Origin of the sequence: Comamonas sp., assembly GCF_009360615.1 — a bacterium.
In the GTDB taxonomy this organism is placed as follows: Bacteria; Pseudomonadota; Gammaproteobacteria; order Burkholderiales; family Burkholderiaceae_C; genus Comamonas.
The window spans coordinates 1-56,361 of the sequence record NZ_SPEY01000060.1 but is presented as its reverse complement, the minus strand read 5'-3'; the positions used below and the strand labels follow the sequence as shown (position 1 = coordinate 56,361).

Sequence of the window (56,361 nt, the reverse complement as noted above, 5' to 3'; positions counted from 1 at the left end):
TCAGCCGTTTCATCGGCCGAAGGCCCAGCTCGCCGACCACGCTGCTCAGTCCCGCCATCGTGGTCGAGCAGCAACGGGTGGCCGATACCTTTTTTCGTCTGGGCGTGATTCCGCGCCAGGTGAAGGTGGCTGACATCGTCTGGCAACCCACAGCGGCGGAGTACGCCCGCCCTGGGCAGACCGGCCCTGCCGCCTCATCCATCACGCCCACCGTGGCATCCAGGTTCTAAGTCAGGTTCAAGGAGATTTCGTCATGCAAGTGTTCTGGTTCATTCCCACCCATGGTGATGCCCGCTACCTGGGCAGCAGCGAAGGTGCACGCCAGCTGAGCCACGACTATGTCAAGCAGGTGGCCGTGGCGGCCGACAGCCTGGGTTACGAAGGCGTGTTGATTCCCACGGGCCGCTCCTGCGAGGATCCCTGGGTGGTGGCCTCCAGCCTGCTGCCTGTCACCAAGCGCCTCAAGTTCCTGGTGGCGGTGCGCCCGGGACTGCATCAGCCCAGCCTGGCTGCGCGCATGGCGGCCAGCTTCGACCGCCTCTCGGGCGGACGTCTGCTGATCAACCTGGTCACAGGCGGCGATCAGGCCGAGCTGGAGGGCGATGGCGTGTTTCTCGACCATGCGACGCGCTATGAGCAATCGGCGGAGTTCATTCAGATCTGGCGCGAGATTCTGGCGCGCAGCCATGAGGGCAAGTCGCTGGATTTCGAAGGGCGGCACCTGCAGGTCAAGGGCGCCAAGCTGCTGTTCCCGCCGCTGCAGAAGCCCTATCCGCCCGTGTACTTCGGCGGCTCTTCGTCCGCCGCCCACGAGCTGGCGGCAGAGCAGGTCGATGCCTATCTGACCTGGGGCGAGCCACCGGCCGAAGTCGCCAAAAAGATTGCCGACGTGCGCGAACGGGCCGAGCGCCGGGGCCGCCAGGTCAAGTTCGGCATCCGCCTGCATGTGATCGTGCGCGAGACCGATGAAGAAGCGTGGGCCGATGCCGAGCGACTGATCAGCCGTCTCAAGGACGAGACCGTGGTCCAGGCCCAGGCCGCGTTTGCGCGCATGGACTCCGAAGGGCAGCGCCGCATGGCCCGGCTGCATGCGGGCGGCACCAAGCGCAGCCGCGAGGACCTGGAAATCAGCCCCAATCTCTGGGCCGGTGTGGGTCTGGTGCGTGGTGGTGCAGGGACGGCGCTGGTGGGCAGTGCCCAGACCGTGGCCGACCGCATCAAGGAATATGCCGATCTTGGCATAGACACTTTTGTGCTCTCGGGCTACCCGCATCTCGAGGAAGCCTATCGCTTCGCCGAGCTGGTCTTCCCGCTGCTGCCCGTCAACGTGCAGCACAAGCTCGCCGGAGGCAATCCCGGCGGCCCGTTTGGCGAGACCGTGGCCAATCTGTACTCGCCGGGTTCCCTGGCATCAGGAGCCGCTGCTGCGGGTCGCGAGCCGGTCCGGGTATCGCAAAGCTGAAGGAGAGAGCATGAGTGATGTTCAAACACTGACGTTGCAGGCTGCAGCCCCGGCTGAGCGCCCGCCGGTGCCTCGTCTGGAGCTGCTGGCGCGCCAGTTCGCCTTGCGGCTGCTGCCCTGGCTTCTTCCGGTCGCGCTGATTGCTGCATGGCAGGCGGCATCGGCCTCGGGCTGGCTGTCCACGCGGGTGCTGCCCGCGCCGCTGGACGTGCTGCGTGCGGCCTGGACGCTGGCCGAGTCGGGCGAACTCTGGACGCATGTGAAGGTCAGTGCCGGGCGCGCGCTGGCAGGGCTGGCCATCGGTGGCAGCCTGGGTCTGCTGCTGGGTCTGCTCACGGGTTCGCTGCGCTGGGCCGAGACGCTGCTCGATTCCACGATCCAGATGGTGCGCAACATTCCTGCGCTGGCGCTGATTCCCCTGGTCATTCTGTGGTTTGGCATCGACGAGTCGGCCAAGCTGTTCCTGATCAGCATCTCGGTGTTCTTCCCCATCTATCTCAACACCTTCCACGGCATTCGCAATGTGGACCCGGGCCTGATCGAGATGGGACGCAGCTACGGCCTCACGCGCTGGCAGCTGTACCGCGACATCGTATTGCCGGGGGCGCTGTCTTCCATTCTCGTGGGCCTGCGCTTTTCGCTGGGCCTGATGTGGGTGATTCTGATCGTGGCCGAGACGATCTCGGCGCAGGCAGGCATCGGTTACCTGACCATGAATGCACGCGAGTTCCTGCAGACCGATGTGGTACTGGTGGGCATTCTGCTCTACGCGATCCTGGGCAAGCTGGCCGATGTATTTGCCCGTTCGCTGGAGCGCTGGTGGCTGCGCTGGCATCCGGGGTATCAGGGGTGAGTGCCCCTGAGCCGCTGCGCGGCTTCCCCCTCTCTCCTCGGGAGGGGGACGACATCCTCGCTGCGAGACGGCTCTTGCTGGATGTCTCTGGCCTGGGTAGTGCGCTTTTTGGGGCTTGGTGGAAAGAATGAGAGGAGCTTGCGATGAGTAGTTTATGGAGTCGTTTGACGCAGTCTCTGGTGAGTGCGGGGGCCCTGAATGCGCGCCAGCCGCTGGTGGCCTGGGAGGCGTCCTGGGACGAGGCCGAGGCCTTGCAGGCGAGCGGAAAGCTGTGGCAGCGGACCGAGGATGCGGAAGAAAAACCGCAGGGCGGCGGCAAGCCGCCCGAGGTGCAGCAGAAAGAGGCCCTGGGTGTGCATTTGCAGACGCTGCAGCTGACCAAGCGCTATGGCGAGCGTGAAGTACTCAAGCAGGTGCAGCTCGATGTCCAGCCTGGCGAGTTCATCGCCATCGTGGGGCGCAGCGGCTGCGGCAAGTCCACCTTGCTGCGCCTTGTCGCGGGTCTGGAGCAGGCCAGCGCCGGACAGTTGCGGATCGATGGTGGCGAGGCCGGCGAGCCGGGTCAGCAGAACAAGGACACGCGCATCATGTTTCAGGATGCGCGTCTGCTGCCCTGGAAGCGGGTGCTGGACAACGTGATTCTGGGTCTGCCCGATTCGGCACGCGAGCACGGCCGCAAGGTGCTCGCGCAGGTGGGGCTGGCCGATCGTGAGAACGAGTGGCCTGCCCGCCTGTCGGGCGGTCAGCGCCAGCGTGTGGCGCTGGCCCGTGCCCTGGTTCACCAGCCACGGCTGCTGTTGCTCGATGAGCCGCTGGGCGCTCTGGACGCCCTGACGCGCATCGAGATGCACCGTCTCATCGAAGGGCTGTGGCGCAGCCATGGCTTCACGGCCTTGCTGGTCACTCACGATGTCCAGGAGGCCGTGGCTCTGGCCGATCGCGTGGTACTGATCGAGGACGGACGCATTGCGCTCGACGAGCGCATCGACCTGCCGCGTCCGCGCGTGCATGGCGATGCCCGCTTTGCTGCACTGGAGACCCGCATCCTGGACCGCGTGCTGCAAAAGCCCGAGCCAGAACAGGACGCCGGATTGCAGGGCTGGCCTGGCGTGCCGGCTACGGGGCTGCGCTGGGCGATTTGAGCATCCAACGAAACCAAAGAGAAACAGGCGGCGGGCGCAGCCGCAAGCTGTGCCGCCTGCCATCAAGATATGAATTTTCAGCAACTGCGTTCGGTCCGGGAAACGGCAAGGCGTGGCTTCAATCTCACCGAAGTGGCGGCCATGCTCCACACCTCGCAGCCTGGCGTGAGTCGGCAGATTCGCGAGCTCGAGGAGGAGTTGGGTATCGATATATTCGTGCGTGCAGGAAAGCGCCTGACGGGGCTCACGCCGCCCGGCACGGCCCTGCTGCCCATCGTCGAGCGGATGCTGCTCGAGGCCGACAATCTGCGCCGCGCGGGCGAGGACTTCCATGCCAGCGAGCGCGGAGGTCTCTCGATTGCCGCCACGCACTCTCAGGCGCGCTATGCCTTGCCCCAGGTGGTGCGCGATTTCCGCCGGCTCTATCCCCAGGTTTCGCTGCACCTGCACCAGGGCTCGCCGCGCCAGGTGGCCGAGATGCTGCTGTCGGGCGAGGCCGATATCGGCGTGGCCACGGAGGCACTGGGTAGCTACGAGAATCTGGTGACCCTGCCTTGCTACCGCTGGTCGCACAGCGTGGTTGTCCCGCCCGGCCATGCACTGCTCGAGGCCGAGGGGCCACTGACGCTGGAGGATCTGGCACGCCACCCCATCATCACCTACGAGCAGGGCTACACGGGGCGTGCCCATATCGACAAGGCCTTTGCTGCGGCAGAACTGGTGCCCGAGGTGGTACTCACCGCCATGGACGCCGACGTGATCAAGACCTATGCGGAGCTGGGCATGGGCGTGGGCATCATCGCCTCCATCGCCTTCGATGCCGAGCGCGACCGACATCTGCGTGCCATCGATGCGCGTCATCTGTTCGAGGTCAATCTCACACGCCTGGCCCTGCGCCGCGATGCCTGGCTGCGTGGCTATGCCTATGCGTTCATCGAGAGCTTTGTGCCCACGCTGACACCCGAGGTGGTGCGTGCCGCGCTGCAATCGGCCGAAGGCTGAAGAGTACCAGTCGGCTTTGTCGGCCAAGGCCCGAGCGCCTGCTGTCAATGCGCTGCAGGCTGCTTGGCGTCGCTCACCGTCCCAATCCTGCCGCCCCCCACCCAGAGGGGCTTGGCAAAGCCTGCGCCGGCTTGCGAAGCCTCGGGTCGGATCGGGGCCCGTGGCGCAGTTGCGCAGGCAGGGCCTGGCCCTGGACTGAGGCGGGAGCGGGCTTGCCGCTGCTTCAGGCCTTGCAGCGGTGGCGAGAGCCTTTGCCCCGCTGTGGTGGCACCAATCCTGGAGCGATCTTGTGCGTAAGATGTTTTCGGCATAAAAATTTTTGTTTTTATTCTTTTGAGTTTTGTTGAGAAGGTTTCAGAATCGTTTTCATGCAGTGCCGCAAGCACTGTTTTTCACCACCTTTCACGCTTTCTCAGGAGAACTCTCATGTCTATTCAAGCCATCAACGTGCGCAACCAGTTCAAGGGCAAGGTCAAGGAAATCATCCGTGGCGATGTCGTCTCGGAGGTGGATGTGGAGACGCCCTGGGGCATCGTCACTTCCGTGATCACCACGCGCTCGGTCAACGATCTGGGCTTGGCGGTGGGGTCGGAGGTGGTGGCCCTGGTCAAGTCCACCGAGGTTTCCATCGCCAAGCTGTAATCCTCAAACCCTTTTACGCACAACCCCCGGCGCAGCTGTCTGCGCCGGGGGTTCTCTTTGGGGGGGCAATGCGCTGTCGCGCAGTGCCCAGGCCTCATTCCAGGGCCATCAAGGCGGCGTTGCCGCCGGCGGCTGCCGTGTTGTGCGACAGCGCACGCTCGTGCCAGAGTCGCTCCAGCCGCACGGGCTGGCCTGTCTGGCAGCGCGTGGGCAGGAGCAAGGGGCCTGGTCGGGCTGCCAAGGCCTGCGACCATTGCAGAAAAACGGCATCGTCGCATTCCAGCAGCACAGCATCCAGTGGCTCGGTCTGCGCAATTTCCTCGATGCCCTGCTTGGCAGGCAACAGCCGCACATGGCGATGCAGTGCTTCTGGCAGCTGGTGGTGTACGTCGTTGCCGAGTCGGCTGGCGGGCCACAGGGCCAGCGAGCCGCAGGCCAGTGCGGCGGCCAGTTGCTGCAGCAGCGAGGTTCTGTCCTGTGCCGAACACAGCGTTCGAGGTTTCCCGCGCAACTGGTAGAGATTGCGCTCGCCCGTGGGGCCGGGCAGCAGGCGCGCGGCATGCAGACCGGGCAAAGCCGCTCGCAGGCGCTCGCAATCGTGGCTGACGACGGCTTCTCCGCGCTGCCGGGCCCAGTGGCCCAGTTGCTGCAAGGCGTCCGTTGCCGCTGAGAGGGCCGGATTGGCTTCGCGCAGGGCTTCGCCGGACTGATGCAGCAGCAGACCAAGCAGCTGCAGGGGCGATCCGGGCGCCTGCTGCAGGCGTGGCAGGTACAGCGGCCCTCCGGCCTTGGGGCCGGTGCCCGACAGTCCCTCGCCGCCAAAGGGCTGAACACCGACCACGGCCCCCACCATATTGCGATTCACATACAGATTGCCCACGTGGGCTCCCCGGGCGACCTGTTGCAGGGTCTCGTCGATGCGTGTGTGCAAACCCATGGTCAGTCCGTAGCCCAGGGCGTTGATGCGCTCCAGCAACTGCGGCATCTCGCGTCTCTGATAGCGCAGCACATGGAGTACGGGGCCGAAGACTTCGCGCCCGAGAGGCTGCAGATCGGGCAGCTCGACCAGTGTGGGGGGCACAAAATGCCCTTGTACGGCCATGTCGGCGCTCAGCGGCGACTGGTGGATATGCAGGCCCAGGGCTCCCAGACGGGCGAGATGCCGCTCTATGGCAGCCTTGGCATCGGCATCGATCACCGGCCCCACATCGGTGGCCAGCTCGGCCGGGTCGCCGCAACGCAGCTCCTGCATGGCACCGCGCAGCATGGCCAGCAGCCGGTCGGCGCAGTCGCTTTGAACGCACAGCAGGCGCAACGCCGAGCAGCGCTGGCCGGCGCTGTCAAAGGCCGAGGCCACGATGTCCTGCACGGCTTGTTCGACCTGTGCCGACGAGTCCACCAGCATGGCGTTCTGGCCGCCGGTCTCTGCCACCAGTACCACGGGCCGGCCGTCGGGGCGAAGCCTGTTGGCAGTCTGCGCATTCAACAGGCGCGCGACCTCGGTGGAACCCGTGAACAGCACGCCGGCCACACGCGCATCGGCCACCAGCGCAGCGCCCACGGTTTCTCCGCGGCCGGGTAGCAGCTGCAGCACGCCCGGTCCAATGCCGGCCTGATGCAGCAGGCGCACGGCTTCCTGTGCGATCAGCGGAGTCTGCTCGGCGGGCTTGGCCAGCACCGTGTTGCCGGCTGCCAGGGCAGCGGCGATCTGTCCGGTGAAGATGGCCAGCGGAAAATTCCAGGGACTGATGCAGACCACCGGCCCGATGCCGGGGGCGAGCAGATCCGCCTCGGCCTGCCGCCGGATCTGGGCCGCGTAATAGCGCAGAAAATCGGATGCCTCGCGTACCTCTGCCACGGCATTGGCCGCAGTCTTGCCGGCCTCGCGCATCAGCAGGGTCATCAATGGCATCATCCGGGCTTCGAGGCACCGGGCAGCGCTCTCCAGCAGACCTGCGCGCTGCTCGGCCGGGATCGCCTCCCATGCGGGCTGGGCCCGTTCTGCAGTCTCCAGTGCCTGCTGAATCTGCGCAGGCGTGGCATCGCTGACGCGGCCCAGCAGTTGCCGATGATCGGCCGGATTGACAATGACATTGCCGATGGTGCCGTCCAGGGACTGGGTGGCCGGGCGGTGTGTCACCAGCGCCTCGGACAGGGCGAACAGCACACCATCATCGTTCAGATCCAGCCCTGGCGAGTTGAGGCGCTGTGCACCCAGCAGGTCGCACGGAAGGCTGATGCGAGGGTGGGGAAGGCCAATGGCTTCTGGCGCACCCGGCATACCGACGGCAGCCCGAGCATCCATCCGGCTTTCCGCCAGGACCAGATCCGCGGGTGCCGCTATCAGGTCGGAGAGCGGCCAGTCAGGGTTGGCAATGCGGTGCACGAACGAGCTGTTGGCTCCGTTTTCGAGCAGTCGCCGCACCAGATAGGCGAGCAGCGTCTCGTGCGTACCGACGGGGGCATAGATGCGGCAGGGGCGGCGCGCTGCCTTGTCGTCGGCCTCGACCACATGGCGGTACAGGGGTTCGCCCATGCCATGCAGGCATTGGTATTCATAGCTGCCCGGCCCGTAGGGATGCGCACTCGCGAGTGACTCGATAGAGGCGACGGTCTGCGCATTGTGGGTGGCGAACTGCGGGTAGATGGCGTCGGGCACGGCCAGCAACTTGCGTGCGCAGGCGATATACGCCACGTCGGTGTGATGCTTGCGGGTGTAGACCGGATAGTCGCTCAGGCCGTCGATCTGGGCACGCTTGATTTCGCTGTCCCAGTAGGCACCCTTGACCAGCCGCACCATGAGGCGGCGTTCGCTGCGCCTCGCCAGGTCGACCAGGTAGTCGATCACATAGGGGCAGCGCTTCTGATAGGCCTGAATCACAAAGCCCAGCCCGTTCCAGCCCGCCAGGCTGGGGGCATGTGCGAGCTGCTCCAGCAGATCCAGCGAAAGCTCGAGCCGGTCTGCTTCTTCGGCGTCGATGTTGAGACCGATGTCGTATCCGCGTGCCAGCTCGCACAGCTCCAGCACGCGCGGCAGCAATTCGCCCATCACACGCTGCCGCTGGGCGCGGCTGTAGCGTGGGTGCAGGGCGCTGAGCTTGATGGAAATACCCGGTCCTTCATAGAGGCCCTGGCCGTCTGCGGTCTTGCCGATCGCATGAATCGCCTCCACATAGGACTGCAGATAGCGCTGCGCATCGTCGGCCGTGAGCGCGGCCTCGCCCAGCATGTCGTACGAATAGCGAAACCCCCTGGCCTGCAGTTCGCGTGCACGGGCCAGCGCCTGGTCAATGGTCTCGCCCATCACGAACTGTTCGCCCATCAAGCGAAGGGCCATGTCCACGGCCTTGCGCACCAGTGGTTCGCCCCCCCTGGCCGTGATGCGCCTGAGCGCCGAGAGCAGGCCCGGCTCGCTGTGCGTATCGACCAGCTTTCCGGTGACCACCAGTCCCCAGGCAGCTGCATTGACGAAGAGCGAAGGGCTCTTGCCCAGGTGTGCCTGCCAGTCGCCGCCACGCAGCTTGTCGCGGATCAGCGCGTCGCGCGTGGCGGCATCGGGGATGCGCAGCAAGGCCTCGGCCAGGCACATCAGTGCCACGCCCTCTTGCGAGGACAGGGAGAACTCCTGCAGCAATCCTTGGACCAGCCCCTGGCGTCCCGCGCTGGCGGGCTGGGAACGCAACTGCTCCACCAGCTTTTGCGCATGGACGGCAACCCCGGCTGCCTGGGCTGGCGGCAGGGTGGCCTCAGGCAGCAGCCGGGCCACGGCTGCGGGTTCGGCCATGCGGGTGGAGGCAGTGATGGCCCTGCGCAGTGCGTCGGCGGGGCGGCTGGAATCTGGCAGCGCTGTGAAGATCGGCATGTCGGTGCGGGTGTCGGAAAGGCTGGACGCGAGCAGGTGCGCGGCCTTCACCATGTTCACAGCTGCATTGCATGCGGCCCGGACGCGGCTGTCTACATAGGGAAAATCATTGCTGGTTCAATGAAGAATGAATCACTATATTGAATCCTTCATAAAGAGGAATTCACTAATGACTGATGCTTTAGAAGTTGATATTGACAGGATTGACCGGAAAATACTGGCGATTCTGCAAACCGACGGGCGCATCTCCAATCTGCGTCTGGCAGAGCAGGTGGCGCTTTCGCCCACGGCCGTGCAGGCCCGCGTGGCCCGGCTCACGCGCGACGCCTACATCCTGGGCTACGAGGCTCGCCTGAATCCGCAGAAGCTGGGGGTCGGCATGACGGTGTTTGTCGAGGTCTTGCTGGACCGTACCACGCCCCATGTGTTTGACGAGTTCAAGGCTGCCGTGCTGGCTTACCCCGCCATCATGGAATGCCATATGGTGGCAGGGGGGTTTGACTATCTGCTCAAGACCCGCATGGCCGACATGGCCGCCTACCGAGACTTTGCGGGCAGGGTGCTGTGGCAGCTTCCGGGCGTGCGCGAGACCAGAACCTATGCGGTGATGGAAGAGATCAAGGATGATGCGCGGCTGCCCTTGTAGGAGGAAAGCGCGTTTGAATGAAGGGCTCAGGGTTCGGTGTCTGTGTTGACGCGAGCGAGCAACAACTGCATTTTTCAGGAATGGATGGGCCGCAGAAAACATGTAAATAATTGATACACACAGAGTGGTTGCCGCAGGGCAAGCGCGATGCTGGCTGCGACACAAAGCTGTGCAGTCGTTCTCGATTCATGACCAGAAAGCGGCATTTATGCGAGTCAATGCACCAGTGACACAGCGCGAGTACAGCTTTGATGAGAATGCGACGCTGATGTCCACCACGGACACGGAGAGTTACATCAAATATGCCAATCAGGCATTCATGGAGGTCAGCGGTTTCGAGCCGCAGGAGATCCTCGGTCAGACCCACAACCTGGTGCGCCACCCGGACATGCCGCCGGCTGCCTTTGCCGATATGTGGGCCACGCTCAAGAGTGGCGAGCCCTGGAGCGCACTCGTCAAGAACCGCCGCAAGAACGGGGACCACTACTGGGTCCGGGCCAATGCCATACCCATCATCCGCAATGACAAGGCCAAGGGCTATATGTCGGTGCGCACCCAGCCCGAGCGCAAGGAGGTCGAGGCGGCGCAAAAGCTGTATGAGTCCATGCACGACAAGGGCGGATCAGCCCATGAACTGCACAAAGGCATTGTCTCCAAGAAAGGGCTGGGGAAGGTGCTGTCCATCTGGCGGCATTTGGGGGTGCGACGGCGCATTCGCCTGAACTCGCTGGCCTTGTGGGGTGCCCTGGTGCTTGGAGCCTGGCTGCTGGGTCAAAGCCCGACACAGGTCCTGTCGATGACGGCCTTCATGACGGTTGCTCTGATGGTGATGACACTGCTGCTGGAGAGCCAGTTCGCCACGCCGCTGGAGCTGCTGAAGCGTCAGTCGCTGAACGTGGCAACCGGCAACAACCGGCAGACGGAATATCTGCAGCGCACGGATGAAATCGGCACCACGCTGCGGACGGTCAACCAGATCGGCCTGATGTTTCGCTGGCTGGTGGACGATGTGAATCAGCAGGCGCTGAATGTTCAGCAAGCCTGTAATGAAATAGAGCAAGGCAACAGCTTCCTGCACGGGCAGACGGAGCAACTGGCGGTGAATGTGGCCCAGACTTCGGCATCCATGGAGCAGATCACGGCCCGGGTTCAGTCCAGCGCGGACACGGCGCAAAAAGCCGGTGTGCTTGCCAGCGAGGCCAGCGAGGCCGCCCTGCGCGGGGGGCAGTCCATGGATCAGATCGTCTCCACCATGGACTCCATCACCGCCAACTCTCGCAGGATCGCCGACATCGTCGGAGTGATCGACAGCATTGCGTTTCAAACCAATCTGCTGGCGCTGAATGCGGCCGTGGAGGCCGCCCGTGCGGCCGAACACGGCAGGGGATTTGCGGTCGTTGCCGGCGAGGTGCGGGCCCTGGCCCAGCGCAGCGCCGACGCCGCCAAGGAGATCAAGGCGCTCATTCAGGCCAGTACCGCCACCATCGAGGCCGGCTCTCACGTCGTCAACGATGCGGGGCGAAACATCGGGGATATCGTCTCCCAGGCCCGCCGCGTGGCGGATTTCATCGCGGAGATCAGCAAGGCCACGCGCGAGCAGAGCGAGGAGATCACCCAGGTCGGAAAGTCCGTGGCGGACATGGACTATCTGACGCAGCAGAATGCGCAGTTGGTGACCCAGGGCGCGCAGGCCTCCAGCAGCATGCAATGGCAGGTGAAAAATCTCGTGGAAGCGATTGGCGTGTTCCGGTAGACGGCGAATCGCAGGGCCGTCCGATGACTGCGATCGGATCTGGGCAGCCCTGATTCGGCACGATGGAGCCGATTTGCGTGCGACCGGCCACTCAGCCCCAGAGGAGCGGCTTGTTCACCATCAAGTAATAGGTACCGGCCATGGCCACAAAGGCGGGGTAGCCCAGGGCTTCCCAGCGCAGCTGGTACTGCCGGAAAAGCGGCGGCAGAGCCTGGCTTTGGCGATGTGCCTGATTCGCCATCGCGGCCATGCGGATCTGCAGCCAGACCACGGGCAGCCAGCAGATGCCGGCCAGCGCATAAAGGCCCAGCGATAGCGCAAGCCAGGGCGTGGTCAGCGGCCAGCCTGCGAGATAGGCCATGGCAATGCCCGTGATCGGTTGAATGAAGACGCAGGGGGTGGTGAACCACCAGTCGGCCCTCACCACGAGGCGGCTGACCACGGCCTGTGCCGCCACCGAGCCGCTGCGGTTGGCAAAGAACATATAGAAGGCCGAGCCCAGGCCCGTGCCGACCAGCAGCACGCTGGAGAGAATGTGCAGCGTCTTGAGCAGCAGATAGGTATTCATGATTCAAGTCTGTCGGAGGGGTTGTGTGCCTGCAGCAAAAACCACAGCATGGCGGCGATGGGCAGGTTTTTGAGCAGTGGCCCGAGCGGATGCAGCCATAGCGCGGGTTGAAGAGCCGTGCCGATGACGGTCATGGCCGTCATCAGCAACAGCGCTGTCAGGTAGCTGGCCCGGCCCGGGCGCAGCAGCAAGGCCAGACCCAGAGCCAAATCGGCCAGCAGGCCGGACCAGATCAGCAGTGCCTGCCAGCGTGCATCGACAATGCCGCCGTCAGACAGCAGACGTGCACCTTCGTGCTGCAGTCCCGAGAGGCCGAAATAGTCCAGTGCGCTGACGAGGGCCGTCCCCAGCCAGACGACGACCAGGCTGGCGTGCATGCATTTGGCGGCCTGATCGCCGGCCTGGCTTCTGTTCTGCAGATCAGGCATGACGGTGGCCTTCCCTGGGCACGGTGCCCAGCATGGCACCCGGAGCCACAGGCGCGCGCCCCAGCAAGCGCACCAGGGTCTGCGGGTCGGTGACGTTGTCGTTCTCCAGCAAGGCCATGGTTTCACTGCACCAGGGCAGGCTGGGGATCTGGTCGCCGACTCTGGCGCTGCCCTTGCTCATCCAGTCGGGCAGGGCATGGACCGATGCCGGGCCATAACCCATCTGGCTGCGCAGGCTGGCGATGAAGGCCTCTGTCGAAAGCGGTTCGGGGCCACCGATCTCGACCATGCCTTCAGGGGTATCCGATGTCGCCATCTGCGCGAGCACATCGGCCAGATCACGCACGGCCACGGGCTGTATCCGGCTGCTGCGCATGAGTCCGGGCAGCAGTAACAGGGGCAGCCTGGCCAGATTCATCAACAACTGGCTGCTGGCACCACCTGCACCAAAGATGATGCTGGGTCGCACGACGACGGGCTTGAGCAGGCCCTGCCTGCCCAGCGTCAGCAGATGTTCGTCGGCAGCGCGCTTGGTGGTGGCGTACTGGGTGCCGCCCTGACCCGCGCCCAGCGCCGAGACCTGAACCACGCGGCGCACGCCTGCCCGGGCGCAGGCATCGAACAGCGCCATGGGTGCCAGAGAGTGCAGGGTCTGCAGGTCCTGGCCGGGTCTGTCGCGCAGGGCGCCCACGGCATTGATGACGGCGTCAATGCCCTGCAGATGCGCAAGCCACGCCTCGGCCGTCGTGCAGGCACCGAAATCCAGAGGCGGCTGGCTGTGGCGGCTGCGTACCACGGGGTCATGGTCCAGCAGGGCGAGGGCATTCACGATATGCCGGCCCAGAAAGCCGGTGCCGCCGCAGATCAGAACTCGCATACGCTACTCCTTTACAGTTTTCTGCCTTGACAGAATTCAGTCCGGTTTCAGTCGGTATCCTTGCCCTGGCCGCCATCCCTGCCGCGGACAAAGCGCTGGACGCTGGCACCCAGGCGCAGGATCTTGTCCAGCGTGGCGGGGGACAGCCGCAGCATCTCGTCGGTCCAGATGCCCAGCGAATCCATGAGGCGCAAGGTCTCGTGCACGCGGTCCTGGGTATCGGCTGTCTCGCTCTCGAATTCGGGCCGGGCGATCAGTTCGCGCAGCAGCGCGCTGGTGGGGTCGAACTCGCGCCGCTTGCGCTCCCGCACAATGGTGCGCAACAACTCCCAGACATCCGCCGAAGTCTCGAAATACTCGCGCCGGTCGCCGCTTCTGCGGCTGGTGCGAATCAAGTTCCAGCTCAGCAGCTCCTTGAGGCTGTTGCTGACGTTGGAACGCGCCGCGCCCAGGGTTTCGCAGATTTCGTCGGCATTGAGGGGGCGGCCGTGAAAGAACAGCAGGGCATGGATTTGCGCCACCGTACGGTTCACGCCCCAGGCGCTTCCCATGTCTCCCCAGTGGTGCACAAAGCGTTCAGCGATAGGACTCAGTTGCATGAGATGCAGTGTGGTCTTGCTTGAAATTTCTGTCAATACAGAAATTTATGTTTTGAAAAATCGCTGTGCTGCTTCAGGCAAAGCTCAGGTGAGCACCACGATCTGGCGGTCAGGGCTGGAAGCGGTATTTCTTTAATGGAAGAAATTCCGAGCCGACTCGCTCCCCCATGCCGTACTCGTAAAATGGCTGCATTACAGGGGCATGGAGCCCCGTCAGGGAAGGGAGAGTTCATGACCGCTGCATCCGTCTTGCGTGCTGCCTTGATTTTGTCGGCCTGTGCCTTGGCCCAGGCCGCATCGGCGGCCTGCTATTTTGTCTATGCGCCCAATAACGAGCTGATCTATCGCTCCAATGTGGCACCGGTCGATCTTTCCCTGCCCTTGCACCAGACGGTGTCGCAACTCTCCCCCGGAGCGCGCATGTTCTTCTCGCTCGACGAGTACAACTGCGCCACCGAGGTCAATCTGATTGCCGAGCGTGCCCAGCTTGCTGTGGCGCGCAACAACCGCGAGCGCCGCCTGCGCGAAGATCAGCGCTTCTGATTACATAGCGGTCAGCGCTTGATCGCCAAGCGTTTGAGGTGTTTTTGACGCGTGCTATCTGACGTGCGGCCGGCGCAGGGGCCAGGGCGTCATCCCGCAGCCCGTGCAGTTTTTTGCCGTGGTCTGCCCTCGGGTATGGGGCGGCCTGAGACAATCGGCCACCATGAGTGAATCCCGCGACAACAAAATTCCCGAGAACCTGCCCGAAGTCCCATCCGATGCCCCGGCGTTGCCCGAGGGCTGGCTGGAAGTGCTGTCCATGGACATGGACGCCCAGGGTGTAGCCCGCAAGCCCGATGGCAAGGTGGTCTTCATCGACGGTGCCCTGACCGGTGAAATCGTCAGCGCCAACACCCATCGCAAGAAGAACAACTGGGAAGCGGCCACGCTGACCGAAATCCACCGAGAGTCCTCGCAGCGGGTGAAGCCCGGCTGCCCCAATTTCGGCCTGCACGCCGGAGCCTGCGGCGGCTGCAAGATGCAGCATCTGCATGTGGCGGCCCAGGTCGCGATCAAGCAGCGGGTGCTGGAGGACAATCTCTGGCATCTGGCCAAGGTCAAGCCCGAGACGCTGCTGCGCCCCATCGAAGGACCGGCCTGGGGCTATCGCTTCCGCTCGCGCCTGTCGGTGCGTTATGTGGCCAAGAAGGGCAAGGTGCTGGTGGGCTTTCATGAGCGCAAGAGCCGCTATATCGCCGACATGGAGGTCTGCAAGATTCTGCCGCCCCATGTGGATGCCATGCTCATGCCCATGCGCGCGCTGATCGCCAGCCTGGATGCCCGCGAAACCTGTCCGCAGATCGAAGTGGCTTGCGGTGACCACGTCACGGCCCTGGTGCTGCGCCATCTGGAGCCTCTGTCGGATGCCGACAAGCAGCGCCTGCGTGACTTCGCTGCCGTGCAGAACGTGCAGTGGTGGCTGCAGCCCAAGGGCCCGGATACCGTGCATCTGATGGAGGAGGGCGGCACGCAGCTGTCCTATGGTCTGCCAGACTTCGGCATCACCATGCCGTTCAAGCCCACTGACTTCACCCAAGTCAATCCGCATATCAACCGCGTGCTGGTCACGCGCTCGCTGCGCCTGCTGGACGCGAAAAAGGACGAGCGCGTCATCGACTGGTTCTGCGGCCTGGGCAATTTCACGCTGCCGATCGCCACCATGGCACGCGAGGTGCTGGGCATCGAAGGCTCGGAAACCCTGGTCAGGCGCTCGCACGAGAACTACGCGCGCAACAATGCCGCGCGCAGCGAAGAAGACAAGCTGGCTCCCACCCGCTTTGTGGCGCGCAATCTGTTCGAGATGACGCCTGCCATGCTGATTGCCGACGGCAATTCCGACAAATGGCTGGTCGATCCCCCGCGCGAAGGTGCGTTTGCCCTGTCCAAGGCACTGGCCGATATTCACCAGATCCGCATTGGCGCCAAGCAGACCGGCGTGGCCAGCGAAGAGCAGCCCGATCTGTTGCCGCCCCTGCCCGAGGGTCAGGAAAGCTGGCAGTTTCCCAAGCGCATCGTCTATGTGAGCTGCAATCCGGCCACATTGGCGCGTGATGCGGGTCTGCTGGTGCACCAGGCAGGCTACCGCTGCGTGGCTGCGGGCGTGGTGAACATGTTCCCGCACACGGCGCACGTGGAATCCATGGCCGTTTTCGAGCGCGCATAAGAGCGCAAGCGCTTGAACTGCGCCGGCACGGCGCAGTTCAGCCGCCCAGGGTAGTGTCCAGAATCATCATCAAGACAAAGCCCAGCATGAGCCCTGTGGTGCCCCAGGCTTCATGACCTTTGCGATGCGATTCGGGAATGATTTCGTGGCTGATGACAAACAGCATGGCACCAGCGGCGAAGCCAAGACCCGAGGGCAGCAGCATGGTGGAGCTGCTGACGACGATGGTGGCAGTCACGGCGCCCAGGGGTTCGATCAACCCTGTCAGAGCCCCCAGCACCACTGCAAAACCACGGGTATAGCCGGCTGCCAGCAAAGAGGCCGCGACGACAAAACCCTCGGGCACATCCTGTATGGCAATGCCCAGTGTCAGCGAGCTGGCACGCAGCCCCTCGTTGGCGGCATAACCCACGCCTATGGCCAGGCCCTCCGGAAGGTTGTGCAGCGTGATGGCAATGACAAACAGCCAGGTGCGCCGCAGCTGCTTGGCATCGGCACCTTCACGGCCTTTGATGAAGTGCTCGTGCGGCAGCAGGCGATCCATGACCAGCAGGGCTGCACCTCCGAGCAAGATGGCTGCGCCGATCAAGGCACCGCTCAGCCATTCGCTGCTGGCGGGCGAGGTCGCTGCCTTGGCGGCTTCCAGTCCGGGGAGGATCAGTGAAAAGGCGCAGGCAGCCAGCATCACGCCTGCGCCAAAGCCAAACAGCGTGTCCTGTGTGCGCTCGGATGGATGTTGGGTCAGCAGCACCGGCAAAGCGCCCAGCGCGGTCGCCAGTGCCGCTACGCTTCCGCCTAGCAGTGCATTCAGTGCTGCGGGATTGGTCTGCAGCTGCTTCCAGACCATGGATGCCAGCACCAGAGCACCGGCCGCAGAGATCAGCAGCCCGAGCCTGGTCCTGAGCGGCAGGGGCGTCTGGCTGGAGGAGGCGGTCTGCAGTCCGTCCGGGCCCATGGTTCAGCTCCTGACAGCCTGGGTGGCGGCAGCAAAGCGGCGCGCCACTTCATTCCAGTCCACCACGTTGTAGAAGGCGGCGATGTATTCGGGGCGGCGGTTCTGGTATTTCAGGTAATAGGCATGCTCCCAGACGTCCAGGCCCAGAATCGGCGTGTTGCCGCTGCCAATGCCAGGCATCAAAGGGTTGTCCTGGTTGGCGCTGCTTTCCACATGCAGCTTGCCGCTGCGGTCCACGCTGAGTCAGGCCCAGCCGCTGCCAAAGCGGCTGATGGCAGCCTTGGTGAATTCGGTCTTGAAGTTCTCGAAGCTGCCAAGGTCCTTGTCAATGGCGGCTGCAAGAGCGTTCTGCGGCAGGCCTCCTCCGCCGGGAGACATGACTTGCCAGAACAGGCTGTGATTGGCATGGCCGCCGCCGTTGTTGCGCACTGCTTGACGCAGCGTTTGCGGCAGTGATTCAAGCTTGGCAAGCAGATCGTCCAGCGACCATTGCGCGTACTCGCTGTCTTCGAGTGCCGCATTGAGGTTGTTGACGTAGGTCTGATGATGCCTGGCGTAGTGGATCTCCATGGTTTGCGCATCGATATGCGGCTCCAGTGCCGCGTAGTCGTAGGCCAGTGGGGGCAGGGTATGGCTCATGAGTGAATGCCTTGGCAGTGAGAGAGAGGGAGGTCAGTGCAGTGATGAGTGCACGGACTCGACGCTGGCAAGGCGGGACTGCCTGTCGCTGGCGGGGTGAGTGAGAGGGAAAGCGGATGTCGAGGCGCAGACGCCCGCGGCGGCATGAGGGTCTGCGGCACCGCGCTCGGCCCGCGCGGCCAGCAGCTGGGGCAGATGACGGTATAGCGCCAGACTCAGGCAGGGGCTGGCGCAGCCCTGCTGCAGCAGTGACATCAGGGTCTGCTGCGCCTCATGCAGACATTCGGAGGACGAACCCGGCTGGCCTGCGGCGGCAAAGGCATCCGCCAGATTCAGGTGGGCCACGACAAAGGCCGCAACGCGGTCATCGTCGGCAATGTCTCCGGGTTCCGCGCCAAGTAGTTGCAGACCCAGCCGCTGCGCATGGCGATAGTGCTTTTGGGCCGCGAGATGGCGATGCTCCAGCGTTGCCTCCAGCGCCGTGCGGGTGTGACGCTTCCATGCGGACAGCAAATCGGCAGCCGAGGCGTTTGTCGTGCGGACTCTCATGAGGAGCCCTCGATGCAGGCCTGGGCTGCCACGACTTTTCCGTCCTCTCCCGATGGATGTATGCGCACCACCCGCAAGGCGGTCGGCTGATCCACCAGCAGGCAGGTCTTGCCGGTGCGCTTGCAGTGATCCTTCACGCGCCAGTAGGCGCCATCGCTGATGCAGCCCGTCTGGCAGATCACCAGATCGGCAGCGTGCAGACTGTCCTCCAGCAACTGCTGCTCGGTCAGGGCCTGGCTGTCTGCAGCCTCGACCAAAGGCCAGTCAATGCCGGCCGCCGTGGTTGCCTGCGATGCTGGGGGGACCTGCACCAGATTCAGTGCCATGGCCTGGGCCAGCGCGTGGCGCTGCTCACGCTCCCAGGCCAGAGCACTGTCGCGGACAATGACTTTGGCCCTGAGGTACACCAGCTGGCGCTTGAGCGCCTCCACTTCGCGTGCCAGCGATTGCATCTGTGCCGTGCAGCGGGTCTGCACTTCCATGTAGGTCAGCATGAGGGCCTCATGCTCGAGGCGTAGTTGGTTGAAGTCATCATCTGGCACGGCAGTCTTGTCCCCATGGTTGAGAGCACAACAGAACTCGTCGCTGGGATGCGCGTATGTGCAGCTAAGAATGGAATCAATAGTCCATGAATATAAATGAGAATTGTTTGTATTCAATACACGCAAAGAAAATATGACATCCGGGAATGCGTGGGCAGGGTGATTGCCGGACATAAAAAAAGCCGTAGCAGTGTTGCTACGGCCTGTGCCGATCGATGTTCATTGACAGGGCCAGGAGCTCATGCTCCGGGCCTGCCATCAGCGATTTCAGCTGCGGTTACGGCCGCTGCCGTTGTCGGACTCCGCAGCGCCGCGTTTCTCGGCGGCACTCTGCCCCAGCACGGAAGGCACGCCTTCGATCTTGTTGGAGCGCATATATTCATCCATGTCCTTCCAGCCCGCAAACACCAGGGCCTTGGGGGCCTTGGGGTTGAGGACGTAGCAGTCTTCCAGTCCGCGCATGGCGTGCCGACAGGCACCGCCAATGGCCTTGGCTTCGGATTCGCGCGCCACGGTGCGTGGATCAGGGCCCAGGCCCGGGATATCTTCGATCTTGCAGCCTGCCAGTACCAGAGGTAGCAGGGCAATGGCAAGTGCGCGGGGAAGGTGGTTTGGCTTCATCTTGTCTGCTTATCGGCAGCGGCAGCCGGTAATTTAGGCCATGGCTGAAATTTCCATTGCGGCGTTGGCCGTGCCCGACAGCGGCAGATTGCTGCGAACAAAAAGGAGTGCGCAAGGCACTCCTTTTTGATCGGGCAGCAGCGAGGCTTAATCGCGGTCGCCGCCCATGATGCCGAGCAGGGCCAGCAGGCTCTGGAACACGTTGAACAGGTCCAGATACAGGGCCAGGGTGGCACTGATGTAGTTGGTCTCGCCGCCGTCGATGATCTGCTTGAGGTCATACAGCATGTAGGCGGAGAAGATGCCGATTGCCAGCATGGAGATGGCCATCATGCCTGCGGTGGAGCCCACGAAGACGTTGATGATGGCACCCACCATCAGCACCAGGGCGCCCACGAACAGGAACTTGCCCATGCCCGACAGGTCGCGCTTGATCACGGTGGCCAGCATGGCCATCACGAAGAACACGCCGGCTGTGCCCGCAAATGCCGTCATGATCAGCTGGGTGCCGTTGGAGAAGCCCAGGATCATGCCGATCAGGCGCGAGAGCATCAGGCCCATGAAGAAGGTGAAGGCCAGCAGCACGGGCACGCCAGCGGCGCTGTGCTTGGTCTTCTCGATCGCAAACATGAAGCCGAAGGCGCCGACCATGAACACGATCAGGCCCACGCCGCCCGTCAGCGCGCGAGTCATGCCAGTGGCTACGCCCAGCCAAGCGCCCAGCACGGTGGGGATCAGGCTGAGTGCCAGCAGCCAGTAGGTATTGCGCAAGACACGGTTGCGCTCTTGCTGCGAGACACCGTAGCCCGCAGAGCCCAGTGTGGTGACTTGTTCGTTCATGTAGCCATTCCTCCTTCAGGAATTGTGGGTGGAAACATTGTCATTCTAGGTGGGGGTCTTGAGAAGCCTTTGCAATACCCCGTTGCAATGCGGCAGTTTTAGGATGGAATGTTTTTCACATCGCATCTATTTTTGCCTGCAAAGTACAGAATATGCTTGCAGCATTGACAATCCAACGGAGCTTTTTATCTTATGAAGACCAAGCACGAACTCGAACTGGCCGATGTGAAAGCCATCGCTGCGGCTGCCGAAGCTGAAGCACTGAAGAACAACTGGCCCGTGACGATCGCCATCGTGGACGACGGCGGCCATCTGCTGCTGCTGCAGCGCATGGACGGTGCTGCTCCCATCTCTTCCCATATCGCTCCCGCCAAGGCGCGCTCTGCCGCCGTGGGCCGCAAGGACACCAAGGCCTTCGAAGACATGATCAACAACGGCCGTACCGCTTTCCTGAGCGCTCCGTTTGTCGATGGTCTGCTCGAAGGCGGCGTGGCCATCGTCAAGGACGGCCAGGTGCTGGGCGCCGTGGGTGTTTCCGGTGTCAAGGCCAATGAAGACGCACAGGTGGCCAAGGCCGGCATCGCTGCCCTGGGTCTGTGATGGCGTAATTTCTGCTGCTGCGGCGGCAGACTCCAAAACAAAACCCCTGCCGCCGGGTGCGTGCAGGGGTTTTGTTTTGGCGCTTGGCGAATGGGTAAAAAACGCGTGGCTATGTGAAGCGCGAGCACCAGAGAGGGCAGGTGCTCTGCGGCGACTGTGGCTGGCGAATCGACACTTGCGGTGTCGCCCCACGATGAAACGGCTTATTTGGTCAGGATGAGCTTGCCCAGCTTGGTGGCCTGCAGGCGATAGGGCGTGCCGTTGTGCAGGATGGTGACGGCCTTCTGGCCGTTGAGCAGCTGAGCGCTGTCCAGGCCGAGGCTGGAGCCCGCCGCGGCGGAAGGGGTTGCAGCAGCCATGGAGGAGGCGCTGCGGTCGTTGGGCTGTGAGGTCGCAACAAGCGGTGCAGACATGCCGTGATTCCTTAAGAGCAAAAACTGGTGTAATGATAACAATTCTCAATTAAAACGCAAGTGATACTTAGTCTCATTTGTGGGCAATGGAGACTATTTCCTGGGCACTCCTTGCGTGCGCCGCCGAGGATCACGCCGGGGAGGAGGAGGTCGATGCTGGGGTGCAATAAAAAACGGCCCCTGAGGGCCGTTTTTTGAGGGACAGTCGTGCGTCTATCTGGAAGGGTCGGTCACAAAGCCGATTTTCCTGACGCCGGCACGTTGGGCGGCGGCCATGGCCTGGGCCACTCGTTCATAGCGAACTTCCTTGTCCCCGCGGATATGCAGGTCGGGCTGAGGCTCCTTGGCAGCTTCGGCTTGAAGATGGGTCTCCAGCTGTTCGTCGCTGATGTCCTTGCCGTTCCAGGAGTACTTGCCATCGGCCGTGATGCCCAGCTGGACGGTGGCCGGCTTGGTCTCCTCGGGCTGGTTGGTGGCGCGGGGCAGGTCCACGTTGACCGAGTGTTTCATCACGGGCACGGTAATGATGAAGATGATGAGCAGCACCAGCATGACGTCCACCAGGGGCGTCATATTGATTTCGTTCATCACATCATCGCTGTCCCCTTCATCCATGGTTCCGAACGACATGGCTCAGGCACCTTTCTTCAGCGGCAGCACATTTCCGGAAACCTGGCCGTCCACGGAAACGCGGGCACCGGTCACGAAATAGGCATGTACATCGTGGGCAAAGCTGTTCAGGGCGTTCAGGATCCCCTTGTTGCCACGCACCAGTGCGTTGTAGCCCAGGACGGCGGGGATGGCGACGGCCAGGCCCAGGGCGGTCATGATCAGCGCTTCGCCAATGGGGCCCGCCACCTTGTCGATGGAGGACTGGCCCGACATGCCAATGGCCACCAGCGCGTGGTAGATGCCCCAGACAGTGCCGAACAGACCGATGAAGGGGGCGGTGGAGCCCACGGAGGCCAGAATGGCCAGACCCGATTGCAGACGGGCCGTGAATTCATTGATGCCGTTGCGCAGGCAGCGGGTTACCCAGTCGCTGATGTCCAGCGTGTCGTGCAGGTGGGCGCTGGTCTTGCGGTGGTGTGCCGAGGCTTCGCGGCCTTCGAGCACCATGAAACGGAACGGGTTCTGCTTGTCGTCACCAAGCTTTTCCAGACCGGTGGCCAGATCGGGGCTGTGCCAGAAGTCCTGTGCCTGGGTGGCGAACTTCTTGAACTTCACAATATCCAGCGCCTTGAGAACGATGACCAGCCAAGAGGCCACCGACATGACCAGCAAGATGATGGCCACGCCTTTGGTCACGAAGTCGCCCTGTGTCCAGACGTGGGCAATGCCGAATTGGGATTCCATGGGTACTCCTGAGAACTGCGGATTTATTTGAGAACAAAGTTGATGGGCACGATGTGCCACATGGGTTCGGCCACGCCGTTGCGCTTGCCGGGGACGAACTTCCACTGGCGCACGGTATTGACGGCGGCATCATCCAGTCGGTCAAAGCCGCTGGACTGTTTGATTTCGATTTTCTCGGGCAGGCCCTGCTCGTTGATGTAGACGCGCAGCAGCACCTTGCCTTGTTCCCCCATGCGCTTGCTGACCGAAGGATACGCCGGAGCGGGGTTGTTCAGATAGGCGGCATTGCTCGATGGCTGCTCGATCTTGGGTGGAGCCGGCGGTGCGGGAGGCGCTGGCGGTGCCGGAGGAGCCGGGGGCGCGGGTGGCGCCGGCGGCGTCTTGTCCGGCTTGCTGTCGCTGTTCTCCAGGGCGCCCTGTGGCGCGGCCGGTGCCGGTGTCGGGTCCTTGATGGCCTTGGGCAGCGGGGCCTTCCTGACCTCGGGTTTGGGCTGTGGCCTGGGCTCTGGCTTGGGGGCTGGCGCAGGAGGCTTGGGCGGAGGTGGAGCCGGTGGGGCGGGTTCTGCGGCCGGAGGAGCCACGAACTGGGCAATCACGCTGGCGGGAATCACGATCTCCGGCAGTTTCTGCTGCGCCAGGCCATGCTGCATGGCCCACAGGGCAGCCGCATGTACAACAACCACAGCACCAGCAACTGCCATGTTGCGGCTCGTGCCGCTGGCAGGTGCGAATCGATCAGACTGGGACATAAGAGCGGGAAGGGCAACCAGCGCAGGCTGGAATCAGAAGGGAAGAGCGCTGGGCAACCGGCAATGGCAGACACGGAAAGCAGGGCACGTAGTCAGGATCGCATCATTCACGCAGGATCCACCAGGTGCATACCATCACAAGAATCAGACTGCCGAAGACGGCTGAGAGGACGCTGAGGTGGGCCATGCTTTGCTTTCCAGGATATTGGTGGCAAGCTGAACGGCCTGCACCGAGGCGCAGGATTGCGCTTCGTTGTGGATGGCCGCGATCGGATGGCTGGCGCTGCACTGGGCGACGACATCGCGCGCGCAGCCTTCGCAGCGCCCGCATTGTGTGGCAACACCCAATTCAAACTGGATTTCGTCAAAGCTCATCCCCGCATGCGCGTGGCGTGCTATTTCTCGGTCAGAAACCCGGCGGCATACACAGACGATCATGGCTACAGGCAGTTGTTGCTGGCTATTGATGCAATAGCGGGAGTATAAATGAGAATCCATCGCATTTGCAATGCATGCCGCCAAATTACGCACATTCAGCAAGTGGTTAAGAGCCCGGGCCCGATCCGATCGAGGCTGGCGCAGCCGGTCTGGGCCATGGCCAGCTCCAGCTCGGCGCGCAGCAAGTACAGCAGATGGGCCACGCCCAGCATGCCGGCCACAGCCAGGGCATGCATCTGGGGTCGGCCCAGCAGCACGGCGTTGGCGCCCAGGGCGATGGCCTTGAGCACATCGGTTCCCTGGCGCACGCCGCCATCCATCAGCAAGGGAATATGGGCAGGCGTGGCTGAGCGTATGGCTGGCAGGACTTCCAGCGGGGAAACTGCGGTGTCCAGCACCCGGCCGCCATGGTTGGAGACCACGATGGCATCGGCCCCCAGTTCCACGGCCCTCGCGGCGGCGCGGGCCGAGAGCAGGCCCTTGACGACCAGCGGCAGCCGGGTTTGCTGGCGCAGCCAGACCAGGTCGTCCCAGGTGGGGGCACTTCGGGCCAGCTCGGAGCCGAACAGAATGTGCTCGCTCATCAGATCGCCACTCTGGCGCTGCTGGGGCATGCCGTGCAGATTGACGGCCTCCACGCCTGGCGGCAGCGGGTAGCTGGAGCGTTTGATATGGGCGTCCACCGTCCAGACCAGCGCCTGATAACCGGCGTCTTCGGCGCGCCGGATCAGCTGCAGCGTGTGCTCGCGTGATGCCTGCTGGTAGAGCTGGAACCACAGCGGGCCGCTGCGTCCCAGCTCCTGGGCTGCGGCTTGTGCGGCCTGGGCAATGGCTTCCAGGGTGCAACTGGACAGGGTGCTGACCACCATGCCGGTGCGCATGGCCATGGCCGCGCGTGCCGTGGCGAGCTCGCCTTCGGGATGCGCCAGCTGTTGATAGGCCACAGGAGCCAGCAGCAAGGGCCAGTCCAGACTCCGGCCCAGCAGGCTTTGCCGCGCATGGGCACCTGACAGATCGGCCAGCGGTTCCGGGCAGAGGCGAAAGCGGTCAAACGCCTGGCGGTTATGGGCCAGCGTCAGCCCCTGATCGGCGCCGCTTTCGATATGCGCCCAGGCGTGGGCTTCCATATGCTCGCGCGCCAGCCGGGCGTAGTCCGCCAGGGAGCCCATCTGCGACGAAATCTGCGTCAGTGGCGGTTTGACGGGCTGGCCTGCGGCATTCAAACGTTCAACAGTCATAAATCAAGCCGGTTGGATGGGGATGGGGTGGCAGAGCAGGCATGGGGCAGGAGGAGACAGCCGGCGAGGGGGGGGCGCACAGCATGGGCTGTCCCGGCAAAGGTCGCGGCCCTCTTTGGGGAAGCGGCAAAGCCGCTCCGAAGCTCAGGCGGCTAGCTTTCAGACCACATGCGCAAGAGATTGTGATAGGTGCCCGAGAGGGCGGCGACTCGCGGGTGTTGCGGCTGCTCCTGGGTAAGTTGCTGAATGCTCTGGTCCAGATCGAACAGCAGGCGGCGCTGCTCCGCCGACTTGACCAGGCTGTGCGTCCAGAAGAACGAGGCATAGCGCGTGCCGCGCGTGACGGGATTGACGCGGTGCAGGCTGGTGCCGGGGTAGACGATGGCATCGCCGGCCGCCAGTTTCACGCTTTGCTGGCCGAAGGTGTCTTCCACCATCAGCTCGCCGCCTTCGTATTCGTCGGGATCGCTGAAGAAGACCGTGGTGGAGACATCGGTTCTGACCTTGATGGCCGTGCCCGGAATGGTGAAGAACGCATTGTCGATATGGTTGCCATAAGTGCCTCCGCCCTCGTAGCGATTGAAGCGCGGCGGCAGGACCTTGAGCGGCAGGGCCGCCGACATGAACAACGGGTTGCGGCCCAGCCGGTCCAGGATCAGGTCGCCGATCTGCTGGCCGGTCTTGCTATCCAGCGGCAGCTGAAGATTGCTCTTGACCTGCGCGGCCACATGACCGGCCGTGGCCTTGCCGTCCTGCCAGCTGGCGGCTTCCAGCGCCTGGCGGCAGTGGCGAACTTCATCGGGAGTGAGCAGGCTGGGGATGCGTAGCAGCATGGGGCGGTATCTGGCGGTTGTGGATCCGGTCCCTCATTAACCATGGCTGGTAGCGCTTTCTGGATATGGTTTTCAATATTTTTCGTATTGAAATCATTGCAGGGAAGGCGCAGGCAGCTATGGTTTTATGGAGCGGAACCCGGCATTCTGAAACAGTGTTCTGGCAAGTGTGCATGTAAAAAGCCCCGCTGGCATCCAGGGCCTGCGGGGCTTGGGGCGATGCTTTGCTGAATGCCTGCGCCAGATCAAGCGCAGACAGGGCATGCATCAGTACGTGAATTTGAGCGAAGCCACGGCAGAGCGGCCTGCGCCCAGGTTGGCGTAGTGGGGAGAACGCACACCGGTGTAGTAAGCCTTGTTGCCCAGGTTGTAGACATTCAGCTGGAAGCTCAGGTTCTTGTCGATCTGGTAGGCCATCATCGCGTCATAGCGGGCATAGCCGGAAGCGCCCTTGGTCACGATGCCGCCATCCACGGTGGACACCGCATAAGCTGCATTGACGCTGCTTTGTGCATAGATGCCCAGACCCAGGGTCAGCTTGGGCATGGGCTTGTAGCTGGTCCACAGGCTGAAGCTGTGCTTGGGCGTGTTGACGAAGGGACGACCGTTGGCCACGCTGCCGATGCCCATGTTCTTCTGCTCGCTATCCATGTAGGTATAGCCGCCGAATACGCTCAGGTTGGACAGGATCTGGCCGGTAAAGCCCAGTTCAAGACCATTGACTTCCTTGTTGCCGCCCATGTACGTGCCGGTCGCATCGGTGATGCGGACATTGGTCACTTCGTTGCGGAAGATGGCAGCCGTCAGGCCCAGCTTCTTGTCCAGCAGGTCCCATTTGGTGCCCAGCTCGATGGACTTGGTCTTCTCCGGCTTGAGATCGGCCAGGGCGGCCGTGGTGGTGGTCAGGTCTTCGCTGCCATTGCCCAGGGTCGAGCCACCGGGGCGCGAAGAGGTGCCGATATTGGCGTAGATGCTGCCATTGGCGGCGGGCTTGTAGACCAGTCCCAACTGGTAGTTGAACAGCGTGTCGCTGCGGCTCAGGTCATACGCCGGGTAGGCGCTGGTGCCGCGGCCACCGGCAGGGCCGGAGGCGTTGAGTTTGTAGTGGTCCACGCGCAGGCCGGCGTTCACCAGCCATTGCTCGTTGAGCTTCAGCGTATCAAAGCCGTAGACGGCAATGGTGTCGATCTTGTTGATCGTGGACTGCGCGGGCAGAGCCCAGGCGTAGTTCCATGCTGCATCGGCACCGCTGGGGTTGCTCAGCGTCGTGCACCAGGGATCGACGACCGAGGTGCAGCTGGTGGCGGTGTTCTGGATGGCAGCGGAGCGCACATCGGCCTTTTCCTTGGACAGCTCCAGGCCGAAGGCATAGCTGTGGCCGATGGAGCCGGTCTGTTCCTTGCCGGTAAATTCGGTCACGTTCTGCAGCGTGGTCGTCTCGGACAGGCGGGCATTGCCGCGGCGCCAGACGTAGCCGTTGATCACATTGCCCTTGGAGTCGTCGGGCTGGGTCCAGATATAGTCCTGCTTGGTCCTGCTGTAGCGCAGGCTGTTGCGGATCTTGTTGGTGTCGGTGAACTTGTGCGTGACCGAAGCGGTGAACAGGTCGCTCTTTTCCTTCTCGTAGTCGCGGTTGTTCAGACCGTACCAGTTGTCGCGGCTGTTGCCGTAAGTGGGACGAACGGTGCTGCCGCCGCGCAGGCCCGCCATGGCGGTGTTGCTGTACAGATAGGGCACGCCGCCGTCCGGCGTGTTGTTGGTCTGCAGATGCTGCCAGGACAAGGTCACTTCGGTGGGCGTGCCCATGCCGAAGGTCACGGTGGGGGCAATGCCCCAGCGCTTGTTGTCCGGCCCGTTGCGACCGGGAACATCGGCGCTGTGGCCCATGGCGTTCAGGCGGAAGGCCGTGGTGTCGTTGATCTTGCGGTTGATGTCCAGGGTGCCGCGCAGGTAGTTGTCGGTGCCCAGACCCACGTCGCCGGAGATGAAGTTCTCGTTCCTGGCCTTCTTGGTGGTGATATTGATGGAGCCGCCGGCGCCGCCGCGACCGGCGTAGGCCGAGTCCGCACCCTTGATGACTTCCACGGCTTCGACGTTGAACACTTCGCGGGTGCCTGCGGCGATGTCGCGCAGGCCGTCCACAAAGGTGCTGGACTGGGCGTCCATGCCGCGGATGAAGGGCTGGTCGCCGCTGGGGTTGCCGCCTTCGCCGTTGCCGAAGGTGATGCCGGGGGTGGAGCGCAGGGCATCCTGCAGGCTGGTGGCACCGGTCTGCTTGATGATCTCTTCATTGATGACCTGAACGGTCTTGGGCGTGTCCAGCAGGGGGGCGGTGAACTTGCCCTGGGGGCTGGCATCGGTCTTGAAGCTGGCGTCGGCTGCGGCTTCCACATTCACGGTGGACAGGGTGGTTTCCTGCTGAGCCATCGCGCTGGCGCCCATCAGGCACAGGCCTGCGGCAATCACGATTTGCTTGAGCTCGCAGCGCAAGCCGTTGGAGTCGGTCGGGGTCAGATGGTTGTTGGACATGCTTTTGATGAAGAGTCGATTTTTTGAAAAGCGTGCGGATTCTAGGTGATATTGATAATAATTCTCGATACCATTCAATAATGGAGGAGGATGCCCGGCGATTTGTTGCACCAAGGCAACAGAATGGAGGAGCCGTTGAGCCGCACATGCTTGGGAGCCTTGTGCTCGGGCGCTTTGTTTACGCCAGGTAAAGTGAATAAAAGTGAGATGCATTTAGAATTTTGCGCAACTAGAATGCCGCCTTGCCGTGTACCCGAGGCCGGGCCTTGTGGCGCGATGTCGCGCGGGCCGGTTTGGTCCGGCGGCAATGCAATCCCAGAAAGTTCTGAATGACCGCGGCTTCCTCCAACGCCCCGCTGCGGGCGTATTGGCTCAAAAAACTACATGAGTGGCACTGGATCAGCTCCGCCATCTGTCTGATCGGCATGCTGCTGTTTGCCGTGACGGGATTCACCCTGAATCACGCCGGCCAGATCGAGTCCAAGCCCCGGGTCGAATCGCGTGAAGCACAACTGCCCCCGGACCTGCTCGAAAGGCTGCAGCAAGCCCAGAAGCAGGGTGTGCAGGCCGCGGGCAGGGATGCGGTGGGTTTGCCTGCCGATGTGGAGGGTTGGCTGGCTCGTGAGATCAAGGTCATTGCCAAGGGCTTTGCCGTGGAATGGAGCGAGGACGAGGCCTATGTGCCCATGCCGCGCCCGGGCGGCGATGCCTGGCTGCGCGTGGACCTGAAGGAAGGCTCGGTGGAGTACGAGAAGACCGACCGTGGCTGGATCTCCTACCTCAACGACTTGCACAAGGGACGTCATGCCGGCGCCGCCTGGAGCCTGTTCATCGATGTCTTTGCGATCGGTTGCCTGGTGTTCTGCATCACGGGCCTGCTGATCCTGAAGATGCATGCGCAGCGTCGGCCCATGACCTGGCCCATGGTGGGGCTGGGGCTGGTGCTGCCGACCCTGCTGGTTTTGCTGCTCGTGCACTGAACCCCGGAATTTTGTGAAGGAAAAGAAAATGTCGAAGCGGATTTTCAAGACCTCGGTGGCATTGAGCGCCGTGGTGGGCCTGCCGGCCATCGCCGGCGGTATGAACGTGGCGGTGACCGTGCCCCAGTTACAGGTCGCCGAGTACCACAAGCCCTATGTTGCCGTGTGGCTGGAAAAGGCCGATGGCGGCGTGGCGGCCAATCTGTCCGTATGGTATGACGTGAAGATGCGCAATGCCGAGGGCACCAAGTGGCTCAAGGACATGCGCCAGTGGTGGCGTCGCACTGGCCGCGAGCTGAGTTTTCCCATTGACGGCGTGACCCAGCCGACCAAGCCCGTGGGCAGCCATGCGCTGTCCTTTGCCGAAGGCAAGAACCCGCTGCCCCAGCTGGCTCCCGGTCAATACAAGCTGATGGTGGAAGCTGCCCGCGAAGTCGGTGGCCGCGAGCTGGTCTCCATTCCCTTCGAGTGGCCGGTCAGGCAGTCCACCAGCCTGAGCGCCCAGGGCAGCACCGAGCTGGGGGCGATCAAGCTGGAATTGAAGCCTTGATCACCCCCCGAGGCGCTTTGCGCCTTTCCCCTCTCTGCTTCGCGGAGCGGGACGACACCGGCGCGGCAGGGCGGCCCTTGCGCGGTGTCTCTGAGTGGGGCTTTGCCCGTGCTGGCGCCCTTCACTCCACTGACTTGTGATTCTGTTTTCCAAGGACCGATATGAAGTTCCAAACTCGTGCCATCGTCGCTGCAACTCTGGCTCTGGCTGCCCTGGGCGCCCAGGCGCATGATCTGTGGTTCAAGCCTTCCAGCACCGTGCTGTCCAAGTCTGACTGGGTCACGGTGGATGCCGCCGTGTCCAACGACGTGTTCTTCTTCAACCACCGTCCGCTGGGTCTGGAGGCCGTCAAGGTGATCGCGCCCGATGGCTCTGCGGTGGACATGAAGAATGTCGCCAAGGGCGAGTTGCGCAGCAGCTTCGACTTCAAGCCCGAGAAGACCGGCACCTACCGCGTCACCATGCTGATGACCGGCGTGATGGGCGGCTACAAGGATGCCAACGGCCAGCCCAAGCGCCTGCGTGGCTCGGTGGAAGAAGTGCTCAGGCAGATTCCGGCCGATGCCAAGGACGTGCATGTGACCGAGAACCTGCGCCGCATGGAGACCTTTGTTTCCCTGGGCAAGCCATCTGCGCTGGCGCTGACCGGCAAGGGCCTGGAGCTCAAGCCTGTGACTCACCCCAATGATCTGGTGGCCAGCGAAGAGGCGATTTTCGAATTCCATCTGGACGGCAAGCCCGCTGCGGATCTGGAGCTGGAGCTGGTGGCCGACGGCATTCGCTACCGCGACGGTGTGGACGCCATGAAGCTCAAGACCGATGCCAATGGCCAGGTCAAGATCAGGTTCCCCCGCGCCGGGTTGTTCTGGCTGAACGCCGATGCCACGGACAAGAAGACCAGCGTCGCCAAGGCCACGGAGCGCCGCCTGGGTTATATCGCGACCCTGGAAGTTCTGCCTTAAGCGCTGTCGCTTGATGGAATGAGTACGCGCCCGATCCGGGCGCGTCGTTGTTTTCACTGCTGTTGTGCCCTTTTCCGCATGCCCATGACCACCTCTGTCCGCGTACGCTTCGATGCCAGTCTCCGGCAACTGCCCTCACCTGAAGGGCGGAGCCAGACGCATGAGCGGACGCCGGCGCCGGACTTTGGCGTTCAGCGCTGGAGGCCGGCAAGCCTGCAGCACCAGCAGGATGGGCGCATTCATCGCCTGTCCGGCCAGACCATGGGCACGCATTGGTCACTGAGACTGGTCAACCCGGATTACCGGCCCATGGAGCCGGTGCAGGCACTGTTGCAGCAGGTCTTCGAGGATGTGATCGCCCAGATGAGCAACTGGGAGACCGATTCGCTGATCACCCGGTTCAATCGTTCAAGACCCGGTGAAATGCATGTGATGCCGGCGGAGTTTGCGCAGGTTCTGGAAGCGGCCTTGCATTGGGCCCGGTTGTCTGGCGCAGCCATGGATCCCTGCATGGGGGCGTTGGTCTCGCTATGGGGGTTCGGCCCGCGTCAGAACCCCTTGCAGCCGCATCACGGGCAAACTCCGCCCGCTGATGAGATCCAGCGCGTGCTGCAGACCAGCGGCTGTCGCCATCTGCGCTGGAATGCGAAGACCCGGCGCTTGCAGCAGAGCGGCGGTCTGGAGCTGGATTTTTGCGGTATTGCCAAAGGTTTTGCCGTGGACTGGGCGGTACAGAAGCTGCAGGCGACGGGCTGGGCTGCGGGCCTGTTCGAAATCGGCGGCGAGCTGCGCAGCTGGGGGCAGAGGCCCGATGGCCGGCCCTGGCAGGTGCAACTGGGCACCGGCGGCTCCACCGAGGCTGAGCCCCTGGTGGTGGCCTGCCGCGAGGGCGCTTTTGCCACCTCGGGCGACTTCTGGCACCAGTTCACGCAGGCCGGCAGGCGCTATTCGCACACGCTGGATCCGCGCACCGGCTGGCCGGTGGCGCATGATCTGGCCAGCGTCACGGTGTTTCATGAGGAGTGCATGCATGCCGATGCCCTGGCCACCGTGCTCACGGTGCTGGGGCCGCAGCAAGGCATGGACTTTGCCCGTCAGCACGGGATTGCAGCCGTGCTGACATCGCATCTTGCATCCGATGGCCATGAGACCCGCAGGCAGGTGATCAAGACACCCGTCTGGATCAACCAATTCGAGGCATGACAGTGGAATGGATTTTGACGCCCGAGCGCATCTATGGCGCCATGGGCCTGGTCGCGGCTTACGCCGGCATGTGCTGGGGCATCGGCTCCAGGGTACGCCGGCAGCGCCTGACCGACGAAGCCCAGAGCCAGGTATCTCGGGGCGATGCCCGGGCGCCTGCCGTACTGGTCGCCTATGCCAGCCAGACGGGGCAGGCCGAGGCGCTGGCCCGTGCCACGGCCAAGATGCTGGTCGATGGCGGGCTTCAGGTTCGCCTGCTGCCCGTGGAGAAGCTGACGGCCGAGTTGCTGCAGGAACATGCACATAGCCTGTGGATGCTGTCCACCACGGGTGAGGGCGATGCGCCTGATCATGCGCTGGGCTTTGTGCGGCAACTCAAGGCTGCGCAGCCTGTGCTGACCCGGCACCAAAGCCTGGTGCTGGCGCTGGGGGATCGCGAGTATCAGGAGTTCTGTGCTTTTGGTGTGCAGGTGCACGAATGGCTGCAGGCCTGCGGCGCACGCAGCGATCTGATCTGCGTGGACAACATGGACGGGCCCAGCTTGCAGAGCTGGCGGGCCCAGGTCGGGCAGATGCGTCAGGGCCTGCTGGGCGAGTGCGCCCCGGATCAGGAGCTGGATGCGGACTGGCTGCAGGCACCGGTCAGCATTCCTTTTGTGCTTCGTCGGCGGCGTCTGCTCAATCCGGGCAGCCAGGGCGGAGCGCTGTATCTGCTGGAGTGGACACCACAGTCCGGGGAGCTGCCGCAGTGGGAGTCGGGCGATCTGGTGTCTCTGTGCGTGCCTGCCGACCCGGAGCGCCCACGTGATTACTCGATCGCCTCGGTCACCGCCGACGGCAGTCTGCAGTTGCTGGTGCGCCAGAGCACTCGTGCCGACGGCTCGCCGGGTCTGGCCTCGCAGTGGCTGTGCTGCGGCATGGCCGAGGGCGATGTCTTGCCGCTGACGCTGCGCGAGCACCGTGGCTTCAGGCTCGGCGACAACGCCGGGCGGCCGCTGATCCTGATCGGCAATGGCTCGGGTCTGGCGGGCCTGCTCAGCCATATCAGGGCGCGTGTCCAGCACGACTGCAATGATCAATGGCTGTTGTTCGGGGAACGCAGCCCTCGGCATGACGCCGTCTTCGGCGACCAGTTGGCGGCCTGGGTGGAGCAGGGGCGTCTGGCGCGTCTGGATCAGGCCTGGTCGCGCAACGGCAAGGACTCTCGCTATGTGCAGGATCTGCTGCGCAGCCACGCAGAGGAAGTGCGGCAATGGGTGGCGCGTGGTGCGGCCATCTATGTCAGCGGCAGCCTCCATGGCATGGGGCAAGGCGTGCATCTGACGCTGCAGGCCGTTCTGGGCGAGGCCAAGGTGGCGGAGTTGCTGGGCTCGGGTCGCTACCGGCGCGATGTGTACTGAGCACGTCCAGGCAGGGGGTGGCAGCAAGCCCTGTCACCGTCTTGGAGCAGGTCGGCACCGCATCCTGTAGGTGCCGCACCGCTTGGACATCGGGCAGGACGGATCAGAGGGCGTCTTCACCCGATCGATGTGGCCGATCCTGGAGGGCCTGCCTGTGGTCTTCGGCGGACATGGCATGTGCCGCAGACAGCAGCTCTGCGGATCGTATGAGGTGCTGCCTTCCATCCGCATTGCACCTGCGATACCCGTGAAGGAGGCGGAGTTCATCGTCAGACAGAGCCTCTGCAGGGTGAACTGCCGGTGTGCGGTGTCCTGTCAGCACATACAACAGGTCCACTCCGTGTGCGCTCAGCGCGGTCATCTGAAATCCATCCGGCGCTGTCTTGCCGGATTCCCAGGAAAAAAGAGTTTGCTTCGTAGTGCCAGCAAGTGCAGCGAAGGCCGGCTGGCTCATGCCCAGCCGGTTTCTTTCTTCGCGCAACCGTTCCCCTAGGGTCATAAAAACTTGTCCAAGGTGTATTGCATGGGAAAGAAATCTTTCCCATAATTCGCCAAAAGCACGACGACGTGCTTTCACCTAAATAATTAGGCGAAAGGCTACCAGATGCATCCCGAGCAAATCAAAGCGGCGCTGCGCATGAAAGGCATTTCCCCCACGGCATTGGCGTCCGAAATGCGCGTGGCCAACAGCAGCGTGTCGCAAGTCATCAGTGGTCGTGCGGTATCGGCCCGCATTCGACAGCGCATTGCAGAAATCACAGGCATGCCCGTCGACAGGCTCTGGCCGCCTGTCAACGAGCGCCATGCACAGCACAGCACACGCCCAGAAGGCGCGGACGCGCGTATCGCAAGGAGGGCGCCATGAGTCGCATGGCGTGCCCCAATCACACAGCCCTGCGCGGCAGCAGAGGCGTTCAATGAGCTTTGGAATTGCAGCACTGATTTTCTTGGCCGGTCTCCTCTGCGGATGTCTCATGGGCATTGCCGGCGTCGTGACGGCTTTGGACGGTTACTGAGGGGCAGCGCTCAAGCTTGTGCACCTCCCAGGGCCGGGGCTGCCGGGGAGGCATACACCGAGTCCCGAACGTGCGCTCGCGTCTCCATGCCTGTGGAGCCCGTGTCCTGGCTACCCGGCAGCTGCCGTCTTGCAGGAATGTGCGGTTCAGGGTGCAAGCATGACGGGCAAGATGCCGGCGATAGCCCGGGGTCAGCTTCGTGAGGGCCGCGCCATTCGGTGGGCCGCGCGGTTGTCGGAAAGACCTGCCGGCCGGTTCCATCCGGACCAGCGTTCGCGGCCATGATTCCGCTGGCGTCGACACCGAGGCATGCACGCATGCACTGCTGCGGTAAAGCCGCCCCAGTCGCGTCGGCCTGTACGCGACACTTGTCTCAGAAATACAAAAAGCTGGCTCGGGCCAGCTTTTTTGTGGTCAGCGCAAGCGCAGTGCTTACTTGACGTGCTTGCCGATCAGGCCGGCCATCTCGAACATGGAGACTTGGGGCTTGCCGAAGACTTCCTTGAGCTTGGCGTCGGCGTTGATCATGCGCTTGTTGGCGGCGTCTTGCAGGTTGTTGGCCTTGATGTAGACCCACAGCTTGCTGATGATTTCGGTACGGGGCAGGGGGTCCTTGCCAACCACTGCGGCCAGAGCAGCGCTGGGTGTCAGGGGTTTCATGAAGGCAGCGTTGGGAGTGCGCTTCTTAGCGGCGGGAGCTGCTGCCGGTGCTGCAGCGGGTGCCTTCTTTGCAGTTGCCATTTTGCTTATTCCTAATTGGGTAGTGGACTTATCACCAGCGAAATACAGCTGCAATCCACTGGCTGAGTCTGATGCTAATGGCAAAAAATCGCTCTTCCAAGCTCGTCGGCCGTTTTTTTGCCTCGATTTGTTGATCTCGGGCCTTTTAGTGTCTGTTTTCATGGGTTTTTCCTCGAGAGTGTTGTGAAAAAGTTGCTCTCCGTGGGTGCTCGCTTGTGCTTGTGCTAGTGCTCGCGCTAGAGGCAAGATGGGCGAAACCTGACCCTGTGGAGATTTTCATGAGCAATTCCCCGGCTTCTCTGCCCTTCAGCACCTGCGATCTTTGCGATGCGCATATCAGCGACGACAGCAGCGATTTCCGCGTCCTGCCGCCCGTTTTCCACAGCTACGGCGCGCATGTTGGCTTCATGGGCGAGGTCAGCACCGTGCAATGCCTTGACGACAACAGCCTGGTACGGGCAGCGCTGGCCGAGTCCGGCGATGGCCGTGTGCTGGTGGTCGATGGCGGCGGTTCGCTGCGTCGTGCCCTGGTGGGCGGCAATGTGGCGGCATCGGCGGCCCAGAACGGCTGGGCAGGGGTGCTTGTCTACGGCTGCGTCCGTGACGTGGAGGAGTTGAGGGCGGCATCCGTGGGGCTTTATGCGCTGGCACTCAACCCCATGCCGACGGTCAAGCAGGGTCAGGGGCTGCGCGACGTCTATGTGCAGATCGCCGGCCTGTGGATTCGCCCCGGCGACTGGCTGTATGCCGATGCCGATGGCATTGTTCTCAGCCGCCGCAACCTGCTTGCCTGACGGACTGATTCTGCCTAGCGCCGGATCTGCAATGCGCTGGGCCAGGTGGCAATCACCACGCTGGTCAGGGCGATGCCGAAGGCCAGCAGTTGCATGGTGCTGATGCGCTCGCCCAGAGCCAGCATGCCTACCAGCGCTGCGCTGACCGGCAGCAGCACGGTGAAAATGCCGGCCTGCGATGCGGGCACGGCGCGCAGTCCCGTCATCCACAGCCAGACCGTCCAGACGCAGGCGGCCAGCGCGTAGAACAGCAGCAGACCCCACACCGTTGCCGGAACCTGGGAAAAATCAAACTGCCACGCCAGATAGAGCCCGGCCGGGGCGGAGAGCGTGAAACCCCAGAGATTGATCAGAGCGGTGATGCGCCTGGGGCTGACGCTGGCGGTGAGCTTTTTGCCGATCACGGCGTAGGCCGCTTCGCAGAGCACGGCGGCAATCAGGAGCAACTGGCCCAGGCCTTGCTGAGTGGCGGGTGCAACGTTGCTGCCATCGGTTTTGCTCAGGGCGTTCAGTCCTATTCCGGCCACCGCGAAAACAATCGCTGTCCACGTACGTGCGCCCACGGCCTCGCGAAGAAAAAGCCAGCTCATGATGGCGACGGCGGCGGGAATCGCGGCCATCGTCACTCCGGCCGTGACGGCACTGGTCATCGCCACACCACTGATCATGCAGAGCGTGAACAGGAAATTGCCGAAGAACGATTCCAGGAACAGCAGCCACCGGGTCTGCCGTGTCAGAGGCGCCTCGTGCGCAGGGGCTTTGAGCCAGCCCAGCATGGCCACGGCACCGATGCCGAAGCGCAGCCATGCCAGCAGCATCACCGGGAAGATGGCTGCCAGAGGCTTGGACAGCGCCACATAGCTGCCCACCAGAGACATGCTGAGCGCCAGACAGAGATAGGCAATAGGGCGGCTGGGCGTATGCATGTCGTGGCGGAATGGAGTGTGGAGGGAGGCCAAGCAGTGTGGCAGGGCGTTTGGATGCGTGTGGCGCGGGCGCAAGGAACTGTTGTTTTTTGGCTCTCGCATGACTGGCGATTGTCTTGGTCGTGTCGCCTGCCTCTGTTCTGATGATTTGGCCGGGTAAGGGATCTGCCAGGCGAGTGTCTTAGCGGATGCGTCGCCGCATGCTTGCTGTTGCCTGGGGGGACTCCGGTTCCGCCGACGGCAAGCCCGTGGATTTTTCATGAAGCAAGAATCCTGTTTCTTATTATGAAAAATCGCGATGTTGCGCTGCCGCAAAATTTCTCGATATGAGAAATTGATTTTCTTATTGTGAAAAATAAAAATAAGTAATTGATTTTATTGAATATAAATTTCAGTCTTTTATAAGACATAAGACTCTGAAAAATCATCTTGCAGACATAAAGTACATCCCAAGGACGAACACCAACCCCATCTTGTTTAACCGCTAAGGAGTGCACCATGCCCCAATCCCTGACTCAGCAACTGAGCCGTGAACAGCAAATCGCAGCCCTCGAGAAAGACTGGGCTCAAAACCCTCGCTGGAAGAGCGTCAAGCGCGGCTACAGCGCTGCCGATGTGGTGCGCCTGCGTGGCAGCCTGCAGCCCGAGTACACCCTGGCCCAGCGCGGTGCCGAGGTGCTGTGGGACAAGATCAACGGCAGCTCCAAGAAGGGCTATGTGAATGCCTTCGGTGCCATTTCTGCGGGCCAGGCCATGCAGCAGGCCAAGGCCGGCCTGGAAGCCGTGTACCTCTCGGGCTGGCAGGTGGCCGCCGACGGCAACACCTCGGAGACCATGTATCCCGACCAGTCGCTGTACGCCTATGACTCCGTGCCCACCATGGTGCGCCGCATCAACAACACCTTCAAGCGTGCCGACGAAATCCAGTGGGGCAAGGGCATCAACCCTGGCGACAAGGAGTTCATCGACTACTTCCTGCCCATCGTGGCGGATGCCGAAGCCGGCTTTGGCGGCGTGCTCAACGCGTTCGAGCTGATGAAGAACATGATTCAGGCGGGCGCTGCCGGGGTCCACTTTGAAGATCAGTTGGCAGCGGTCAAGAAATGCGGCCACATGGGCGGCAAGGTGCTGGTGCCCACGCGTGAAGCGGTCGAGAAGCTGATTGCCGCCCGTTTTGCGGCTGACGTGATGGGGGTGCCCACCATCGTGCTGGCCCGTACCGACGCCGAAGCGGCCAATCTGATCACCAGCAACCACGACCAGAACGACATTCCGTTCCTGACGGGCGAGCGCACGCAGGAAGGCTTCTACCGTGTCAGGAACGGCCTGGAGCAATCCATCAGCCGTGGTGTGGCCTACGCACCCTACGCCGATCTGGTGTGGTGTGAAACCGGCGTGCCCGACATCGGATTTGCCCGCGAATTCGCCCAGGCCGTTCACGCAGCCTGCCCCGGCAAGCTGCTGAGCTACAACTGCTCGCCTTCGTTCAACTGGAAGAAGAACCTCAACGACAGCCAGATCGCCTCCTTCCAGGAAGACCTGTCCGCACTGGGGTACAAGTTCCAGTTCATCACGCTGGCCGGCATTCACAGCAACTGGTACAACACCTTCAAGTTCGCCCACGAGTACGCTCGCGGCGAGGGCATGAAGCACTACGTGGAAATGATCCAGGAGCCCGAATTCGCGGCACGTGACAAGGGCTACACCTTTGTCTCGCACCAGCAGGAAGTGGGCGCAGGTTACTTCGACGACGTGACCACCGTGATCCAGGGCGGCTCTTCCAGCGTCAAGGCGCTGACCGGTTCCACCGAGGAAGAGCAGTTCCATTGAGTCGCGTTGAATCGTGATTCTGTCCAGGTGAAAAAGGGGTTGTGCGCCCGGGGCGAAAGTCTCGGGCGCTTTTTTGTTTGCCGGGTTAAAATGACGTGACTTCAATTCACAAGGGCGAGAAAGGCATCAACGGTTATGACACCGCGAACTACATCGGAGATGTATTTCAGCTGCTGATGGCAGCTGTAGGTTCGCGCCTGCCCGAGATTGATCGACACCCTCATCAAAGCGCGGACTGGTTCCGCGCTTTTTGCTTTCAGGCAACTCCAAAGCTCTGGCGCTGGCCCTCACCCACACAAATTTGGTTTGACAAGGAATTTCATGATCAACATCACGCTCCCCGATGGCTCCAAGCGCGAGTATCCCGGCCCGGTTTCGGTTGCCGAAGTCGCTGCTTCGATCGGCTCCGGCCTGGCCAAGGCGGCACTGGCCGGCAAGATCAACGGCAAGGTCGTGGACACCAGCTTTGTGATCGAGCAGGATTCGCCACTGTCCATCATCACCGCCAAGGATGCGGACGGTCTGGAAGTGATCCGCCATTCCACCGCTCACTTGCTGGCGTATGCCGTCAAGGAGCTGTTTCCCGATGCCCAGGTCACCATCGGTCCAGTGATCGAAAATGGCTTCTACTACGACTTCTCGTACAAGCGCCCCTTCACGCCCGAAGATCTGGCCGCTATCGAAAAGAAGATGACCGAGCTGGCCAACAAGGACGAGCAGGTGGTGCGTCGTGTGCTGCCGCGCGACGAGGCCGTGCAGTACTTCAAGGGCATCGGCGAAGCCTACAAGGCCGAGATCATTGCCTCCATTCCCAGCAATGAGGATGTGAGTCTTTACCGCGAAGGCGCCTTCGAAGATCTGTGCCGCGGCCCCCACGTGCCCAGCACCGGCAAGCTCAAGCATTTCAAGCTGATGAAGGTGGCCGGTGCCTACTGGCGCGGCGACCATCGCAACGAAATGCTGCAGCGCATCTACGGCACGGCCTGGGCGACCAAGGATGAGCTGAACCAGTATCTGCACATGCTGGAAGAGGCCGAGAAGCGCGATCACCGCAAGCTGGGACGCGAGCTGGACCTGTTCCATATCGACGAGCATTCGCCTGGCACCGTTTTCTGGCATCCCAAGGGCTGGGCGGTCTGGCAGCAGGTCGAGCAGTACATGCGCCGCGTCTATCAGGACAACGGCTACCAGGAAGTCAAGGGTCCGCAGATTCTGGACAAGGGCCTGTGGGAGAAGACCGGCCACTGGGACAAGTACCGCGAAAACATGTTCACCACCGATTCGGAAAAGCGTGAATATGCCCTCAAGCCCATGAACTGCCCGGGCCACATCATCATCTTCAAGCAAGGCATCAAGAGCTATCGCGATCTGCCGCTGCGCTTTGGCGAGTTCGGCAACTGCCATCGCAACGAGCCCACGGGTTCGCTGCACGGCATCATGCGCGTGCGTGCCTTCACACAGGATGATGGTCACATCTTCTGTACCGAAGACCAGATTCAGGCGGAGGTGACGGCTTTCACCTCGCTGCTGCAGAAGGTGTATGCCGATTTCGGCTTCACCAATATTCTGTATCGCCTGTCGACCCGTCCCGAAAAGCGCATCGGCACCGATGAGGCCTGGGACAAGGCCGAGAACGCCCTGGCCGAAGGTCTGCGCGCATCGGGTTGCGAGTTCGAATACCTGCCCGGCGAGGGAGCCTTCTACGGCCCCAAGATCGAGTACACCTTGAAGGATGCTCTGGGCCGCGAATGGCAGTGCGGCACCATCCAGGTCGATCCCAACATGCCCGAGCGCCTTGATGCGGAATTCGTGGGTGAGGATGGCGAGCGCCATCGTCCCATCATGCTGCACCGAGCGATTCTGGGTTCGCTCGAGCGTTTCATCGGCATTTTGGTCGAACATCACTCGGGCGCGCTGCCTGCCTGGCTGGCTCCCGTGCAGGCTGCCGTGCTCAATATCACGGACGCTCAGGCCGACTATGCGCAGGAAGTTGCGCAGAAGCTGCAAAAAGCATTGCCGAATCAAAGCCTTAGGGTGGTCACAGATCTGCGCAATGAAAAGATTACGTATAAAATACGCGAGCATTCCATGCAGAAGCTGCCCTACATCCTTGTCGCAGGCGACAAGGAGAAGGCAGCTGGTGCGGTTGCAGTGCGCGCCCGGGGTAACAAAGACCTCGGTGTGATGTCGGTCGATGCATTCATTGAACTGCTCGCCAAGGACATCGCGGCCAAGGCCTGAAGCAGATTAATTTTTGTGGCGGGCCGGTCAGCGTGCAAGGCACGCTAGCCGGCTACGCTGTTGTAGCCATTTCAAACCAAGGGTGAAAACCATAGCTACTGAATTTCGCGATCGGCGCCACCGTGAAGAGCGCAAGCATCGACTGAACCGAGAAATCATGGCGCCTGAAGTGCGTCTGTCTGGTCCCGACAACGAGCCGCTGGGCATCGTGCCGCTGCAAGAAGCGCTGCGCATGGCCGGCGAGCTGGATGTCGACCTGGTGGAAATCGCGGCCAACGCATCTCCTCCGGTCTGCCGTTTGATGGATTACGGCAAGTTCAAGTACCAGGAACAGAAGAAGGCTGCCGAAGCCAAGGCCAAGCAGACCGTCATCGAAATCAAGGAAGTGAAGTTCCGCCCTGGTACGGATGATGGTGACTACAACATCAAGCTGCGCAATATCCGCCGTTTTCTGGCGGAAGGCGACAAGTGCAAGATCACGCTGCGTTTCCGCGGCCGTGAAATCACGCACCAGCAGCTGGGTCTGAATCTGCTCAACCGTCTGCGTGACGATCTGGCCGATTCCATCCAGGTGGAGCAGTTCCCCAAGCTGGAAGGCCGTCAGATGATCATGATGGTTGCGCCGGCTCGTGCAGGTGGCAAGAAGCCCGCTGGTGGTGCAAAACCACAAGGCGATGGTGTCGCTGCTGCACCTGAGGCTGCAGATAAGGCATAATTGCGGTTTTGCCTTTCGGGCAAGAGTGGGCTTGGCCCACTTTTGTTTTGTGCGGCAGACAAAGAATTTGCAGGCTTGCCTGCAATAGTCAGTCCGGCCTGGCCGGACTGACAAACAAGTGCCTCGGAGGCCAGCGAAGTGTGTGCGGGTTGCACACCGCCTTGCGAGCACAAATTCAATAGGAGCATTCACATGCCCAAAATGAAGACCAAGAGCAGCGCGAAGAAGCGTTTTCGCGTTCGTCCCGGTGGTACCGTCAAGCGCGGTCAAGCCTTCAAGCGTCACATCTTGACCAAGAAGACCACGAAGAACAAGCGTCACCTGCGTGGCATTGTCAACGTGCATTCCGGCGATATGGGCTCCATCGCAAAGATGTTGCCTTCCGCAGGCCTGTAATTCACTGACGAACTAGGAGAAAACACATGCCTCGCGTCAAACGTGGTGTAACGGCTCGCGCCCGTCACAAAAAAGTTCTGAATCTGGCCAAGGGTTTCCGCGGTCGCCGTGGTAACGTCTTCCGCGTTGCCAAGCAAGCGGTCATGAAGGCTGGTCAATATGCCTACCGTGACCGTCGTACCAAGAAGCGCGTGTTCCGTCAGCTGTGGATCGCTCGTATCAACGCTGCTGCACGTGAACTGGGTCTGACTTACAGCCAATTCGCCAACGGCCTGAAGAAGGCTGCCATCGAAATCGACCGCAAGATGCTGGCCGATATCGCCGTGCACGACAAGGCTGCTTTTGCAGCTATCGTCGACCAAGTCAAGGCCAAGCTGGCTGCCTGAGGTCACGATCGGTAGTTACTTCTTGTAGGACTTTTGCAGACAAGGATCCTCAAAGGCATTTGCCGATGGGCGAGCATCTTGCTTGAACTTGATTGCAGAAGTCGTGTCTTGTTCAGTAGCTGCTGATGCACAAACAGCAAGGGCTAGGGCTTGAAAAGGCACTAGCCCTTGTTTATTTTTACAAGTCGATAAAGAGTCGATATGAACGAGTTGGATTCTCTGGTCGAAAGCGCACAGCAACTGTTTGCGCAAGCCCACACCCCCGCTGATCTGGAAAATGCCAAGGCGCAGTTTCTGGGCAAGTCGGGCAAGATGACCGAGCTCATGAAGGGCATGGCGCAGCTTTCCGTCGAAGAGAAAAAGTCGCGCGGTGCCGCCATCAACGTGGCCAAGCAGGCGATCGAAGCGGCCTTGACCGCCCGTCGCAAGGCTTTGGCAGACGCTGAGCTGCAAGCCCATCTGAAGTCCGAGGTGCTGGATGTGACTCTGCCCGGTCGCCGTCGTGGCGCGGGAGGGCTGCACCCCGTCTCCATCACCATGGAGCGTATCGAGGGCATTTTCGGCTCCATGGGTTTTGATGTGGCCCAGGGTCCCGAGATCGAATCCGACTGGTTCAACTTCACGGCGCTGAACACGCCGGAAGACCATCCCGCGCGCTCCATGCACGACACCTTCTATGTCGAAGGCGGCACCCAGCACGCGCCCAATCTGCTGCGCACGCACACCAGCCCCATGCAGGTGCGCCATGCCGTGCAGCATGTCAAGAATTACCGCAATGCGCTCGATGCCGGCCAGACCATGCCCGAGATCCGCGTGATTGCTCCCGGCCGCACCTATCGTGTGGACTCGGATGCCACCCACTCGCCCATGTTCCATCAGTGCGAAGGCCTGTGGATCGGCGAGAACGTGAGCTTCAAGGATCTGAAAGTCGTTTTCACCGACTTCTGTAAGACCTTCTTCGAGCAGGATGATCTGGTCCTGCGTTTTCGCCCGAGCTTCTTCCCGTTCACCGAGCCTTCGGCCGAAATCGACATCCAGTTCCAGAGCGGTCCGCTGGCCGGCAAGTGGCTGGAGGTGGCGGGTTCTGGCCAGGTGCACCCCAATGTGGTGCGCAATATGGGCCTGGACCCCGAAAAATACATCGGCTTTGCCTTTGGCATGGGCCCCGACCGCCTGACCATGCTGCGTTATGGCGTGAACGACCTGCGCCTGTTCTTCGACGGCGACATCCGTTTCCTGTCGCAGTTTCAGTAATAAAAAAGTGAGCTGCTAGCGCATGCTATGAAATGATTTCAGATAGTTTTGATGCTGAAATCCTTATTAGCCGCGCGCTAATAGCTCATCTTTTTGAGATACGCATGCCCAGCCAGTGGCAGACCGCTTGCGGTGCGACTGGCATGAACGCCAAAGAGTCTGACTATGCAATTTCCTGAATCCTGGTTGCGCGAATACTGCAACCCCAATCTGACCACCCAGCAACTGGCCGATACCCTGACCATGGCCGGTCTGGAAGTGGAAGAGCTGGATCCTGTGGCGCCTCCCTTCACCGGTATCGTGGTCGGTGAAATCAAGGAAGCCGTGCAGCACCCCGACGCCGACCGCTTGCGCATCTGCCAGGTCGACGTGGGCGGCCCCGAGCTGCTGAACATCGTCTGCGGCGCGCCCAATGCGCGCGTGGGCATCCGCATTCCCTGCGCCACCGTGGGCGCCGAGCTGCCGCCCGGTGCCGATGGCAAACCCTTCAAGATCAAGATCGGCAAGCTGCGCGGCGTGCAGAGCTTTGGCATGCTGTGCTCGGCCAAGGAGCTGGGCATCGACGAAGACGCCAGCGGCCTGCTGGAGTTCCCCGCCGATGCGCCCCTGGGTCAGAACGTGCGCGAGTACCTGAACCTGGACGACACGCTGTTCACGCTCAAGCTCACGCCCAATCTGGCGCACTGCCTGAGCGTCTACGGTGTGGCGCGCGAGCTGTCGGCGCTGACCGGCACGCCTCTTAAAGCCCTGTCCTTCCCCGCTGCTGCCGTGGCCTCGCAAGACAAGCTGCCCGTCACGATCGAGGCGAGCGATCTGTGCGGGCGTTTCTCGGGGCGTATCGTGCGCAACGTCAACACCCAGGTGAAGACGCCCCAGTGGATGGTGGACCGTCTGGCGCGTTGCGGCCAGCGCTCGGTCAGCCCGCTGGTGGACATCTCCAACTATGTGATGTTCGAGCTGGGCCGTCCCAGCCATATCTTCGATCTGGACAAGATCAGCGGCGGCCTGAATGTGCGCTGGGGCAAGGAGGGCGAAACGCTCAAGCTGCTCAATGGCAACACCATCAAGATCGACGACTTCATCAAGGTCGGCGTGATTTCCGACGACAAGCAGGTCGAGTCGCTGGCCGGCATCATGGGCGGCGACGCCACGGCCGTGTCCGACGACACCAGGAACATCTACATCGAAGCCGCGTTCTGGTTCCCCAAGGCCGTGGCCGGCCGTTCGCGCCACTTCAACTTCTCGACCGACGCCGGTCACCGCTTCGAGCGCGGCGTGGACCCCGAGTTCACCACCGAGCACATCGAGCGCATCACCGCGCTGGTGCTGGAAATCTGCGGCACGCCCGAGACGCAAGTCGGTGCCATGGACGACCAGAAGCCCAATATGCCCGCCTCCAAGGCCGTGCAACTGCGCGTGGCGCGTGCGGCCAAGGTCATCGGCATGGCCGTGACGCAGCAGCAATGCCTGGATGCCCTGAACGGCCTGGGTCTGCCTGCCACCGTGGCTTCGGAAGGCGTGATTTCGGTGACTGCTCCGACCTTCCGCTTCGACATCAATCTGGAAGAAGATCTGATCGAGGAAGTGGCCCGCATGATCGGCTACGAAAACCTGCCGACCACCAAGCCGCTGGCCCCGATCTCGCCCAAGCTGCGCGCCGAGAACGAGCGCAGCCCCTATGCCGTGCGCCACGAGCTGGCGGGCCTGGGCTACCAGGAAACCATCAACTTCAGCTTTGTCGAAGAAAAGTGGGAGCAGGAGCTGGCCGGCAACAGCAACGCCATCAAGCTGCTCAACCCCATTGCCAGCCATCTGAGCGTGATGCGCTCGTCCCTGCTGGGCTCGCTGCTGCAGGTGCTCAAGTTCAACGTGGACCGCAAGGCTCAGCGCGTGCGTGTGTTCGAGCTGGGTCGCGTGTTCTTCAAGGACGACTCCGTGGTCGACTCCGACACCACCGTCAAGGGCTTTTATCAGCCCATGCGCGTGGCGGGTCTCGCCTACGGCGCTGCCGACCAGCTGCAATGGGGCAGGGCAGAAGCCAAGGTCGACTTCTACGACGTCAAGGGCGATGTGGAAGCACTGCTGGCACCGGCCAGGCCCGTGTTCGAGCCCGCCGAGCATCCGGCCATGCACCCTGGCCGCTGCGCACGCGTGCTGCTGGACGGCAAGGCCATCGGCTTTGTCGGCGAGCTGCATCCCCAGTGGCGCCAGGAATGGGATTTGGCCCAGGCTCCGGTGATGTTCGAGCTCGAGCTCGATGCCGTGCTGGCCCGCCAGGTGCCCGTTTTCAAGCCCGTGGCCAAGCACCAGGCCGTGGAGCGCGACATTGCCGTGGTCGTCAAGGAAGCCGTGACCCACGCCCAGGTGATGGAGGCCGTGCAGCAAGGTGTGCACGGCGGCATTCTGCGCTCTGCAGTGCTGTTCGACGTATTCCGTCCCAAGAAGCTCAAGGCGGGTGAGGAAGCTGCTGCGGGCGCTCTGGCACAGGATGAAAAGAGCCTGGCCGTGCGCCTGACGCTGGGCAGCGACACCGCATCGCTGACCGATGCGGAAATCGAGGCCGCCATGCAGGGCACCATTGCGGCTCTGGTGGAACGCGTTGCGGCTCGTCTGCGCTGATATGTTCAATCCACAAGGAGATCGACCCATGGAGCTTGCCGTAGAGAGCATCGACAGCCCCGCGTTGACCAAGGCGCAGCTGGCCGATCTGCTGTTTGACGAAATCGGTTTGAACAAGCGCGAAGCCAAGGACATGGTGGATGCGTTCTTTGACCTGATCTCGCAAAAGCTGGTGCAGGGGGAAGATGTCAAGCTCTCGGGCTTCGGCAACTTCCAGATCCGCACCAAGGCGCCGCGCCCCGGGCGCAACCCGCGCACCGGCGAGCTGATCCCCATCGCAGCGCGCCGCGTGGTGACCTTCCATGCCAGCAGCAAGCTCAAGGAGCTGATCCAGGGCGAAGGCACGGGATCCTGAGCAACTGGCACGCAGCCGATGTCCTGTCAAGCAGCGCATCGGTCACTGAAGAGCTGACAGTCTTGCGTCGCGCGCGGTGCAAGGTCCTGTCAGCTCTTCGCGCTATATTGCAAGGGCTTGCGCAGGCAGGAGTGCCGTGCCATCTCCGGATTTGCGCGAGCTGTGATTGAATCTCTTTCACCCATCCCTTCACTGACTGCTTGCAACCAGCCATGGCTTCATCTTTGCCAGCAATTCCTGCCAAGCGCTATTTCACCATCGGTGAAGTGGCGGATCTGTGCGACGTCAAGCCTCATGTGCTGCGTTACTGGGAGCAGGAGTTCGTGCAGCTCAAGCCCATGAAGCGGCGCGGCAATCGCCGCTACTATCAGCACCATGAGGTGCTGATGGTGCGGCGCATCCGTGAGCTGCTTTACGAGCAGGGCTTCACCATCAGCGGTGCCCGTAATCGTCTGCGTGAACTGGTGACCGGACATGGCAGGGCGGTCGACCCGCCGGTCTTGCCCGGGCTCGGGCAGGAGTTGTCGCAAACGCAGACGCATCTGCTGGCGGCCATGCTGGAGCAGAGCCCCCTGGAGTCCGTTGATGCCATGGGCATGGAAGAGGTCAAAGAGGAGCTTTTGCAGATCAGGGCGCTGCTTTCTCTCTGATGCCGAAATTCTGTGTATAATTCAAGTCTTCGGAATGTAGCGCAGCCTGGTAGCGCACTTGCATGGGGTGCAAGGGGTCGCGAGTTCGAATCCCGCCATTCCGACCAATCAGACAAGGGCTTCTGACTATCCAGTCAGAAGCCCTTTTTCTATTGCTGCGCCAATCCGGCCTGTAGCAATCGGTAAAGACTTTCCTGTAGGAGGCGGTCTGATTCTGCCGAATGGACCTGGCCCTGTCGGGGAATGCCGGACATGTAAACGGTATTGATTCTTGGCTTCTTTGATATAAAGAAGAAATGAAAAGAATTGCCAATTCCGGGCAAAAAGATTTGAACTTCGGCTGTCTGAGTGATTTTTGAAACAAATCCTTGCATGCGTTGTGCTAGATTTGCAATTGAATCCAATTGTTTGATGGTGTTGCCAGGAGATCCGCCATCAACGCACGGCTTCGCATGCAAGGTTATGCGTCAAGAACACCGGCCGGAAACCGGAGGCTCCGCCTTGCTATCGTGGAAAGGAAAATCTCCAAATGCGCTGTGTCTAGCCTGTCGCTGCTTCACAGCCTGTCCGCGTGATTTGCTTGATCCGGGGGGCGGAAACGCCGTTTCCCCGGCACCGCCGTGCGGTTGTTCGTCAAGCAACATGGATGAGTTTTGTCGATCAGGCAATCCGCTTGACCTGACCCTCAGTCTCCTGCGCGGCGCTGGCACGACGCCAAAGGTTGTGAGCAAGAGAGTTACAGAACTCCGTATGGCGGGTTCTGAGGCCGTCTGCGATGCCTTGTCGGGCTGCAGCGAGCCTGTCCACATTAACAACCAGCTTCCGCGGGAACGACTTTCAAGGTTGCACCGATTGCGCTCGCCAGCGTTCTGGCGGGTCAGACATCGCATTGCCCGGTCGGAGTCCAACAAGAGGGATATCAATGAAATTCAGTCAGATTGCACAAGTGGTTGCCACTCTGGGTGTGGCATCGTGGGCCATGGCAGGCATGGCTCAGACGACCATGAATGCGCAACAGGCCAGCGAACAAGGCGTCGCACTGCAAAAAGTGGTGGAGCAGGCGCTGATGACTCACCCCGAAGTGCAGGCGCGCTTCCAGGATTTCACGTCGTCGGTTGAAGGTCAGAACGTGGCCCGGGGCGGCTGGCGCCCACAAGTCACTGCGCAAGGCTGGGTCGGGCGCGAGTGGCGCAGCCATATTCAGGATTCACCCTCGCAGAACTGGAACCGTCCGGGCTGGAATCTGCAACTGCGCCAGCTGATCTTTGATGGTTTCACCACCAGCAGCAATATCCGCCAGCTGGGCTTTGAGAAGCTTTCAAAGTTCTACGATCTGCGTGCCACCACGGAGAACCTGGCCAATGATGTGGTCGCGGCCTATCTGGATGTGCAGCGCTACCGTGAAATGGAAAAGCTGGCGCGTGAGAACTTCGGCACCCATCAGGTGACGCTGGGCCAGCTGCGCGAGCGCCAGCAATCCGGCGTGGGACGAGGCGTGGACCTGGAGCAGGCCAGCGGTCGTCTGTCCCTGGCACAGACCAATCTGATGACCGAGAGCAACAACCTCAACGATGTGATGCAACGCTACCGTCGTGTGGTGGGCGAGTACCCGGCGGCTACGCTGGATCCCGTGCCTGAGGTGGCCGGCAAGCTGCCGGTGTCCGGGGTTGCGAAGGATTTTGGCGATTCGCTGCGCGCGAGTCCGCTGCTGCTGTCGAAGCAGGCCCTGGTGCAAGCGGCGGAGGCCGGTCAGAAGGCGGCCAAGGGCGCGCACATGCCCAAGCTGGAGCTGGTGGCGTCCACCGGCCGCGATCGCGACCAGAATTCGCCCTCCTACCGGGATGTGCAGAGTTCGCGGGTGCAGCTGATGCTGACCTACAACCTGTATCGCGGTGGTGCGGACGAGGCACGCCTGCGCCAGACCATTGCCCAGGGCTATGCAGCCCAGGACGTGCGCGACTACACCTGCCGCAACCTCCAGCAGGAACTGTCGATCACCTGGAACACCATGGCCCGTCTGCGTCAGCAAACGCCCTTCCTGCGTGAGCATGTGCTTTCCACCGCCAAGGTGCGCGTCGCCTACCAGCAGCAATTCAAGATCGGCCAGCGCTCGCTGCTGGATCTGTTGAACACGGAAAACGAGCTGTTCGATGCCCAGCGTGCCCTGGTCAATGCGCAATACGATCTGAAGAAGGCCGAGTATCAGTGGCTGACCTTGTCCAGCCAGATCCTGCCGGTGCTGGGACTCGCGCAGCCACATGAAGATAGCCGCCCGGATGAACAGCAGGCTCTGACCTTGCCGGATGATCTGTTGCGCAGCTGCAAATCCTCCGTGCCGGACACCACCAATCTGACGCCTGTGCCTGCCGCCATGGCGGCCGAGCAGGGCGCTCCTGCCCAAGCTCCGGTGCCGGTGTCAGCGCCTGCCGCAGCTGCCCGCCAGTGATGGCCGGGGACGTCTGGCGCATCTTTTGCGGGAGTTGATTAACAAGATGGATAAAAGCGATTCGCCACCTTCGGAGCGGTCTTCCCGGCAGGAGTTGTCGGCACTGGACGCGGATTTCATCCGTGTGCTCGAAGACTTGATTGACGCCTTGCTTGCCAATGGCACCTTGCGCCTGACGGACCTTCCGCCGCAGGCGCTCGAGAAGCTGAGCCAACGCAAGCAGGCGCGCCAGCGTATGCGTAATTCGCTGGACTTGATTGATGATGACGAAGAGCTTTTATAGGTTGATTGTTGAAGATGACCAAACCAGACGTTGAACCTACATTGGCATCGGACAGCGGTCCGGATACGGTCCAGAAGCGAGGGCATGGTGCTGCAGCGGAGCAGGCAGGCCCTGCGTTTCTGGGCACACGCAGCTCGGTGCGTGCAGCGGCTGAAGACTGGCGCATCCCGGCCCATGAGACCCATTCTGATCCCTTGCTGGATTGCCTGGTTCAGCTGACCCACCTGCACGGCAAGCCCTATACCGCGCAGGCGCTGAGCAATGGTCTGCCGCTGGTGGACCAGCGTCTGACGCCGTCACTGCTGGCTCGGGCTGCGGCGCGCGCGCAGTTCAGCACGCGCATCGTGCAGCGCGGTCTTGACGACATCCCCAAGGGTTTGCTGCCGGCAATTTTGCTGCTGCATGGCAGCCGTGCCTGCCTGCTGCTCAGGGCACAGGAGAACGGCCGCGTTCTTCTGCAGTATCCGGAGTCGGACAGTCCGGTCGAGGTTGAGGCCCAGGCATTGGAGCAGGACTACACAGGTCTGATGTGCTTTGTGCGTCCGCAGTTTCGCTTCGAAGCGCGCTCCCGGCAGCAAGGCATGGAGCCGCGCAGCAGTCACTGGTTCTGGGCCGTGATCCTGGAGAATCGGCGCCTGTATCGCGATGCCTTGCTGGCTGCCGTCCTCATCAATGTCTTTGCACTGGCCATGCCCTTGTTCAGCATGAATGTGTATGACCGGGTGGTGCCCAACAATGCGGTGGAAACCCTGTGGGTGCTGGCTATCGGCATTTCCCTGGTGCTGATCTTCAACTTCGTGCTGACAACGACACGCGCCTATGTCGTGGATGCTGCCAGCAAGCGCGTGGATGTGCAGTTGTCCGCGCAGATCATGGAGCGGGTTCTGGACCTGCGCATGGAGAGCCGGCCCGCATCCGTGGGCTCGTTTGCAGCCAATCTGCGCTCGTTCGAGTCGGTCCGCGACTTCATTGCATCTGCCAGTCTCACGACGCTGGTGGATCTCCCTTTTGTGCTGCTGTTCCTGGTGGCGATTGCCTGGGTTTCGCCCTGGATGCTGATTCCTCCCGTGGTGGCGATTGCCGCGATCTTGCTGGTTTCCTTCTGGGCCCAGGCGCGCATGGAGAGTCTGACGCTCAAGACCTTCCAGGCCTCGTCGCAGCGCAATGCGCTGCTCGTGGAGTCGCTGACCAATCTGGAAGCGGTCAAGACGCTCAATGCCCAGGGCGGAGTGCAGCGTCTGTGGGAGAGCTCCACCCAGTACATTGCCTATATGGGCGGCAAGATCAAGTTCATCTCCTCGGGCACGGTGAACTTTGTCCAGACCCTGCAGCAACTGGTCACCGTGGCGGTGGTCGTCATCGGCGTCTACCAGGTACAGGATTCGGCGCTGTCCATGGGCGGCATCATTGCCGCCTCCATGATTGCCGGCCGCTGCCTGGCGCCCTTTGGTCAGGTCGCGGGGCTGATGATGCAGTTCCACAACGCACGCACCTCCCTCAGTTCCATCGACAACTACATGAAGATGCCCGTGGAGCACGAAGCCGACCGGGAGTTCGTCTCACGTCCGGATCTGCGGGGGGGCATCGAGTTTCGCAATGTCAGCTTCAGCTACCCGGGCAGCGATCAGCCTAGTCTCTCGGGTGTGAGTTTTTCGGTCAGGCCCGGTGAGCGGGTTGGCATCATCGGACGTATTGGCTCGGGCAAGACCACGCTGGAAAAGCTGGTTCTGGGTCTTTATCAGCCCAGTGAGGGCTCGGTGCTGATCGATGGAGTGGATGCTCGCCAGATAGACCCCGTGGACCTGCGGCGTGCCATCGGGCACGTGCCGCAGGATCCGATGCTCTTCTATGGCAGCCTCAAGCACAACCTGCTGGTGGGGGCGCCGTTCGCGGGCGAGTCCGATATGTTGCATGCGGCGCGTATTGCCGGCGTGGATGAGTTCGTGGCGCGCAACCCCAAGGGCTATGACATGCTGGTGGGCGAGCGCGGCGAGTCGCTCTCTGGTGGCCAGCGCCAATCCATTGCGGTCGCCCGCGCCCTGATCAACGACCCGGCCATCCTGTTGCTGGATGAGCCCAGCAGCAATCTGGACAACCAGAGTGAAGCGCAGCTCAAACGCCGCCTGGAGGAGGCAGCCCAGAACAAGACCATTTTGCTGGTCACGCATCGCACGGCCTTGTTGACCCTGGTGGATCGGCTGATTGTGATCGACGGCGGCAAGATTGTTGCCGACGGTGCCAAGGAGCAGGTCATCGAGGCCTTGAAGCAGGGACGTATTGGTGGAGTAGGAGGGCGAGCATGAGCGAGTCCCAATCGGAAAAAAAGACATCGCGCTTCAGGGACGCAATCGCGGCGCGCTGGTCGCTGCTGGAGCGATGGCTGCTCGATGGCAGCGAGGTGGTGGGAACCCATGATCCGGAGGATCTCAAGGCCGACGCGCAGTGGGCAGCAGGGCAGCAGCAGGCGCGCGGCTCGCGCCTGCTGATATGGGTGGCCTTGGTCACCGTGCTGGTTCTGCTGCTCTGGGCCTGCCTGGGGCGCATCGACGAAGTGGTGCGGGGGCAGGGCAAGGTGGTTCCCTCGCGCCAGGTCCAGGTGGTGCAGAGCCTGGATGGCGGTATCGTCAAGGAAATCCTGGTGCATCCTGGCGAGCACGTGGAGAAGGGGCAGGTCATCCTGCGCATCGACCCCACGCGTTACAGCTCGTCCCTGGGAGAGAACAAGGCCGAGCTGCTGGCATTGAAGGCCAAAGCCGCGCGTCTTCAGGCCCTGGCATCGGGCGAGCCGTTCAAGGCTCCCGAAGATGTGCAGGCCATGGCGCCCCAGTTGGTGGAGATGGAGCGGCGCATGTGGGAGAGCCGGTCCCAGGAGCTCAACACCAATGTCAATATTGCGCGTGACCAGTTGCGCCAACGCCAGCAGGAACTGCGCGAAACCCAGGCCAATCGCGACCAGGCTGCATCCAGCTGCAGCCTGACTTCCGAAGAGCTGTCGGTGACCCGCCCCTTGCTCAAGAGTGGTGCCGTGTCCGAGGTGGACTTGCTGCGCCTGCAACGGGATGTGGCGCGCTTCTGCGGCGAGGCCAAGGCCGCAGGTGCGCAAATCGGGCGCATTCAGGCGGCGATTCAGGAGGCAGAGCGCAAGATTCAGGAGTCCGAGCTGAATATGCGCAATCAGTCCCGTTCCGAGCTCTCTGACACCCAGGCCAAACTGGGAACCCTGGAACAAGGCAAGGTGGCGCTGGAGGATCGTGTCAAGCTGGCCGAAGTGCGCTCGCCCGTGCGCGGCACGGTCAATACCCTGATGGCCAACACCATTGGCGGTGTCGTGCAGCCGGGCAAGGACATTCTGGACATCGTGCCGCTGGATGACACCTTGCTGATGGAAGTGCAGATCAATCCGCGCGACATCGGCTTCCTGCACTTTGGTCAACAGGCAGAGGTGAAGTTCACGGCCTATGACTTTGCCATCTATGGAGGCTTGCAGGGGAAATTGGAGCAGATCGGTGCCAACACGGTGACGGACGAGAAGGGAAATTCCTTCTATGTCGTGAAGGTCCGCACGGACAAGGCCCATGTGGGTGATGACTCGCGCCCCATCATTCCCGGAATGCAGGCTGAAGTGCATATCCTCACCGGCAAGCGTACCCTGATGCAGTATCTGCTCAAGCCCATCCTGCGTGCCAAGTCCAATGCATTGATCGAACGTTAGTTCATGGATCACCAACAATTAAAAAGGAACTCTATGAATGCCTTGCCTGTATTGATGCTGACTCAGGATGCCACGCTGTGGCAGGAATGGCAGCAGATCGCAGGCCCTCAGTGGATGCCTGCGCGCGGCCAGAACCTGGCCGATTTGCAACGCTGGAAGCAGCAAGGCCGTACCCTGGTGGTGCTGGATGCCGCCCTGCCATCCTTGCCGGCGTCGACAGCCTCGCGATGGGATGAATTGTTGAAGGATCTGCAGGTTCTGGTTCTCAGCAACCGTCCCAGTGATGAGGAAGGTCGGCAGCTGCTGTCCCGAGGCGCCTGTGGCTACGCACATGCGCAGTCCGGCTCGGAAGTGCTGTCCAGGATGTTGCAAAGCATGGCCGGCGGCAACATCTGGCTTGGCCGCTCCCTGTTGCAGCGCTTGTTGCGCGATGTGGACGCCCGACTGCCTGAGCAGGAGTCGGACTGGGCTGAAGCATTGTCCGCACGTGAGCAGGAGGTGGCCCGCTATGCCTCGATGGGTGACAGCAATGCGGAGATTGCCGAACGCATGTCTATCAGCGAGCGTACCGTGCGTGCCCATCTGTCAGCGGTTTTTGAAAAGCTGCAGGTACAGGATCGGCTGATGCTGACCTTGAAGGTTCATGGTATCGGGCGCAAGCAACTGGCCTGAGTCCGACCTGGTGCTCTCCGGTGCCTGCCGCTGGAGTGTTGCTTGCAGAAAAGCCTGAAGCCTGCATGTTGCAGGCTTCAGGCTTTTTTGATCTGGAGCAGCAGAGATTGGATAAAACAGAGCCCGATTGGCTTTGACGCCAATAGTGCCCCGGGGCCCCGGCTCCTACCATGTCAGCCGAAACATTGGAGAGGTGCCTCTGTGCACCTTCGCTTTTTACTCTGACTGGATAGGCAGACCCTCATGGCAGCTCAAACCGTTCTCGTTACCAAACTCACCGGCCAGGCTTGGATGCGTGGTCCTGATGGCAATCTGACGGTGCTCCACGAAGGCATGCGTATCCCCGCCGATGCCGAGATCGTCACGGCGTCCGGCAGCACCGTGCAGTTGCAAGCGGATGGACAGCCGCCGCTGATTGTGGGCGAGAACCAGGACGTGCATCTCACGGCGGACCTGATTCAGCCGCCTACCGTGGAAGAGGCTGCTGTGGCCAGTCCCGCGAATGCGCAGATCGAGCAGATCATTGCGGCCATCAATGCTGGTCAGGACCCGTTCGATGAGCTGGATCCCACGGCGGCCACATTGTCCGGCGGCAGCGAAGGCGGCAGCACGTTTGTGCGCCTTTCCAGCATCATCGAGGCAGTGGCACCGCTGGCACTGGAATACGGGCGCTCTGCTCCAGCAACGACCGTGCTTCCCGTGTTCAGTGGGGTGGGGGCTTTGCCAGACATCACCGAGTCAGTCACGCCCATTCAACCGGCAACAAGCACTCCTCAGGCCAGTGCGGATTCGGGAGTGATCTTCGAAGATGCAGCATCTGCGCTGCAAGGCAATGTACTCGCCAATGACAAGCTGGGTGCAGGCGGCATCACAGAGCACCGGGTTAGCCTGGTCGGCGCAGACCAAGGACAGTACGGCAAGATCACCCTCAATTCCGATGGCAGCTATAGCTATCAGCTCAATAGCGGCCTGAAGGCCGTGCAGGCATTGGCTGAAGGTGAGACCCTGGTCGAGACCTTTACCTACACTCTGGTCGATAAAGACGGTGCCAGCTCTACTGCGACATTGACTGTCACCATCGTCGGTACCAACGATGCCCCCGTTCTCAGTGGCAACACGGACGGCGCTGTGGTCGAAGACGGTGCTACCCGCGCCACCGGCAAGCTCGACGTCAGCGACGTCGACACCACCGACACCCACACCTGGAGCGTGAACAACGGCGGCAAGGGCAGCTACGGCTCCTTCTCCGTGGACGGCTCGGGCAACTGGACCTACAACCTGGACAACGCCAACCAGGACGTGCAGGCCCTCAAGAGCGGCCAGTCCATCACCGAGAGCTTCACCGTCACCGTCGACGACGGCCACGGCGGCAAGGCCACGCAGGTCGTCACGGTCACCATCAACGGCACCGACGACGGCGCCATCATCACCCCGGCCCAGCCCGGCGATGACAAGGGCACCGTCACCGAAGACGTCACCCTGAGCACCGGCGGCCAGCTGACCGTCACCGACCCCGATGCGGGCCAGGCCGTGTTCCTGCCCCAGACCAATGCAGCGGGCCAGCATGGCAGCTTCTCCATCGATGCCGACGGCAAGTGGAGCTACCAGCTGAACAACGGCGATGCGGCCGTCCAGGGCCTGGGCGCCGGCAAGACGCTGACCGAGACCTTCACGGTCACCACGGCGGACGGCACCACCGGCCAGGTCGTGGTCACCATCGTGGGCACCAACGACGCTCCGGTGCTCACCGGCAAGGCCGATGGCGCCGTGACCGAAGACGGCACCCTGGTGGCCACCGGCAAGCTCGACGTCAGCGACGTCGACACCACCGACACCCACACCTGGAGCGTGAACAACGGCGGCAAGGGCAGCTACGGCTCCTTCTCCG

At 62.2% G+C, this 56,361-nt stretch carries 54 protein-coding genes, 1 tRNA gene and 1 pseudogene (1 of these 56 only partly in view); 34 read left to right on the top strand and 22 right to left on the bottom strand.

All coding sequences use genetic code 11. The features are described 5' to 3' along the window. The 6 genes from E2583_RS16475 to E2583_RS16450 all read left to right on the top strand — a co-directional run. Window positions 1-230 carry the 3' end of a sulfonate ABC transporter substrate-binding protein gene (locus E2583_RS16475; RefSeq protein ID WP_291597300.1) on the top strand. 853 nt of this gene lie to the left of the window's left edge, so the window shows 230 of its 1,083 coding nt (coding positions 854-1,083); its start codon lies beyond the left edge, outside the window; the stop codon is at window positions 228-230. Window positions 231-253: 23 nt separating this feature from the next. Next, window positions 254-1,462: an FMNH2-dependent alkanesulfonate monooxygenase gene (gene ssuD / locus E2583_RS16470; protein WP_291597299.1), complete on the top strand. Its 1,209-nt coding sequence runs from the start codon at window positions 254-256 to the stop codon at window positions 1,460-1,462. A 10-nt stretch (window positions 1,463-1,472) separates the two neighbouring features. Continuing rightward, the gene (gene ssuC, locus E2583_RS16465; RefSeq protein ID WP_291597298.1) at window positions 1,473-2,315 is read left to right on the top strand and encodes an aliphatic sulfonate ABC transporter permease SsuC; all 843 of its coding nucleotides are present in this window, start codon (window positions 1,473-1,475) and stop codon (window positions 2,313-2,315) included. Between the two features lie 143 nt (window positions 2,316-2,458). Beyond that, a complete protein-coding gene (locus tag E2583_RS16460) occupies window positions 2,459-3,457 on the top strand; it encodes an ATP-binding cassette domain-containing protein (protein ID WP_291597297.1) in 999 nt (332 codons plus the stop codon). A 69-nt stretch (window positions 3,458-3,526) separates the two neighbouring features. Then, window positions 3,527-4,459, top strand: coding sequence for a CysB family HTH-type transcriptional regulator (locus tag E2583_RS16455; RefSeq protein ID WP_291597296.1), 933 nt, complete (start codon window positions 3,527-3,529; stop codon window positions 4,457-4,459). A gap of 426 nt (window positions 4,460-4,885) precedes the next feature. Continuing rightward, complete coding sequence (locus tag E2583_RS16450) at window positions 4,886-5,101, top strand: molybdopterin-binding protein (RefSeq protein WP_003053517.1); 216 nt, start codon at window positions 4,886-4,888, stop codon at window positions 5,099-5,101. A gap of 94 nt (window positions 5,102-5,195) precedes the next feature. Here the strand turns inward: E2583_RS16450 and putA are convergent, their stop codons facing one another. Further along, on the bottom strand, window positions 5,196-9,017 hold the full coding sequence (gene putA / locus E2583_RS16445; protein ID WP_291597295.1) for a trifunctional transcriptional regulator/proline dehydrogenase/L-glutamate gamma-semialdehyde dehydrogenase: 3,822 nt from the start codon (window positions 9,015-9,017) through the stop codon (window positions 5,196-5,198). Between the two features lie 115 nt (window positions 9,018-9,132). On the opposite strand from putA, the gene E2583_RS16440 reads away from it, so the two are divergent. Together E2583_RS16440 and E2583_RS16435 are read left to right on the top strand one after the other, a co-directional pair. After that, window positions 9,133-9,609, top strand: coding sequence for an Lrp/AsnC ligand binding domain-containing protein (locus tag E2583_RS16440; protein ID WP_291597294.1), 477 nt, complete (start codon window positions 9,133-9,135; stop codon window positions 9,607-9,609). Window positions 9,610-9,817: 208 nt separating this feature from the next. After that, entirely contained in the window at window positions 9,818-11,362 is a 1,545-nt protein-coding gene (locus E2583_RS16435) for a PAS domain-containing methyl-accepting chemotaxis protein (RefSeq protein WP_291597293.1), read from the top strand. A 91-nt stretch (window positions 11,363-11,453) separates the two neighbouring features. Here the strand turns inward: E2583_RS16435 and E2583_RS16430 are convergent, their stop codons facing one another. Genes E2583_RS16430 through E2583_RS16415 form a run of 4 tightly spaced genes read right to left on the bottom strand, consistent with a single transcriptional unit; the run spans window position 11,454 to window position 13,834 of the window. After that, window positions 11,454-11,930, bottom strand: coding sequence for a DUF2269 domain-containing protein (locus E2583_RS16430; RefSeq protein WP_291597292.1), 477 nt, complete (start codon window positions 11,928-11,930; stop codon window positions 11,454-11,456). Next, window positions 11,927-12,358 (bottom strand): DoxX-like family protein, encoded by a 432-nt coding sequence (locus tag E2583_RS16425; protein WP_291597291.1) that lies wholly within the window; start codon window positions 12,356-12,358, stop codon window positions 11,927-11,929. The genes E2583_RS16430 and E2583_RS16425 overlap by 4 nt, the downstream gene beginning before the upstream one ends. Beyond that, window positions 12,351-13,235, bottom strand: a complete 885-nt coding sequence (locus tag E2583_RS16420; RefSeq protein WP_291597290.1) for an NAD-dependent epimerase/dehydratase family protein — start codon at window positions 13,233-13,235, stop codon at window positions 12,351-12,353. Before E2583_RS16420 ends, E2583_RS16425 begins: the two co-directional genes overlap by 8 nt. A 47-nt stretch (window positions 13,236-13,282) precedes the next feature. Then, entirely contained in the window at window positions 13,283-13,834 is a 552-nt protein-coding gene (locus tag E2583_RS16415; protein WP_291597289.1) for a MarR family transcriptional regulator, read from the bottom strand. Between the two features lie 231 nt (window positions 13,835-14,065). On the opposite strand from E2583_RS16415, the gene E2583_RS16410 reads away from it, so the two are divergent. Beyond that, complete coding sequence (locus tag E2583_RS16410; RefSeq protein WP_291597288.1) at window positions 14,066-14,377, top strand: hypothetical protein; 312 nt, start codon at window positions 14,066-14,068, stop codon at window positions 14,375-14,377. Window positions 14,378-14,540: 163 nt separating this feature from the next. Continuing rightward, window positions 14,541-16,040, top strand: coding sequence for a 23S rRNA (uracil(1939)-C(5))-methyltransferase RlmD (gene rlmD / locus E2583_RS16405; protein ID WP_291597287.1), 1,500 nt, complete (start codon window positions 14,541-14,543; stop codon window positions 16,038-16,040). 37 nt (window positions 16,041-16,077) lie between these two features. Here the strand turns inward: rlmD and E2583_RS16400 are convergent, their stop codons facing one another. From E2583_RS16400 to E2583_RS16375, 6 genes and pseudogenes are all read right to left on the bottom strand, one after another. Then, entirely contained in the window at window positions 16,078-16,995 is a 918-nt protein-coding gene (locus tag E2583_RS16400) for a ZIP family metal transporter (RefSeq protein WP_291597286.1), read from the bottom strand. Window positions 16,996-16,998: 3 nt separating this feature from the next. Beyond that, window positions 16,999-17,634 (bottom strand): annotated as a pseudogene (locus E2583_RS16395) (superoxide dismutase). A gap of 33 nt (window positions 17,635-17,667) precedes the next feature. Then, complete coding sequence (locus tag E2583_RS16390) at window positions 17,668-18,183, bottom strand: hypothetical protein (protein ID WP_291597285.1); 516 nt, start codon at window positions 18,181-18,183, stop codon at window positions 17,668-17,670. Further along, complete coding sequence (locus tag E2583_RS16385; RefSeq protein ID WP_291597284.1) at window positions 18,180-18,677, bottom strand: hypothetical protein; 498 nt, start codon at window positions 18,675-18,677, stop codon at window positions 18,180-18,182. The genes E2583_RS16390 and E2583_RS16385 overlap by 4 nt, the downstream gene beginning before the upstream one ends. Before the next feature lie 315 nt (window positions 18,678-18,992). Next, complete coding sequence (locus tag E2583_RS16380; RefSeq protein ID WP_291597283.1) at window positions 18,993-19,346, bottom strand: hypothetical protein; 354 nt, start codon at window positions 19,344-19,346, stop codon at window positions 18,993-18,995. Window positions 19,347-19,493: 147 nt separating this feature from the next. Then, window positions 19,494-20,186 carry a Bax inhibitor-1/YccA family protein gene (locus E2583_RS16375; RefSeq protein WP_003053535.1) on the bottom strand — a complete coding sequence of 231 codons (693 nt, stop codon included), beginning with the start codon at window positions 20,184-20,186 and terminating at the stop codon, window positions 19,494-19,496. A gap of 192 nt (window positions 20,187-20,378) precedes the next feature. Here E2583_RS16375 and E2583_RS16370 point away from each other — a divergent pair, with 192 nt between their 5' ends. After that, window positions 20,379-20,786 carry a heme-binding protein gene (locus E2583_RS16370; RefSeq protein WP_291597282.1) on the top strand — a complete coding sequence of 136 codons (408 nt, stop codon included), beginning with the start codon at window positions 20,379-20,381 and terminating at the stop codon, window positions 20,784-20,786. 203 nt (window positions 20,787-20,989) lie between these two features. On the opposite strand, the gene hemP is transcribed toward E2583_RS16370, so the two are convergent. The 8 genes from hemP to E2583_RS16330 all read right to left on the bottom strand — a co-directional run bounded on the left by hemP (window position 20,990) and on the right by E2583_RS16330 (window position 28,342). After that, a complete protein-coding gene (hemP, locus tag E2583_RS16365; protein WP_291597281.1) occupies window positions 20,990-21,199 on the bottom strand; it encodes a hemin uptake protein HemP in 210 nt (69 codons plus the stop codon). 213 nt (window positions 21,200-21,412) lie between these two features. Beyond that, entirely contained in the window at window positions 21,413-21,829 is a 417-nt protein-coding gene (locus tag E2583_RS16360) for a biopolymer transporter ExbD (protein ID WP_291597280.1), read from the bottom strand. A 3-nt stretch (window positions 21,830-21,832) separates the two neighbouring features. Then, window positions 21,833-22,555 carry a MotA/TolQ/ExbB proton channel family protein gene (locus E2583_RS16355; protein ID WP_291597279.1) on the bottom strand — a complete coding sequence of 241 codons (723 nt, stop codon included), beginning with the start codon at window positions 22,553-22,555 and terminating at the stop codon, window positions 21,833-21,835. Between the two features lie 23 nt (window positions 22,556-22,578). Further along, window positions 22,579-23,304 (bottom strand): energy transducer TonB, encoded by a 726-nt coding sequence (locus tag E2583_RS16350; RefSeq protein ID WP_291597278.1) that lies wholly within the window; start codon window positions 23,302-23,304, stop codon window positions 22,579-22,581. Window positions 23,305-23,448: 144 nt separating this feature from the next. After that, window positions 23,449-23,742 carry a (2Fe-2S)-binding protein gene (locus E2583_RS16345; protein ID WP_291597311.1) on the bottom strand — a complete coding sequence of 98 codons (294 nt, stop codon included), beginning with the start codon at window positions 23,740-23,742 and terminating at the stop codon, window positions 23,449-23,451. Window positions 23,743-23,837: 95 nt separating this feature from the next. Next, entirely contained in the window at window positions 23,838-24,965 is a 1,128-nt protein-coding gene (locus E2583_RS16340) for an alpha-hydroxy acid oxidase (RefSeq protein WP_291597310.1), read from the bottom strand. Between the two features lie 167 nt (window positions 24,966-25,132). Further along, window positions 25,133-25,813, bottom strand: a complete 681-nt coding sequence (locus E2583_RS16335) for a Fe2+-dependent dioxygenase (protein WP_291597277.1) — start codon at window positions 25,811-25,813, stop codon at window positions 25,133-25,135. Window positions 25,814-26,080: 267 nt separating this feature from the next. Beyond that, the gene (locus E2583_RS16330; RefSeq protein WP_291597276.1) at window positions 26,081-28,342 is read right to left on the bottom strand and encodes a TonB-dependent siderophore receptor; all 2,262 of its coding nucleotides are present in this window, start codon (window positions 28,340-28,342) and stop codon (window positions 26,081-26,083) included. Between the two features lie 329 nt (window positions 28,343-28,671). Between E2583_RS16330 and E2583_RS16325 the strand changes: the two genes are divergently transcribed. The 5 genes from E2583_RS16325 to E2583_RS16305 all read left to right on the top strand — a co-directional run bounded on the left by E2583_RS16325 (window position 28,672) and on the right by E2583_RS16305 (window position 33,437). Beyond that, entirely contained in the window at window positions 28,672-29,322 is a 651-nt protein-coding gene (locus E2583_RS16325) for a PepSY-associated TM helix domain-containing protein (RefSeq protein WP_291597275.1), read from the top strand. 28 nt (window positions 29,323-29,350) lie between these two features. Beyond that, the gene (locus E2583_RS16320) at window positions 29,351-29,872 is read left to right on the top strand and encodes a DUF2271 domain-containing protein (RefSeq protein ID WP_291597274.1); all 522 of its coding nucleotides are present in this window, start codon (window positions 29,351-29,353) and stop codon (window positions 29,870-29,872) included. 161 nt (window positions 29,873-30,033) lie between these two features. Next, window positions 30,034-30,834: a DUF4198 domain-containing protein gene (locus E2583_RS16315; protein ID WP_291597273.1), complete on the top strand. Its 801-nt coding sequence runs from the start codon at window positions 30,034-30,036 to the stop codon at window positions 30,832-30,834. 84 nt (window positions 30,835-30,918) lie between these two features. After that, window positions 30,919-32,037, top strand: a complete 1,119-nt coding sequence (locus E2583_RS16310) for an FAD:protein FMN transferase (RefSeq protein WP_291597272.1) — start codon at window positions 30,919-30,921, stop codon at window positions 32,035-32,037. Further along, entirely contained in the window at window positions 32,034-33,437 is a 1,404-nt protein-coding gene (locus E2583_RS16305; RefSeq protein WP_291597271.1) for a sulfite reductase subunit alpha, read from the top strand. The genes E2583_RS16310 and E2583_RS16305 overlap by 4 nt, the downstream gene beginning before the upstream one ends. Window positions 33,438-33,540: 103 nt before the next feature. On the opposite strand, the gene E2583_RS16300 is transcribed toward E2583_RS16305, so the two are convergent. Further along, the gene (locus E2583_RS16300) at window positions 33,541-33,936 is read right to left on the bottom strand and encodes a helix-turn-helix domain-containing protein (RefSeq protein ID WP_291597309.1); all 396 of its coding nucleotides are present in this window, start codon (window positions 33,934-33,936) and stop codon (window positions 33,541-33,543) included. Between the two features lie 105 nt (window positions 33,937-34,041). On the opposite strand from E2583_RS16300, the gene E2583_RS16295 reads away from it, so the two are divergent. Next, window positions 34,042-34,302 (top strand): helix-turn-helix domain-containing protein, encoded by a 261-nt coding sequence (locus E2583_RS16295; RefSeq protein ID WP_291597270.1) that lies wholly within the window; start codon window positions 34,042-34,044, stop codon window positions 34,300-34,302. Window positions 34,303-34,885: 583 nt separating this feature from the next. Here E2583_RS16295 and E2583_RS16290 read toward each other — a convergent pair. After that, a complete protein-coding gene (locus E2583_RS16290) occupies window positions 34,886-35,194 on the bottom strand; it encodes an SWIB/MDM2 domain-containing protein (RefSeq protein WP_003053560.1) in 309 nt (102 codons plus the stop codon). A 278-nt stretch (window positions 35,195-35,472) separates the two neighbouring features. Between E2583_RS16290 and rraA the strand changes: the two genes are divergently transcribed. Beyond that, the gene (gene rraA / locus E2583_RS16285; RefSeq protein ID WP_291597269.1) at window positions 35,473-35,988 is read left to right on the top strand and encodes a ribonuclease E activity regulator RraA; all 516 of its coding nucleotides are present in this window, start codon (window positions 35,473-35,475) and stop codon (window positions 35,986-35,988) included. A 14-nt stretch (window positions 35,989-36,002) separates the two neighbouring features. Here the strand turns inward: rraA and E2583_RS16280 are convergent, their stop codons facing one another. Next, the gene (locus E2583_RS16280; RefSeq protein ID WP_291597268.1) at window positions 36,003-36,914 is read right to left on the bottom strand and encodes a DMT family transporter; all 912 of its coding nucleotides are present in this window, start codon (window positions 36,912-36,914) and stop codon (window positions 36,003-36,005) included. Between the two features lie 498 nt (window positions 36,915-37,412). On the opposite strand from E2583_RS16280, the gene aceA reads away from it, so the two are divergent. The 16 genes from aceA to E2583_RS16200 all read left to right on the top strand — a co-directional run. Beyond that, window positions 37,413-38,744, top strand: a complete 1,332-nt coding sequence (aceA, locus tag E2583_RS16275) for an isocitrate lyase (RefSeq protein WP_291597267.1) — start codon at window positions 37,413-37,415, stop codon at window positions 38,742-38,744. A gap of 321 nt (window positions 38,745-39,065) precedes the next feature. After that, window positions 39,066-40,985 (top strand): threonine--tRNA ligase, encoded by a 1,920-nt coding sequence (gene thrS / locus E2583_RS16270; RefSeq protein ID WP_291597266.1) that lies wholly within the window; start codon window positions 39,066-39,068, stop codon window positions 40,983-40,985. 82 nt (window positions 40,986-41,067) lie between these two features. After that, complete coding sequence (gene infC / locus E2583_RS16265; protein WP_080569844.1) at window positions 41,068-41,700, top strand: translation initiation factor IF-3; 633 nt, start codon at window positions 41,068-41,070, stop codon at window positions 41,698-41,700. Window positions 41,701-41,892: 192 nt separating this feature from the next. Further along, window positions 41,893-42,096, top strand: coding sequence for a 50S ribosomal protein L35 (gene rpmI / locus E2583_RS16260; protein WP_003053571.1), 204 nt, complete (start codon window positions 41,893-41,895; stop codon window positions 42,094-42,096). Between the two features lie 26 nt (window positions 42,097-42,122). After that, window positions 42,123-42,482 (top strand): 50S ribosomal protein L20, encoded by a 360-nt coding sequence (gene rplT, locus E2583_RS16255; protein ID WP_003053572.1) that lies wholly within the window; start codon window positions 42,123-42,125, stop codon window positions 42,480-42,482. Between the two features lie 201 nt (window positions 42,483-42,683). After that, window positions 42,684-43,736, top strand: a complete 1,053-nt coding sequence (gene pheS / locus E2583_RS16250) for a phenylalanine--tRNA ligase subunit alpha (RefSeq protein WP_291597265.1) — start codon at window positions 42,684-42,686, stop codon at window positions 43,734-43,736. A 165-nt stretch (window positions 43,737-43,901) separates the two neighbouring features. Beyond that, window positions 43,902-46,355, top strand: a complete 2,454-nt coding sequence (gene pheT / locus E2583_RS16245; RefSeq protein ID WP_291597264.1) for a phenylalanine--tRNA ligase subunit beta — start codon at window positions 43,902-43,904, stop codon at window positions 46,353-46,355. Between the two features lie 28 nt (window positions 46,356-46,383). After that, window positions 46,384-46,710, top strand: coding sequence for an integration host factor subunit alpha (locus tag E2583_RS16240; protein ID WP_291597263.1), 327 nt, complete (start codon window positions 46,384-46,386; stop codon window positions 46,708-46,710). 212 nt (window positions 46,711-46,922) lie between these two features. After that, entirely contained in the window at window positions 46,923-47,360 is a 438-nt protein-coding gene (locus E2583_RS16235; RefSeq protein WP_291597262.1) for a MerR family transcriptional regulator, read from the top strand. 30 nt (window positions 47,361-47,390) lie between these two features. Continuing rightward, window positions 47,391-47,467 (top strand) — tRNA-Pro (locus E2583_RS16230). 815 nt (window positions 47,468-48,282) lie between these two features. Beyond that, window positions 48,283-49,806 (top strand): TolC family outer membrane protein, encoded by a 1,524-nt coding sequence (locus tag E2583_RS16225; RefSeq protein WP_291597261.1) that lies wholly within the window; start codon window positions 48,283-48,285, stop codon window positions 49,804-49,806. 46 nt (window positions 49,807-49,852) lie between these two features. After that, window positions 49,853-50,089 carry a hypothetical protein gene (locus tag E2583_RS16220; protein WP_003053579.1) on the top strand — a complete coding sequence of 79 codons (237 nt, stop codon included), beginning with the start codon at window positions 49,853-49,855 and terminating at the stop codon, window positions 50,087-50,089. A gap of 14 nt (window positions 50,090-50,103) precedes the next feature. Continuing rightward, on the top strand, window positions 50,104-52,392 hold the full coding sequence (locus tag E2583_RS16215; RefSeq protein ID WP_291597260.1) for a type I secretion system permease/ATPase: 2,289 nt from the start codon (window positions 50,104-50,106) through the stop codon (window positions 52,390-52,392). Beyond that, window positions 52,389-53,801 (top strand): HlyD family type I secretion periplasmic adaptor subunit, encoded by a 1,413-nt coding sequence (locus E2583_RS16210; protein WP_291597259.1) that lies wholly within the window; start codon window positions 52,389-52,391, stop codon window positions 53,799-53,801. The genes E2583_RS16215 and E2583_RS16210 overlap by 4 nt, the downstream gene beginning before the upstream one ends. 33 nt (window positions 53,802-53,834) lie before the next feature. Then, window positions 53,835-54,473, top strand: a complete 639-nt coding sequence (locus E2583_RS16205; RefSeq protein WP_291597258.1) for a response regulator transcription factor — start codon at window positions 53,835-53,837, stop codon at window positions 54,471-54,473. A gap of 243 nt (window positions 54,474-54,716) precedes the next feature. Further along, window positions 54,717-56,361: retention module-containing protein (locus E2583_RS16200; RefSeq protein WP_291597257.1), on the top strand; the 1,645-nt coding region annotated here is incomplete at its 3' end.

Coding starts and splice junctions, on each gene's coding strand:
- ssuD (WP_291597299.1), top strand. CDS start 254: ATGCAAGTGTTCTGGTTCATTCCCACCCATGGTGATGCCCGCTACCTG.
- ssuC (WP_291597298.1), top strand. CDS start 1,473: ATGAGTGATGTTCAAACACTGACGTTGCAGGCTGCAGCCCCGGCTGAG.
- E2583_RS16460 (WP_291597297.1), top strand. CDS start 2,459: ATGAGTAGTTTATGGAGTCGTTTGACGCAGTCTCTGGTGAGTGCGGGG.
- E2583_RS16455 (WP_291597296.1), top strand. CDS start 3,527: ATGAATTTTCAGCAACTGCGTTCGGTCCGGGAAACGGCAAGGCGTGGC.
- E2583_RS16450 (WP_003053517.1), top strand. CDS start 4,886: ATGTCTATTCAAGCCATCAACGTGCGCAACCAGTTCAAGGGCAAGGTC.
- putA (WP_291597295.1), bottom strand. CDS start 9,017: ATGGTGAAGGCCGCGCACCTGCTCGCGTCCAGCCTTTCCGACACCCGC.
- E2583_RS16440 (WP_291597294.1), top strand. CDS start 9,133: ATGACTGATGCTTTAGAAGTTGATATTGACAGGATTGACCGGAAAATA.
- E2583_RS16435 (WP_291597293.1), top strand. CDS start 9,818: ATGCGAGTCAATGCACCAGTGACACAGCGCGAGTACAGCTTTGATGAG.
- E2583_RS16430 (WP_291597292.1), bottom strand. CDS start 11,930: ATGAATACCTATCTGCTGCTCAAGACGCTGCACATTCTCTCCAGCGTG.
- E2583_RS16425 (WP_291597291.1), bottom strand. CDS start 12,358: ATGCCTGATCTGCAGAACAGAAGCCAGGCCGGCGATCAGGCCGCCAAA.
- E2583_RS16420 (WP_291597290.1), bottom strand. CDS start 13,235: ATGCGAGTTCTGATCTGCGGCGGCACCGGCTTTCTGGGCCGGCATATC.
- E2583_RS16415 (WP_291597289.1), bottom strand. CDS start 13,834: ATGCAACTGAGTCCTATCGCTGAACGCTTTGTGCACCACTGGGGAGAC.
- E2583_RS16410 (WP_291597288.1), top strand. CDS start 14,066: ATGACCGCTGCATCCGTCTTGCGTGCTGCCTTGATTTTGTCGGCCTGT.
- rlmD (WP_291597287.1), top strand. CDS start 14,541: ATGAGTGAATCCCGCGACAACAAAATTCCCGAGAACCTGCCCGAAGTC.
- E2583_RS16400 (WP_291597286.1), bottom strand. CDS start 16,995: ATGGGCCCGGACGGACTGCAGACCGCCTCCTCCAGCCAGACGCCCCTG.
- E2583_RS16390 (WP_291597285.1), bottom strand. CDS start 18,183: ATGAGAGTCCGCACGACAAACGCCTCGGCTGCCGATTTGCTGTCCGCA.
- E2583_RS16385 (WP_291597284.1), bottom strand. CDS start 18,677: ATGCTGACCTACATGGAAGTGCAGACCCGCTGCACGGCACAGATGCAA.
- E2583_RS16380 (WP_291597283.1), bottom strand. CDS start 19,346: ATGAAGCCAAACCACCTTCCCCGCGCACTTGCCATTGCCCTGCTACCT.
- E2583_RS16375 (WP_003053535.1), bottom strand. CDS start 20,186: ATGAACGAACAAGTCACCACACTGGGCTCTGCGGGCTACGGTGTCTCG.
- E2583_RS16370 (WP_291597282.1), top strand. CDS start 20,379: ATGAAGACCAAGCACGAACTCGAACTGGCCGATGTGAAAGCCATCGCT.
- hemP (WP_291597281.1), bottom strand. CDS start 21,199: ATGTCTGCACCGCTTGTTGCGACCTCACAGCCCAACGACCGCAGCGCC.
- E2583_RS16360 (WP_291597280.1), bottom strand. CDS start 21,829: ATGTCGTTCGGAACCATGGATGAAGGGGACAGCGATGATGTGATGAAC.
- E2583_RS16355 (WP_291597279.1), bottom strand. CDS start 22,555: ATGGAATCCCAATTCGGCATTGCCCACGTCTGGACACAGGGCGACTTC.
- E2583_RS16350 (WP_291597278.1), bottom strand. CDS start 23,304: ATGTCCCAGTCTGATCGATTCGCACCTGCCAGCGGCACGAGCCGCAAC.
- E2583_RS16345 (WP_291597311.1), bottom strand. CDS start 23,742: ATGATCGTCTGTGTATGCCGCCGGGTTTCTGACCGAGAAATAGCACGC.
- E2583_RS16335 (WP_291597277.1), bottom strand. CDS start 25,813: ATGCTGCTACGCATCCCCAGCCTGCTCACTCCCGATGAAGTTCGCCAC.
- E2583_RS16330 (WP_291597276.1), bottom strand. CDS start 28,342: ATGTCCAACAACCATCTGACCCCGACCGACTCCAACGGCTTGCGCTGC.
- E2583_RS16325 (WP_291597275.1), top strand. CDS start 28,672: ATGACCGCGGCTTCCTCCAACGCCCCGCTGCGGGCGTATTGGCTCAAA.
- E2583_RS16320 (WP_291597274.1), top strand. CDS start 29,351: ATGTCGAAGCGGATTTTCAAGACCTCGGTGGCATTGAGCGCCGTGGTG.
- E2583_RS16315 (WP_291597273.1), top strand. CDS start 30,034: ATGAAGTTCCAAACTCGTGCCATCGTCGCTGCAACTCTGGCTCTGGCT.
- E2583_RS16310 (WP_291597272.1), top strand. CDS start 30,919: ATGACCACCTCTGTCCGCGTACGCTTCGATGCCAGTCTCCGGCAACTG.
- E2583_RS16305 (WP_291597271.1), top strand. CDS start 32,034: ATGACAGTGGAATGGATTTTGACGCCCGAGCGCATCTATGGCGCCATG.
- E2583_RS16300 (WP_291597309.1), bottom strand. CDS start 33,936: ATGACCCTAGGGGAACGGTTGCGCGAAGAAAGAAACCGGCTGGGCATG.
- E2583_RS16295 (WP_291597270.1), top strand. CDS start 34,042: ATGCATCCCGAGCAAATCAAAGCGGCGCTGCGCATGAAAGGCATTTCC.
- E2583_RS16290 (WP_003053560.1), bottom strand. CDS start 35,194: ATGGCAACTGCAAAGAAGGCACCCGCTGCAGCACCGGCAGCAGCTCCC.
- rraA (WP_291597269.1), top strand. CDS start 35,473: ATGAGCAATTCCCCGGCTTCTCTGCCCTTCAGCACCTGCGATCTTTGC.
- E2583_RS16280 (WP_291597268.1), bottom strand. CDS start 36,914: ATGCATACGCCCAGCCGCCCTATTGCCTATCTCTGTCTGGCGCTCAGC.
- aceA (WP_291597267.1), top strand. CDS start 37,413: ATGCCCCAATCCCTGACTCAGCAACTGAGCCGTGAACAGCAAATCGCA.
- thrS (WP_291597266.1), top strand. CDS start 39,066: ATGATCAACATCACGCTCCCCGATGGCTCCAAGCGCGAGTATCCCGGC.
- rpmI (WP_003053571.1), top strand. CDS start 41,893: ATGCCCAAAATGAAGACCAAGAGCAGCGCGAAGAAGCGTTTTCGCGTT.
- rplT (WP_003053572.1), top strand. CDS start 42,123: ATGCCTCGCGTCAAACGTGGTGTAACGGCTCGCGCCCGTCACAAAAAA.
- pheS (WP_291597265.1), top strand. CDS start 42,684: ATGAACGAGTTGGATTCTCTGGTCGAAAGCGCACAGCAACTGTTTGCG.
- pheT (WP_291597264.1), top strand. CDS start 43,902: ATGCAATTTCCTGAATCCTGGTTGCGCGAATACTGCAACCCCAATCTG.
- E2583_RS16240 (WP_291597263.1), top strand. CDS start 46,384: ATGGAGCTTGCCGTAGAGAGCATCGACAGCCCCGCGTTGACCAAGGCG.
- E2583_RS16235 (WP_291597262.1), top strand. CDS start 46,923: ATGGCTTCATCTTTGCCAGCAATTCCTGCCAAGCGCTATTTCACCATC.
- E2583_RS16225 (WP_291597261.1), top strand. CDS start 48,283: ATGAAATTCAGTCAGATTGCACAAGTGGTTGCCACTCTGGGTGTGGCA.
- E2583_RS16220 (WP_003053579.1), top strand. CDS start 49,853: ATGGATAAAAGCGATTCGCCACCTTCGGAGCGGTCTTCCCGGCAGGAG.
- E2583_RS16215 (WP_291597260.1), top strand. CDS start 50,104: ATGACCAAACCAGACGTTGAACCTACATTGGCATCGGACAGCGGTCCG.
- E2583_RS16210 (WP_291597259.1), top strand. CDS start 52,389: ATGAGCGAGTCCCAATCGGAAAAAAAGACATCGCGCTTCAGGGACGCA.
- E2583_RS16205 (WP_291597258.1), top strand. CDS start 53,835: ATGAATGCCTTGCCTGTATTGATGCTGACTCAGGATGCCACGCTGTGG.